The organism is Halobellus inordinatus (assembly GCF_024464655.1).
Lineage (GTDB): Archaea > Halobacteriota > Halobacteria > Halobacteriales > Haloferacaceae > Haloquadratum > Haloquadratum inordinatus.
In genome coordinates this window covers 1-56465 of record NZ_JANHAV010000007.1, presented here as the reverse complement: position 1 = coordinate 56465, position 56465 = coordinate 1, and the positions used below count along the sequence as shown (strand labels likewise).

The window sequence follows — 56465 nt, the reverse complement described above, 5'->3', positions numbered from 1 at the left end:
TCACGAGGTCGTCTTCGGCGATCAGGAACTCGATGTCCATCTCGTAGTCCGGGAACCCCTCGAAGACGTCGCTCATAAATGCCTTGAGGGATTCGCGGTCGCTATCCTCACCACCGGGGAGGTACCAGTGCCCGGTGTAGTCTTCGCTGTAGAGTTCGTCGATGACGTCGAGGTCCTGTTCGTTCCACGCTTCGTCGATGATCCGCCGGACGATCGCTTTGTTGTCTGTCGCTCCCATAGCGTTCGAACTGACACAACGGAGCTACATTGTTAGCAACGCTATAGTAGCATTTGCAAGTCTTCACGCATCCGATCACACCCTGTCGTGCGATCGAGTGCGCAATCAGTTGCAAATGCTCTATAGAGTCGCCCAGACCGGGTTGAAGGCAACTGTTACTCACGAGCCCTGTAGAGTAGGCGTTGCTGACGCACCGTAGCTGCCGTCGAAGGGAACAGTATATCCGACTTACACGGCAGCACAGGTGCTCTCGGTGGTCGCTACTGCGACACACGCGTATCGGCCACAACTGCGTATCGACCACAGATCACGGCGGCACGTCGCCGCCCATCTCGTGGTACTCCCAGACGTGATCTTTCAGTTCTTCACGGGTCGCGAAGCGTTCGTCGCACATATCGCACTCGAACGGGAGTTCCTCACCTTCGGCTTCGGAGTCGTGTTCACTCATAGCTGTCTGTTCGGCGACGTTCGTATTAATGCTGGCGCGGACCACGAGCGTCGGCCGATCGAACCCCTCCTCGCTATTCGGGCGGCGTCTGATCGCTGAACGTCTCCTCGCTCCAGTGGTCGATCGGCGACTCCTCGTCGCCCCAGTCGAGATACGCGTCCGCGAGGAGTTCGATCACGGTCTGCCCGAGATCGGTCAACTCCGTGGTGGCGTAGGTAGCGAGTTCCTCGTCGGCCAGCTCCGGCGGAAGGCTCGGGACCTCGAATCGGAACGTGGCGTCGATCGGGTCCCAGTAGAAGTCCAGTTGTTCGAAGACGCCAGCATCCTGGAGGGACCGAACTTCCGAGTCACTCAGGTCCGTGTACTCGTCCCACTCCTCGAACGCCTCGTTCCACGCCCCGTCGCGGAGCACTTCTTCGAGTTCCGCCCGCCGGAGTTCTTCGGCGTCTTCGAGTTCCTCCGAGTCAAACGTGCTCGGCAGGGGACGGTTCGTCAGATCTGGTGGGGTAGGAGTGTCGATATCGAGCGCCATAGTCTGACGTCCGGCGACCAGTACTATAGTGGTTATCGTACCCGTGCATCGATGCGTGCCATATCGTTCGGCGAGACGCTACGAGGAGGTCCGATACTCACTATCCGTCGTCGGGGGAGGCCTGCTCGCCAGCAACGACCCCCCGGATCAACGGTTCGACGCGCACCGTCGCCGCGTCGCTCGCGATCGTATTGGTGAGGTAGAGCGCGTCGTAGGTGTCGTCCACCCGTTGGATGCCCTCGGGCAGAACGCCGTGAACGGCGGCCGCCTGGACCGTCTCGGCGCCCTGCTCTTTCAGCCGGTGGAACGCCTCGACCATCGTCGTGCCAGTCGCGATGAGGTCGTCGAAGACGAGCACGTTCTGTCCCGCGACGGCGAGTTCGCCGGAGAGTTCCACCTCGACGGCGCTCGCGCGTTCTTTCTCGAAGCCGGCGACGCCGAACCGCTCGACAGCGCCGAGATCCGGCCCGACGATGACGTAGTCGTCCATCTCGACGTGCTGTTCGACGAGCGGGAACGCCCGCAACACCTCCATAGGGACCCCCTGAACCCACTCGCGGTGGCTGAAGTGCGGATCGACCGCGTAGATCCGCTCGACGCCGTAGTGCTCGGTCAACACCCGGAAGATCGACCGGACGTAGTTGACCGTCCCCTCGTAGAACGCCTTGTCCTGCCGACTGTACGGCACGTACGGGAACAGGACCGAGATAGAACACTCGCGTTCTGCGAGCGCCGCGAGCGCACCGTAGAGGAACGCGAGCCCGCGGTTGGGATGAGGCTGGCCGCTGTGAACGAGACGTACCTCCTCGACGTCGTCGAGATCCCCGAGTTGGACGTACACCTCCGAGTCGGGGAACTGTCGGATCCCGTTCTGAGGATGCGCCACGAGGTGATGGGCGTCCAAGTCGAGATGCTCCGCGCTCGGCGTGGCGACTAGTTGCACGGCGAGTTCCCCCCGGCACAGGCGACGCGAGCGCTGGATATCCGTGACATCGTCGGGGTCACGCGAGATGGCTCTCGAACCACTCGGCCGCCAGTTCGGCGACCTCGTCGAGTTCGCCCGACCCCTCGAAGAGATGGCCGGCGCCCTCGACGACCTCGAGTTCTTTCTCGCAGGTGAGTTCGGCCAGCGCGTCGCGGTTGAGTTCGAGCACCTGCGTGTCCGCGCCGCCGACGATGAAGAGCGTCGGCGCCGTGACTGCCGGCAACTGCTCGGACGCGAGGTCGACGCGACCGCCGCGTGAAACGACGGCGTCGACGTCGTCGCCGCGACGAGCCGCCGCACGGAGCGCCGCTGCCGCCCCGGTGCTGGACCCGAAGTAGCCGAGGTTCAAGTCTCGGGTCTCCTCGTGCTCCCGAATCCACTCCGTCGCGGCGATGAGGCGCGTCGTCAGGAGATCGATGTCGAATCGCGTCTCGTACTCGCGGTCCTCTTCTTCGGTGAGCAGGTCGAATAGCAACGTGCCCACGCCGTGGCGGCGCAACACCTCCGCGACGAACGTGTTGCGCGGGCTGTGTCTGCTACTGCCGCTCCCGTGCGCGAACGCGACGAGCCCGGCAGTGTCCTCGGGGACGATCAGTTCGCCGGGGAGTTCGACCCCGCCGGCCGGGATCGACACGACGTCCTCAGACTGGTCGGGCATACGCTGACCAACGACGGCATCGACTGTTAACGTTCCCCCAAAAAAAGTCAGTGTCAGAGTTTACGGTGGTCGGCCACTTACTGCTAGATGCGACCGAGGCCAGCAGCGCGAGCCGCAATCCGGAACCGGGGTCGAAATGGGTACCGACTGCGACGACGAACCAGATGCAGCGGGCGACACCGAACACCAACAGAAAGGAATGACAGAGCCAGAGCAAATCGAACTCGCGGAAGTTGCAACGAACATCTACGAGATACCACGAGACGGTGCGATGCGCGTGCCGGTGCGCGTGTACGGATCGGAGCAGCTCGTCGAAGAACTGCAGCGGGGCGACAATCAGACGCTCACGCAGGGGCGGAACGTCGCGACCTTGCCGGGCATTCGGAAGTTCGCGGTCGTCCTCCCGGACGGCCATCATGGGTACGGCTTCCCGATCGGTGGCGTCGCCGCCGTCGACACGGAAACGGGGGTGATCAGCCCCGGGGGCATCGGGTTTCGACATCAACTGCGGCGTCCGGCTCCTGCGGACCCCGCTGGAGTACGACGACGTCGAGGGACGTGAAGAAGAGCTCGTCGAACGACTCTACGAGACGATTCCGTGCGGGCTCGGGAAGGGCGGCTATCTCGACACGGATATGGACGACCTCCGCGGCATCCTCACTCACGGGATGCAGTGGATGCTCGAACACGGGCACGCGGTTCCGGCTGACCTCGAACACTGCGAGGAGAACGGTCGACTGCCGGGGAGCCCGCGGAAGGTCCCTGCAGAGGCGATGAACCGCGGTCACAACCAGGTCGGATCGCTCGGGTCGGGGAATCACTTCCTCGAAGTCCATCGCGTCGCCGAGATCTACGACGACGAGACCGCTGCAGCGTTCGGCCTGCGCCCCGACAACGTCGTCGTGATGATCCACTCGGGGTCGCGCGGCCTCGGCCATCAGGTCTGTAGCGAGTACATCCGCCGGTTCGAGCGGGCGTTCCCCGAGATTGCCGACGAGTTGCCGGACCGCCAGCTGATCTACGCACCGTTGGAGGAGCGGATCGCCGAAGACTACAAGGCCGCGATGTACGCGGCCGCGAACTTCGCGTGGGCGAACCGACAGGCGATGACGCAGGGTGTTCGCGAGGTGTTCGACGATCTGCTCGACGTTACCGACGTCGAGCTCGTCTACGACGTGTGTCACAACATCGCCAAGGAGGAGCGACACCACGTCAACGGGAGCGAAGAAACGGTTCTCGTCCATCGGAAAGGGGCGACGCGCGCGTTCCCGGCAGGCCGGCCCGAGGTCCCGGAGGCGTATCGAGCGGTCGGACAGCCGGTGTTCATCCCCGGGAGTATGGGATCCTCGTCGTACGTGCTGTGCGGGGGCGAGCAGTCACTCGACCGAACGTTCGGGTCGACGGCACACGGTGCCGGTCGGGTGATGTCGCGGACGCAAGCCAAAGCGGAGTACTCCGCGAACGAACTCCAGCGACAGCTCCGCGAGCAGGGCATCTACGTGCGAGCGCGGTCGGGCGGGACGCTTGTCGAGGAAGCACCGGGCGCGTACAAGGACGTCGACGAGGTCATCCGCGTCAGCGACGCTCTCGGGATCGGTACCAAGGTCGCCCGGACGTACCCCATCGCCAACATCAAGGGCTGATACGGCCGGACAGACGCCCGCCCGCGACGCCCTTCGGGACCGGGGACGCACCGACATCGATAATTCGCTTCGGTCATAAGTGTGGTACTGTCACGCACAGATACACAGACGTCCGCGAGGTATCGTCGTGCTGCACCGTCGCGGTTCGCGTGAGGACAGAAGAATGACAGACACGAACCGATGATAGACACGAGCGACTTCGTACTCCCCAAGAAGCGAGGCGGCGGCGAGACGCTCCGAGAGCGGCTCAGCGAGAACGTTTACGAACGGATTCTGCCGGCGCGGTACCTTCGGACGAACGCCGCCGGTGAGGTAATCGAGACGCCGGCGGAGATGTTCGAACGCGTCGCTGCGACCGTCGCGAGCGCCGAGCGCGAGTACGGGACGGACGCTGACGCGGCCACCTGGGAGCAGCGGTTCTACGAGGCGATGACTGGGCTCGCGTTTATGCCGAACTCGCCAACGCTGATGAACGCCGGAACCGAGATCCAACAGCTCGCGGCGTGTTTCGTGCTCTCGCCGGCGGACTCGCTGGATTCCATATTCGGCACGCTCGGCCGCGCGGCGAAAGTGATGCAGAGCGGCGGCGGCGTCGGGTACTCCTTCTCGAAGCTCAGACCGCGGGGAGACCACATCAGATCGACGGGTGGCGTCGCCAGCGGCCCGGTCTCGTTTATGAACGTCTACGACACGATGTGCGAGCAGATCCGGCAGGGAGGTCGGCGGCGGGGAGCCCAGATGGGGATCCTTCACGTCACTCACCCCGACGTCGGTCGCTTCTGCACGGTGAAGCGGCAACAGGATCTCTTGACGAACTTCAATCTCTCCGTGGCGATCACTGACTGCTTCTACGACGCCGTCCAGGAGGGTTCGCGGTACACGCTTCAGAATCCGAGCACTGGCGGCCCCCACGAAGTGACCGAAGCCACTGCCCAGTTCTACAGCACGGCCTACGAGTCGGGCCCGCGGACCGAAGTCGAACGGAATCTCTGGCGGGACTACGCCGAAGAAATCCCGCGGATCGACGAGTATCGTGGGGAAACCGACCTGGAGGTCGGGGCCGAGATGACGCTACCGGCGCGGTTCGTCTGGGAACTCGTCGTCGACGGGACGTGGCAGAACGGCGAGCCGGGGTTGTTCATGATCGACGAGACGAACCGCCAGCACTCCTTCGACGTCGAACGATATCCGTCCCATCGGATCGACGCGACCAATCCCTGTGCCGAGCAGGGACTAGAAGAGTACGAGGCGTGTACGCTCGGGCACGTGAACCTCTCGCTGCTGGTCGACGACGACGCCGCCACGTGGTCCGAGTTCCACAACGAGGAGATTCGAGACCTTCCGGCCGCCGTCGAGACGTTTCTGGAGCAGGCGATCGATTGGAGGCGGTTGAACGACCTCGTGCACCTGGGAACACGCTTCCTGGACGACGTACTGACAGTGTCGGAATTTCCGATCGACGAAATCGACGAGACGGTCGGCCGGATGCGAAAGATCGGTCTCGGGATAATGGGCCTCGCCGAGTTGCTAATCCAACTGGGCGTCAGGTACGACGCGCCACCCGCACGCGAGATCGCCCGGCAACTGATGGCCGCGATCAATCGCGAATCGACGCAGGCGAGCCACGAACTGGCGATCGATCGGGGCTCGTTCCCCGACTGGGGCCACTCGAAGTACGCCGCGCCGACCGACTACCCGGAGTGGTTCGAGCGACACACCGGCGGCGACCCGGAGGAGTGGGACGACGGGTTCCCGGTCCGCAATCACAACACCACGACCATTGCACCCACCGGGACCACGGGAATGATCGCGAACACCTCGGGTGGCTGTGAGCCACTGTTCAACGTGCTCTATTTCAAGAACGTGAGCGAGGACGTGCAGGGCGACGCGATGCTCGTCGAGTTCGACGAGTACTTCCTCAGAACGCTGGAAGCGAACGGTATCGATCCGGAGAAGATTCGAGGACGTGCGCTGTCGCTCCTCGAAGACGGCACGTTCGAGCGCCCAGCAGATCTGCCGATCCCGACGGGACTCGCGGAGTTGTTCGTGACCGCAGGAGAGATCTCCGCCACGGACCACGTCCGGATGCAGGCCGCACTCCAAGCGCACGTCGACAGTGCGATCTCGAAGACGATCAACCTCGCACACGACGCAACCCGCGAGGACATCGCAGACGCGTACGCCCTGGCGATCGAACTCGGGTGCAAGGGCATCACCGCCTACCGCGACCGGTCGCGCCACGAGCAGGTGCTCACAACGCGGCCGTTCGAATCCGAGAACGCCAGCGGCCGACCGTCGGAAGCGAGGTGTTGTCCCAGTTGGCTGCCGTAGGTCGTGCCCGGTCGGAGCAGACGTCGAGCGACCAGCGGACACTCCAGTCAGCCGCGCCGAAAAACCGATGATGGGTCGTGCGGAAGTAGCGATATGGTCGAAGAAAACTGGGTCGATCTCGAAGCCACGGAGCTACGGTACCGCGACCGGACGTGGGAACTCACCGGCGACGTCGACGTCCGGGAGAACGGCGACCTCCTGGTGGTCGAGGCACGAGAGGCCGACGACGTGCGCCACAGGACTGCGCTGCTGCACTTCGGACGCGGAGCATTGGAGTCGACGCGATCACTAAATCCCGGAGAACTCGGAGAGCACTTCCACGCCCTCGAACGGGACGGCGAGGATCACTTCGTCGTCGTGAAAAAGGCCGGGCGGCGGTACCGATACGAACTCCACCGCCTCGAATACGAGTGAGTGCCAGCCCTCCCGACGGCAGAAAAGAGTCCCTACCGGTGTGTGAGCGGATAATCACTTCCTACCGCCGTAACAAAAGTACGGCTGTTAGGGTGGTAGCAATTGCATACCACCCGTTTTCGTGTCCTCTCATCGAGCCACCGGGCTGCTAACGCGGCCTGGGGATCGGGGATTCCTCGAAAGGGTGGGTCGGCTATGGTAGCATTTGCAACTGAGTGCGCACCCGATCACACGCTGTCGGGCGCTCGGGTGCACGAAGGCGTGCACACGCTACCGTAGCGACGCGGTCAGGTCGAGCGTAGTGATGATCCCGACGACCTCATCGCCGTCGACGACTGGGACGTGGTGAATCAGATGCTCGATCATCGTGTCGGCAACGTCGCTGATGGGGGTCTGTCGCGTCGTCGTGATCACGTCGGTCCGCATCCACTCCGCGACGGTCGCCTCAGCCGCGGGCGCTTCCTCCCTGGCGAGCGCGACGAAGTCAGTCGCCGTGAGGAGGCCCACGAACTGGCCCATATCGTTCACCACGACGACCGCGCCGATGTCGTGTTCGATCAACGTCGCTGCGGCTTCGGCGAGTGGCGTGTCCGGAGTGACAGTCTCGACTGGTCGTGACAGAAACTGATCGACGTAGCGCTCCTCCATACATCACCATTCCGCCGCGGTACCAAAGAAGTTCGCTCCGTCCCGCCTACGCTTCGAGCTTTTCGATGATCTTCTGCGCGTCGGAGCGGGCGGTCGTTTTTCCTGTGGCTTCGGGGATCAACACCGACTGGACGACCCACTCGTCGCTGCCTTTTCTGTGGCCCGTTCGGACTTTACTGCCCGTCGAGACCTCCGCAGCCGCCTCCTGTGCCCACTCGGGCGTCCGGATCTCGCTGAATTCATCTGGGTCACGGAACCGGACGTGGTAGTACTCGCCCTCGAGTTCGACCAGCTTCGGCTTGGGTATTCGTGGCATAGAAACGAGTGCACCGCGAGTCGTATTATGCGTTACCCGGGTCGCCAGATTCGGAACGTTTCCAAGCCTGTCACACCTCCAAAACCGCCTCGATGGTCCAGCCGTCGTCGTCCTGTTCGATCCGCATCTGGCTATACGTCGGGGCTTTGACGTCGAGCAGCGGCCGGTCCGGTTCGATGGGGGTCGCATAAATCGTCGCCGACAGGTGATAGCCCATCTCGGTCTCGCGGATTTCGACGTCGCCAGCGTTAGAGACCACTGCGTTTTCGATATCCTGACACAGAACCAGCTTGTTCAGGAAGTCGAAGAGCAAGGCTTCGAGGTCGCGCGCCGTGAGGTCGACCTTCTCGATCATCGGATCTGCCTGCGGCTGCGTCGGACCCCCGACGAGTTCCGAGAGCGCGTCGACCATCTCGGCGAACGCCAGTTCGAGCGAACCGGCCTTCGCCCGGAGTTTGACGTCGACGGCGTGCTCTGAGAGTTCGTAGGTCATTGCTGTCGTGGGGGGCCGGCGAGCCACCAGCCGTAGAGTCTGGACCGTTCCTCGTCGCTCGGGTGTTTCTTCGTCTGCCCGTACTCTTTCCCTTCGAGGATCTGCCGCTCGACCACGTTCCGCGCCAGGTGGAGCGCGTGTCGCGCGCCGTAGCCCTCGCCGGTCCCGACGAAGTGTCCCCGGTCGGTGAAGAGTCGAATCCGAGCCATAATCAGCGGCGTGCCGCGGAGCGTCTCGTCGTGTTCTTGGAGGAAGACCTTCGCTTCGAGCACGGTCAGGTCGCCGTATTTGCGCGTGGCGTCCTCGATCAGATCGGCGACGTCCGGGCGCGAGATGTCGTCTAAGAGGTCGACGTTCGTGATCTGGACGGGGAGATGCGTCTCGGCGCCCCAGGTGAGCGACCGCAGGACGTCGGTGTCGGTAACGATGCCGACCGGTCGGCCCTCGCTGGTCACGACGAGCGAGGAGACCCCGGCCTCCAGCATCTGGTCGACGGCATCGTCGAGTGACTGGTCAGACGTCGTGGTCTCGACCGGTTCGCTCATCACGTTCCCCGCCGGCAGGTCGAGCATCCGTTCGAGGCCGCCCGCGCGTTCACCGAAGCCCCCGCGGGAACTCCCGCCACCGGGTTGCGTTCCCGCGCCGGGCGAACCACCCTGTCGACGGTCCATCTCACGAGCGGTGAAGTCCAGGACGTCGTGGATACTGATGACGCCGACGGCGTCGTCGTCTTCGACCACCGGCAGGTGTGTGATGCGCTGGTCCCGAAGCGTGTGGAGTACCTCTCCGAGCGTCGCACCGCGCGAGACAGTGACGAGGTCTTCGGTGTACACGTCCTCGACGGTGAGCACGCCGAGGAACTCCTGGACGGCCGCGAGCAGGTCGCCGGCGGTGACGACGCCGTAGAGTTCCTCTCCCTCGAACACCGGGAGGGTCTTCGCGCTGCTGCCGATCATCAACCGGGCGACGGTCCGCACGTCCGCGTCGACGCCGACTCGGCCGACGTTCCAGATCAGGCTCCGCGCTTTGGCGTCGGGGTTCTGGTGGGTGGAGTTGAGTTGCCGGCGCGTGACGAGCCCCTCGTAGTCGCCGTCAGAGGTGACGACCACCGCGTCGACGCCACGCTCTTGAAACGTTCCCACGAGCTTTGAGACGCGGGCGTCTTCGTCGAACGATTCGTACTCGGTCGTAGCAATCTCTCTGATGTTCATAGGCTTCTCCCGACGGCACGCTACGCGCGGGGGGACATTCAATGTTCGTCTGGGAGGCGTAACGTCCGTCGGGAAGGCGTAACGTCCGGGAGACGCCGCCTGCGACTGGGCAGGGCCACATCGGTCCAAGCAACCATTACTGAGGACGTCGTATCCACACGTATGCCGTCGAAGCGTCATCACCGATGCAACCTCTGTGGCAAAGATTTCGAGACGGGCGAAGCGCTGGAAGATCACATCGAGCGGCGACATCCGAAAGAAGACCTCCACTGGTGGGTCGTCGCCGAAGAACCCGATCGAACGCTCAAGTTCGAACGGTAACTCCGGTTTTACTCGATACTCCGTTGGAAGAAACGCAGTTGTAACGGTGGTTCCGTTTATGTTGAGGTGCCGATTTTGAGAAATCTGTGTGGTTATTTCGAGTAGGGGCGAGAAAAACCTGTGGCTATTCGCGAGATTACAGTCGTCTTTCTGGTTTCTCCCTCACTACGGGTCGGGTAAAACGGGAGTACGTTGTCAGTCCGACGTCTCGGCCCGCGAGATGACGGCAGTGCATAGAACGGCGGGGAGCCGATTCGCGGAACGATACCATCATTAAACGACAGTGAGTCGTAGCCACATAGCAATGACGTCGCAGACACTGACGGAGAAAGTACTGTCCGACCACCTCGTCGGCGGCGAACTCACCCCCGGCGAATCGATGGATCTCGACATCGACCAGGTGTTGCTGCAGGACATTCTGGGTCCACTCGTTTGGATGGAGTTCGAGGCGCTGGAGTTCGAGACGGTCGAGACCGACGTGGCTGTCACCTACTGCGACCACCAGGTGTATCAGTTCGACAGCGCAGATACGGACACCCACCGATACCTTCGGACGGCCTCGCAGGCGTACGGCGGACACTTCTCGAAACCCGGAAACGGGATCTGTCACCAGGTACACCGCGAGCGGTTCATCGAACCGGGCGCGACGCTTCTGGGCAGTGACTCGCACTCGACCACGATGGGCGGGTTCGGCGCGATCGGTATCGGCGCGGGCGGCCTCGACGTGGCGACGGCGATGGGCGGCGGCGCCTACACCGTCGAGATGCCCGAGATCGTCGAAGTCCACCTGACTGGGGAACTCGGCGAGTGGACCTCCGCGAAGGACGTCATCTTAGAGATGCTCCGTCGCCACTCCGTCAAGGGCGGCGTGGGCAAACTGTTCGAGTTCACCGGACCGGGCGTGGAGACGCTGAGCGTCCCCGAGCGGTGTACGATCACCAATATGACGACCGAGCTGGGCGCGACGACAGCGATCTTCCCGAGCGACGAGCGAACGCGCCGGCATCTGACGCGGCTCGGCCGCGAGGACGCCTACCGGGAACTGAGCGCCGACGCCGACGCGACGTACGACGACCGTCTCGAGGTCGACCTCTCAGAGATCGAGCCGCTGATCGCGATGCCGTCGATGCCGGACAACGTCGTCCCCGTCTCGGAGGCAGCCGGCACGCCCGTCGATCAGTGTCTGGTCGGCACCTGCACGAACGGCTCGTACTTCGACATCGCGACCGCGGCCGCAGTCGTGAAGGGCGAGACCGTCGCACCGGAGACGGAGTTCGTCATCGCGCCTGCATCGAAACGGTCCGCCGAGGTGCTCGCCCGCGAAGGTCGCACCGAGGACCTGTACGCCGCCGGCGTGAACCTCTCGGAATCGACGTGTGGGGCCTGCATCGGCCAGGGGCACGTGCCCGCACCGGACTCGGTCAGCCTTCGCGCGTTCAACCGGAACTTCAAGGGCCGTTCGGGCCTTCCCGACGACAGCGTCTACCTCGCCTCGCCGGAGGTCGTCGCGGCCAGCGCGATCGCGGGCGAGGTCACGGATCCGCGCGATATGGACCGCGACGCACCGCCGATCGCACTGCCCGACGATATGACCCGAACGGACGCCGAAATCCTCGGCCCCGAGCCGACGACCGAGGTGCGGAAGGGCGACACGATCGGGTCGGTGCCGCTGAAGGACCCGCTGGCCGAGCAGATCGCCGGGACGGTCATCACGAAAGCCGGCGACAACATCACGACGGACCACATCGTCCCCGCGAACGCCGAAGTGATGACGCTGTGGTCCGACCCACAGGCGTGCGCGGACTACACGCTCGTCCGCGTCGACGAGGACTTCCCCGAAAAGGCCCGCGCGGCCGACGGCGGCTGGGTCGTCGCCGGCGAGAACTACGGGCAAGGTTCCTCGCGGGAGAACGCCGCGCTCGAACTCGCGGTGCTCGGCGTCGACGGCGTGATCGCCCAGAGCTTCGCGCGGATCCACTTCGCGAACCTCGTCAACTTCGGCGTGGTGCCACTGACGTTCGCTGACGACGACGCGTACGACGACGTCGACGAAGGCGACACCCTCGAAGTCGTCGGCGACCTCGCCTCGCAGATCCGTGCGGGCGACGAGCAGGTGACGGTGGACGTCAACGGCGAGTGGACCTTCGAGGCCGACGTGACACTCACGCCCAAAGAGCGCGAGACGCTGCTGGCGGGTGGAAAGCTCTCGCTGCTCAAGAACGAGGCCTGAGCGGTTCCACTCGAGAGCGACCATACGCTCGTCCGCGACGGGGCGGCCCGTCGGGCCGGTCGAGTTGACGACGCACTCGGCAGTCGGACCGACCCACAGCCATATATGCTAATGTAAGGTATCTAACGGTATGCAGGAGCGGACAGCGTCGACGCTCCGAAACGGGGTGCTCGGCGGCGTCGTCGGCAGCGCACTCGGATTCGTCCCGTTGGTACTGTTGGTCGCGCCGCTGCTCGGTGGCGGCGTCGCCGGCTACCTCGAACGCAAGGGGCCGAAGCGCGGCGCGCTCGCCGGTGCGGTCGCCGGCATCGTGATTGCAGCGGTGAGCACACTGATCACGGGCGTCGTCCTGGCCCTTCGCTTTGGAGAGTTCCCGGTTGGCGGCGGCCCACTGCGATCGTTGGGCATCGCCGCGCTCCTCTCGCTCGCAGCGACCATCGGACAGATACTCGTCGCCGGCGTCGGTGGCGCACTCGGAGCGCTCCTCGCCGACGGCCGCGCGTCGGCCCCCAGTGGCAGTCACACAGTAGCCGGAGCAGACGCCGGGCAATCTCCCTCGTGGAGGGCGATCGCCGGCGGTCTGACCGCGGGAGTCGCCGCCTTCCTCGCGGTCACGATCTCGCTCACGGTCGTTTTGGATCCGCTCGTCTGGCCTTCGCTGCTCGTCGCGCTCCCGATCGGGGCGGTCGCCGGCGCCTCGGCCGCCGTACTCGGCTACCGGTATCTGGTTCGCGGCCCCGAGGAGACGATCAACTGGCGCGCGGTCGGAATCGGGGTTCTCGTGGTCGTACTCGTCTTCGGACTCTTGCTCTTCGGCCTCTCGGTCCTCGGCCAGCAGCGCGTCGAGCAGTCCTCCGAAAGCACCTACGAGTACCGTGTCACGCTCTCGACGGATCGATCTCTCGAAAACGCGACGGTGTACGTCCCGATGCCGACAGACGACGGCGACACAGAGCTCACAGCACAGTTCCTCCAGAACGCACGCTACGAGCGGGACGTTCCGGCGCTCCGGGGCTACGACCCCGACCCGACGCCGGTGAACTTCACCTACGAGCGCGTCGAGACCGAGCACGGGCCGATGATCGCGATTTCGGCCGACCGGATCGACGTCTCTCGCGTCTACTACCGAGTCGTCGAAAACGAGACGATGGGTTGGCGCGAGCGGATCAGCCCCGACGAATACGACCCCACGGACCCGGCGATGGGCGTCCGCGACGACGGGTCGTTCACGTTCACGGTGACGCTCAGAAGCGAGGAGCGGATCGAGACGGCCGACCCGCTGGGAACGGCTCCGATCATCACGCCGCAGTACGACCGGACCGCCGTCGAGTGCCGCTTTGGAACGGACGCAGAGCGGCACCGATGCTACGAGTACGACAGTCGCGTGTACGCCACATACGACACCACGCCGAACGCGACAGTCTACGTCTCGACGGAGCTTTCCGGGCGGAACGAGTGGTTCTCCGGCGGCTGGACGGGCAACGAGTACCGCGACCGGACGAGCGTCGAACTGCTCGGTCCGGGCCGGGGCTGGTACGTGACGTCGGGCGAACTCGAAGTCGGGCGCGGGAACTACAGAGACAGATAGAGATTATCGTACGTCCGCATAGATGTCTCGCCGGACGGTACAGCGAGACTCTCCGAACAGTGACGATAATCTATGAGACGGCGGCCGAACGCGGCTGCTGGTCGAGGTCAGTCCAGCACCTCCACACCACCGAACAACACGAGTCCTGTAACGACGAGGTCCGGTTCGGCAGTTTCGTCGGCTTCGTCCGCGGACTTCGCCCGACGGGGGCGGCTATCGGACGCGTCTCCGAACAGCGCCAACACGTCGAGGCGGACCTCCCAGTCCTCGGGAACGCGGATTTCGGAGCCGCCAAAGAGGCAGACAGTCTCGACGACGGCGGGCGGGATCGGAATCGAGACGTCGCGGAGGTCGAGGTCGACGCCGCCGAAGACGGCGACGATCTCGGCGCCGGTGAACGCGTCCGTCGAGAGCCGTCGGTCGCCGCCGCCGAACACGCCGACGGCGGTGAGTTCGCCGTCCGCGTCGACACTAGCGTGTTGAAGCCGGCGTTGACGGCGGGAACGGTTCACGACGATGAGAACACCGAAGAGGACGAGAAACAGCGGCCACCACGTTCCGATAGCCGCGTCGGAGACGAGTCCGAGATTCCGCAGGAGGAAGGTACCCGCGATGGCGACGACCATCACGGGACCTGTGAGATTACGGAAGTCGCTTCTAATGATCGCCCAGACGCCGAGCAGGACGAACAGAGCCGGAACCCAGTCCCAGAGCGTGTCCGTCTCGGCGATTCCCGTCGTGCGCAAGAGAAGTAACACACCGATCAGTATGACGAGGCCACCAGTGAGCAGTCGGCCGGAGAGGGTGCGCGCCATACCGACAGATATGTTGAGAGAACAGAAAATACTACCTCGAATCTGCGTGAGCTGAAAAGTGGTATCGAAAATCGAATTAAACGAATTGTGATTTGTTCTACGAGTATTTATTCTGTGAAGTCCTGTGCGGATGACTCGATGAGGTTCTTCACGCCGCGCCGGACGCGGCCGCTCGCAGCAGTTGTCGAAATTCCGAACGAATCGGCGATTTCTTCGAGCGTCGTCTCTCGTGGTTCTTCGAAATAACCGTTCTCGTAGGCGTAAATAAGCGCGGTTCGCTGCTTGTCGGTTAGCCCGCTCGTGTCGGTCTGGTTGCTCTCCGAAATCTGATGGATTTCTCGAATGTCGAACTCGAACGACTGATCGTTCGCGTACTCCCAGACCGATTGGAGTGACTCTCTGTTTGGAAGCTGCCAGCGTTCAATCCATCCGCTGTTGTATCGGTAGGCGTTGAGCGCGAATCCGTCCTGTTCGGTGACGACCGAACCGAGGAGCAGCGTATCGGGCGCGAACTCGATACTGTAGACGGGGCGGTCCTCGTAGCTCGACACCCGATGCGCGTGTTCGACGGTGTGGTCGGCGTCCAGTTCGCGTTCGAGTTTCTCGGTCTCGTCGGTCTCGACGACGAAGAACGACTGGTCGCTAACGGGGTCTGTGCTCACTTCCTGCAGCACGCGAATGTCAGTGTCTGGAAGTGACGAAATGACATTTGCTAAGGCCATATTCGGATGCGAAAAGTAGACTTTTGCGATGATGGTCATAGGTGTGGTGTTGCTTGTAACTAGGACATCAACAAATGTAGCGTCTCGGGTCGATCCGCAGGACATACTGATGCAACGTCAACCTCAGATCGGTGTTAGAGAAACAGGACAGCGAGCCCGACTCCGAGAGCGAGTACCCCGATCGAAACGCCAGCAACGGCTGTTTTCGCCATCCGGAAGATCGTTGCGGTGGGAGTCGTATCCGAGACGACCAACGGGTCGATACCGTCATCGTCGTCAGTGACGCGGCCGACAACCGTAAGAGTCGCCTCGGGAACGGCTCGCTGCTCAGTGTAGCGGCGCGTCCCCAGCGAGAGAGTGGCTACGAGCGGACGCAGGAGCGACGGCGGATCGCGCCAGAAAGTCGCCTCGGGAAGCGCGGCGGTCGTTTCCTCGAAGCGCGCGATACGGTCGGGGAGATCGCCGTCTATCGGAACCGTCGCGACGACGTCCCGATCGAGGACGACCGTGTGAGCAGGTGCGACGACGTCGACGACCGTCTCCGGCGTTCGAACCCGAAACGCATCCGAGCCGGCCGCTTCGTGAAGCGTGACGAACCAGGGGAGCAACCCCAGGCTGAGGCGACGTTCTTCGACAGCGTAGCGGAGGGCAAGACAGTCGCGCCCGCTGAATGGGGCCGTCAGTAGGTCACTGGCCTGTTTCGCCGTCCCCGACACGCGGACGAGTGTGCCGGGTGGCGTATCGGCCAGCGACGACACGTCGCGCGCTCTACGAATCGCCGTGGCACGCCAGACGTATCTGGCGCTGAACGCGAACACGAGACCGCCAAGCAAAGCGAGGACGCTACCGAACAGGACGCTGCCGGAGGGCGCAGAGACCATACGTACAGTCATCGAGACCGGCACAAGATTCTGTCGACGGGTCGTTCCGTATCGCGGTTAATGGTTTACTACCATTCAGTAAGGTCCTCTTAATGAGAAAAAGACGCTAGCGAGCGACGGTCGGCACGGGAGTACGAACTACCGATCGAGGTCGAGAAGACCGCCGTCGTCGGCCGCGTCGGCGTCCGCGTCCGATCCGGCGTCGGACCCCGAGGCAGGGTCGATCTCGGATTCTGCCGTGTCGCCGTTCTCGTCGTCCGGATCCGACGGCGTTTCCACGTGACACGTGATCGTGACGTCCTCACCCCGGTGTGACGTCTGTACTGCCCACATCTGCCCGCACCCGAGAAGGGTTCGCCAGTCGTCACCGACCTGCTGGTCGACCGAGACGAGTATCTCGTCCGTTTCGGCGTCGCGACCGGCGTATTCGATCCGTAGCAACTCGCCGAAAACGTTCACTCCCGACGGGGTGTCGAGTCGGACCGGCGTGGTCCCAGTGCGTCCGTTCGGCCCTTCGACGACGACGTCCGCGACCGGAACGTCTTCGTCTGGCGTCTGAAACGTCACTTCGAGGGCGTTACCGTCCACTTCGACGCCCGTGACGTCGATGAACGACGCCGAGCGGCCGGTGGCGTCTGCCACCTGTCGACGAAGCGGTTCGAGCGGAAGCCGGGCGGTGTCGGAGCCTCGTGCCATCTCTTCGAGGGCCTACATCGGGGAGACGTATGACTTCTCCGGCGTCTGGACGTCGGCTAGGCGGTCGTCTCGATGGGACAGAGACGACACAGAAGGACGTATCAGCCTCCGTTGGATCGTCGAATTGGGAGACCGTCGACTCGTGGCCGTGTGTGCCACCGGAGAAAGCCGCGAGCTCCGTGCGCAGGTGGTTCGAAGCACGTCGATTTCGGCTGATAGAGCAAATTTGTAATATATCTGTTTAATCTTGTTGTGTAGATGTCCCGGGCAGACAACTATACAACACAGTATTCGAGGCGTGGCCGCCCACGAACTGATAAATTATATATCGCTATATTAAATTGTTGAACTGCAGTTGGGAATCCCGGTAATTTGCTGAACGGGATTTCCGTTTCGGCTGCGAACCAACAGTGTCACGCTACGACCCGGAAGGCGAGGAGAACAGCACCGAGAACGCCGGTCAGCAGACCGAACACCAACCCCCCGCCACCAGTTGACACCCCATCGAATGGTAGTTCCGAGAGATACAGGGTAGACTCGTTCGTGCGCGTCAGCACGAGATCTTCAGGGTGAGTCGTTGACTCCACCCCATCACGCCGGGGTTGAGCGTAGCCGAGGATACTGATTGTGTCTCCCGGTGCGAGTGTCTGTTCTGCGTACTTCCGTTTGCTTGCATCAACGACGTACTCTCCAGCGGGGGTCGTCATCGGGTCTACTGACAACCCGTCAGTGTCATCTAAGAACTCCGTCACCCGGCTTGGCGGGGATTCATCGTAATCAGTTTCCAAATGGATATCGAATGCTTCGAACTCGCACTGAAGTCCTTCGACAGAAACGCCGTCTGCCGAAAGCAGGGTTTCCGGTGTGAACACGTCATCTGTGTTGTTCCCAACGACTACGTCGTCAATGTCGACGAGTATCTCCCCACCGTCGTCCGAGAGAAAGAACGGAACTGTTTTGATGCCCCACGCGGCTCTCTCCCACGACTTCGTCTTCGGAGTATCGTATTGTTCGTTGATCTCCCACGCCGATAGAACACAGCTCTCGTCTCCTTTAATCGGAGATGTGAACGTATCTTGGCCGACTTGTGGAATGATTTCGCCCCGGATCCGAATCACTCCAGGTGATCGTACTTCAGCGATCGGTTTCCGGGGGGTTTCAGCGATAACTTCGGCTCGTTTTCGTTCGTTCCATCCCACATAGAACGAGAGGCCGCTGGCAAGCAGTAGGAGTACACCAGCCCATAGGGCGATCTCCCGTGCAATCGAATCGACGAACGAGACACTAGATGCCAGCATACGTAGAATAAAGATGGGTTAGTAGTAAATGATTAATCTCACCGCGAAACCCGTACAGCAATCTTGGCGTTCGCAACTACAGGTTGGAGGATCGAGATCAGATCGAAAGACGGTGATCCGGCACAAACGAGCGGGAGATGGGACGTGCCCGGTTCGAGTCCGCTTTTCTCACCGGGACAGATCGAGCACTAACTCGTCACCGCCCAATTCGAAGGTGGTTCCGAACGGGGACGAGAGGTCACGCATCCGTCGGCGACTCCACTCGGCCGCCTCCTGGCTGGCTTCGTGTACCGAGCAGTCGGATATCTCGGTCGGACGCAACCGCAGTTCCGAAAGTTCGCCCGTCTGCGACACCAAAAGTTCGAACAGGAAGCCCCGATCGTTCCGGAGGCGGGAGTCGACGGCGTAATCGTCGACGAAATCACCGGTGTCGTATAGAATCGGTCGTCCCTGATACACCTCGGTTCCTTGGAAGGCGTGCGCGCTGTGGCCGTGGACGACGTCGACGCCCTCGTCGACGAGCCAGTGAGCGAACTCCCGGAAGGACTCGGGTGGCCGTTCGACCATATTCGGCCCCCAGTGGAGAGAGACGATCAACAGGTCCGGTGAGTGAACCCGAGCACGCTCTAACGTCTCCTGAACGGTCGCCCGGCTCTTCTCGTCGTCAGCATCGATCACGACGTAAGCCGTTCCCGGCGACGATTCGGTCGCGGCGTACTCGGGCGTGTTGTCGGTGAGCGAAATGAACGCGACTTCGAGGTCGTGTATCGACACTAGTGCTGGCTCGAAGGCTTCCTCACGCGTCCGCCCAGCGCCGGCGTGGGCAATATGTTGGTCGTTGAGGCGATCGAGCGGAGAGCGCACACTCGAGGTTGATGAAGAGCCCATCGAGGTCGCAGAGCGTATCCAGTAGATCGCCCCAGACGACAGCCACCGGGCGTTTCCACTGTCGCTCGTCGACGAGTCGGCCGAGCATTACGTCTCCCGTCAGCCCGATCCGGAGGGACATCACACAGACTAGTCGGAGCGAAGGTGTGAAACTGCTGACGACCGCGAAACGAGGAAGCGACGCTACTCAGGGCGGTCGAGTGGTCGGAACTGGTAGCGCGTTCCGCGTGGAGAGACGGCAGACGGAGGGGGGAAACAGTATGCGGGACGCGACCGAAGCAGTGGGTGAGGGAGTGACTCGAATGGAGATCACCGTTCTGTACGACAACGAACGAGCACGGACGGGCGTGCATACCGGCTGGGGGTTCTCGGCACTCGTCAGTGACGACGTCCTGTTCGATACCGGCGACGACGCGGCCGCGTTGGGCGAGAATATGGCTGCGCTCGACGTGACACCGACCGACATCGACACGGTAGTTCTCTCGCACGGCCACGACGATCACGTCGGCGGACTCCCGGCAGTCGTCGAGCAGAATCCGGAAGTCGACGTGGTCGTCCCCACGGAATCGCTCGCAACGACGGTTTCGCAGTCCGTTCCGAAAACCGTCGACGTGATCGCTGCCGGAGAGTCGACGCAGGTACGAGAGGGCGTGGTCACGACGGGCGCCGTCGGCGAGGAGATCTGCGAGCAGGGACTGGTCTGTCGGTTCCAACGCGGGGCGGTACTCCTGACCGGGTGCGCACATCCTGGGCTGGGATCCCTACTCGACGCCGCTCTCGACACTGCAGCGGTCGTGGGCGTGATGGGCGGCTTTCACGATTTCGCAAGACTGGAAGCCCTTCGCGGGCTCGGCTTCGTCTCGCCCTGCCACTGCACACAGAAGAAACAAGAGATCACGGAGCGGTTTCCCGACACGACCGTCAGATGCGGCACGGGACTCGTCGTCGGCGAAGGCGATGTGGGAGCAGGGGCTGAGAATTGATTTGAGAGTTTACTCAATCTGTTTCAATCCAAAAAATGGCCCGATTACCCCCACTCTATGTAGATCAAATAGATCTATTGACCGCATTGGGCCTTCGAAGGGGAAGAACTAATTGAGTGATCTCTCAATTGGAGTGCAATGGCACAAGCAACAGAACGGCTTCGGCGATACCTCGACGACGAGCTCGGGGAGTGTCGGAGCGAAGACGTCGACGCACGACTCGACGAACTGGGAACCCTCGAGGCGGCGCTGGGCGAGGCGCGCGTCGATGCTGAGCTCAGTATCGTCTCCGCGCTCGCGAACGAGACGCGGTTCACGCTCGTCCGGACGCTCGTCGCCGCAGAGGAGGAACTCTGTGTCTGTGAGTTGAACGCCGTCACAGACGTCACCGAGAGCGGTCTGAGTCACGCGCTCTCGAAACTCGTCGACGCCGGGCTCGTCTCTGATCGGCAGGACGGCCGCTGGAAGAAGTATCGCGCGACGAACCGCGCGATCACACTCGTGACAGTCCTCGAAGGGTGCGTGAACGATGAGTAACGCCCACGAGCACGGCCCCAACTGCGACTGTGAGAGCTGTGGCGATCCGCGGTCAATGGACTTTCTCGACAAGTATCTCACCGTCTGGATCTTCGGCGCGATGGCGATCGGTGTCGGTCTCGGATACGTCGCACCGGGCGTCACGCAGCCGATCCAGGACTTCCACCTCGTCGAGATCGGCCTGATTCTGATGATGTACCCGCCGCTGGCGAAAGCGGACTACTCGCGGCTACCTACCGTGTTCAGCAACTGGCGGGTGCTGGGGCTGAGCCTCGTTCAGAACTGGCTCATCGGCCCGACGCTGATGTTCGGACTCGCGGTCGTCTTCTTCAGCGGCCTCGTGCCCGGACTGCCGGCGCGGCCGGAGTACTTCCTCGGACTCGTGTTCATCGGGATGGCGCGCTGCATCGCGATGGTGCTCGTCTGGAACGAGTTGGCCGAGGGGTCGACCGAGTACGTGACTGGGCTCGTCGCGTTCAACAGCCTCTTTCAGATCGTGACCTACGGCGTCTACGTCTGGTTCTTCGCGCTGTTTCTGCCGCCGCTGCTCGGAATGGAGTCGCTCGTCGCCGGCATCACGACGTTCGACGTCACGCCGATGCAGGTGGTCGAAGCCATCGTCGTCTTCCTCGGGATCCCGTTCGTCGGCGGGTTCCTCACGCGCTACGTCGGAACGCGGACGAAGGGTCGCGAGTGGTACGAAGAGTCGTTCGTACCGTTGATCGATCCGCTGACGCTCGTCGCGCTGCTGTTTACCGTGATCGTGATGTTCGCCACGCAGGGCGGGAACATCGTCGCCGCGCCCGGCGACGTCCTGCTGATCGCCGTGCCGCTGACGATCTACTTCGTCGTGATGTTCCTCGTGAGTTTCGGGATGGGCCGCGGGATCGGCGCGGACTACTCGACGACGACGGCGATCGGCTTCACGGCCGCCTCGAACAACTTCGAACTCGCCATCGCCGTCGCCGTCGCGGTGTTCGGCGTCGGCTCCGGCGTCGCGTTCGCGACGGTCGTCGGGCCGCTCATCGAGGTCCCGGTTCTGCTCGCGCTGGTCAACGTCGCGCTGTACTTCCAGCGTCGGTTCGACTGGGATGGATTCGAGACCGGAAGCCTGAGCGCTCCGAGCACCGGGCCGGCCTCCGAAGACGACTGACAGTGAACAAAGAGACGACACACAGCCAATGACCCAGCAATCCAACTCCGAGACACCTGCGGCACCGAAGGACAGAACAGAAACGACACAGATCGCGTTCGTCTGCGTGCAGAACGCGGGGCGCTCTCAGATGGCCTACGCGTTCGGCCAGCGCGAGATCGAAAACAGAGGGCTCGATGGAGAAGTCGAAGTCATAACCGGCGGGACGCGACCCGCCGAGCACGTCCACGACGAGGTCGTTCGGGCGATGGACGCAATCGACGTCGATGTCGACGGGCGGACGCCTCGGGAGATCACGTTCGAGGAGACCCAGGGGAGCGACTACGTGATCACGATGGGTTGTTCCGCAGACGACGTCTGCCCGGCCGGCTGGGCGGGCGAGAACAGGGACTGGGACCTCGACGACCCGGACGGAAAGCCAGCCGAGGAGGTCGCGGCGATCCGCGACGAGATCGAGGCGCGGGTGTCCGAGCTGTTCGACGAGATCCAGAAACGGGTCTGAGCGCGGCGGTGCGGCGGTTTTACCAGCCAGTCGCTTCGAGTCCGCGCAACAGTCGATCGACGTCCGCAGTCGTGTTGTAGACGTGGAGCGACGCCCGAACCGCGCCGTCGGGGTCGGGCAGCGATCGGATCACGACGTCGTACTCCTCGCGGAGGCGCTCGACCGTCGATTCCGGGTCGTCGACGCGCACCGTCACCAGCCCGGATTCGGGGTCGCGGGGGCTGATGAGTCGGTCTTCGGGAACGCCCTCGACGAAGCGCGTCGCGAGATCCCCGATGTGCGATTCGATCGTGTCGAGACCGACGTCAGTCAGCAGATCGATCGAGGCCGAGAGTGCTGCGTACGGCGCGGGGCTGGTGGTTCCGATTTCGAACCGCGGCGCGCCGCGTTTCAGTTCGTACGCGGGCGCGCTGGCGTCCTCGACGCTCCGATACCCGATCTGTCCCGGGTGGAGATCCTCGGCGACGTCCCCGTCGACGTAGAGGAAGCCGGCGCCCCAGAGGCCGAGCATCCACTTGTGGCTCGCCATCGCGACGGCGTCGGCACCCCACTCGGTCACGTCGAGTTGGCACTGGCCGGGTACCTGCACGGCGTCGACGAGGACGCGCGCGCCGGCGTCGTGGGCTTCCTCGACCAACTCCGAGACGGGGAGATGCGTCCCGTAGTTCCACGTCAGCGCGCTCAGACAGACGAGTTTCGCGTCCGAAACGGCGTCGCGGTAGGCGTCGCGGTCGATGCGGCCCGCAGTGGTCGGCACGACGCGGACCTCACAGCCGCGGCGTTCGAGACGCTGCCAGGGGAGAATCCCCGCAGGGTGTTCGAGGTCGGTCCGAACGACGACATCGCCAGGTTCCCACTCGATCGCCGACGCGATGCGGGTGATGCCGTCAGTGGTGCTCTGGGTCAGCGCGATTTCGTGGTCTTCGGCACCGAGAAAGTCCGCGACGTCGGCGCGGGTGTCTTCGTACAGGCCGAAGGCGTGGGGGTAGGGACCCGGATCGTCCGCAGCGTCCCACTCGTGGGTCTCGATCGCCCGCTGTGCAGCCTCGACGATCGGACGCGGACTGGGACCGCTCGCGCCGGTATTGAGATATCGAACGTCGTCGAAGACCGGAACGGACGCGCGAACGTCGGCAGGCGTAGTCATCGCCGCGACATTCACACCCGCCGCACTTAGAGGATTGGTCGTCACTCGCCGCCGAGAGTGCAGCGGCCGCCCCTTCGGCGGCGTTGGTAGTGTATCGTTACCAGTCGACGAGACCAGCGAGACGCTTATGCTTCGCGGCCCCCGAGGTTCGAACGTGTTTGTCGGCCACGCGCTGCTCGCGTTCGCCCTCGCGGTACTGTTCGCCGAGTGGCGAGGCTGGTCGACACGGCAGGCACTGCTGTTGGGCGCGGCGACGGGCGCGTTCGCGGCGCTCCCGGACGTCGACGTCGTGTACGCGGTCGTCGCTCTCGACGGAGGGCAACTGTTCGGCAGCGGCGTGAATCCGACAGCCTTCTGGGACGCCGCGAACAGCGTGCACCGGTCGATGACGCACTCCGTGCTCGTCGCGCTCGTCGCAGGGCCGGCGTTCGGTCTCTGGGCCGTGCGGGCGCGGACGGCGGACGGCGCCACGAGTCGACGGCGAGCGTGGGGTGCGCGGGTCGCGAGCGCCGTGTTGCTCGTCGCGCTCGTCGCCGTCTCGATCGTCGCAAGCGGCGCACTCGGCGCCGTCATAATGGGCGCCTTCGTCGTCGCCGGCGGCGCGATCACGGCGCTGAGTCGCCGGAAGACGGACCTCTCACCGCAGGTGCTCGGGCTCGCGGCGACCGCCGGACTCCTCACGCATCCGTGGGGAGATCTCGTGACCGGCCAGCCACCGCAGTTCCTGTACCCGTTCGGGGTTGGCGTCATCGAGAGCCGCGTCGTCTTACATCCCGATCCGACGATGCACTTGCTGGGGGCGTTCGCGATCGAACTCGCGGCCGTGTGGCTGGCCGCGCTCGCGATCGTGCGGGTGACCGACCGATCACTCGGGACGTTCTACGACCGGAGTGCAGTGCTCGGAGCGGGCTACGGCGCGCTCGCGCTGGTCTTGGCCCCGCCGACACTTGCGGTGTCGTATCACTTCGTGTTCTCGATTCTGGCAGTCGGAGTCGTCTGTAGCGGACTCTCGTGGTACCGATCGACGCCGGTCGCACCGCTGCGTCGGCGGCCGACCGCAGGCGACGTCCGTGCCGGGTTCGCGTTCGGGGCGACCGGGCTCTCGGGGACGACGATGGCGCTGATCGGATACGTCGTCGTCTACGTGTCGCTCTGGCTGTGAGACGCGCCGCTGTTCGAGTTAGGTCCGAAAAATGTCCATCGGGATGACGGTCGACGTTCGCCCAAGTACCCCTACCCGCGCGCCCGTCGAGGCGTCGTCCCGTGACCGTATTTTGGAATTTAGCGAAACGAGTAAAAGTCTTGTGTATACTGTCGCCCTCAGTACCCCAGAATTTGGGATGAGAAGTATTCGCACATAGAGGCCACGGCGCGGCGATTCGAGGCCGGTCGAACGCGAATCCGACCCGATCCGATTCTATAGTAGCGTTTACAACTGAGTAAGCAGCCAATCGCACGACTGCGTGCGGTTAGGTGCGTGAAGACGTGCAAACGCTACTATAGCCAGCCTCGATACGATCCGAGTTAAAGAGTCTACTGCGTGCGAGCAGCCTCGCTACCGCCCACAAGCAGCGTATGGATCTCTCAGACCATCGTGTCCTGTGCGACGAGGAGGTCGAACGGAGTGTCTGCGTGTTCGTCGTCCGGGGAGAGATACCCCGCCGCGAACGCGGTGTACACCTGGCCGCCGGCGAGGTCGACATCGAAGCTCGCGACCACGTCGCCGTCGTTACCGCCGGTGTCGCCGCGGATCTGGTGGGTATATTCGCCAGCAGAGACCTCGACGTAGCCGGACTGCCCGTAGGCGACGCCGTCGTAGAGCGCGTCGCCGCTCGATGCCACGGTGACGTCGACAGCGGGGGACAAGGCGGCCAAAGACTGCCGGATCACTTACGTCGGTTCCGACCGTTCACCCGTCGTGACACTTCGCAACGCGAGCGGCACGTTCGACATCGGTGGCGAGCTGACTGTGCACCGGCTAGGATTCGGTGCGATGCGAATCACCGGCGACGACGTGCTCGGTGACCCTGAGGACGTCCAGAACGCGAAACGAGTGCTCCAGACGGCCGTCAACCTCGGCGTCGACTTCATCGACACCGCAGACTCCTACGGACCGGGGACCAGCGAGCGACTGATCGCCGAGGCGCTCGCGCCGTATCCCGAAGACCTCGTCGTCGCCACCAAAGGTGGGCTGCTCCGAAATCGCGACGGTGACTGGCTCACTCACGGCGATCCGGACTACCTCCGAAACGCGCACCTCTGTAGCCTCGACCGACTTCGAACGGACTGCATCGACCTGTATCAGTACCATCGCCCGGATCCCGACGTCGACTTCGAGGGGTCGGTCACGGCGCTCGCAGAACTGAAAGACGAGGGCGTGATCGGACACGTCGGCCTCAGCAACGTGAGCGTCGATCAGTTGGAGACGGCACGCGACATCGTCGAGATCGCGACCGTGCAGAATCGATACAACCTCGGGAACCGCGAGAACGAGGCCGTACTCGACGTCTGTGAGTCGAACGAGATCGGCTTCATCCCGTGGTTCCCGCTCGGAGCGGGCGATCTCGGCGACGAGAAGGCAGCGGTCCTGACGGACGTCGCCGACGCCAACGACGCCTCGGAGTACCAGGTCGCGCTAGCGTGGCTACTACAACGTTCACCTGTCGTCCTCCCCATCCCGGGGACGTCGTCGATTCCGCATCTTCGAGAGAACGTCGCCGCCTCGCACCTCGAACTGACCGACAAGGAGATGCGACGCCTGGGTGCGTGAGGACGAAGGGTATCCCGAGACGACAGACTCGCTCAACGGCAGCGAGCGTGCGCTCGCGTGGCTACAAACGAATCCTCGGCGGTCTTACCAGACGGGGCCGGGTCGTCAGCTATCAGTGTCCGTGCAGCTACGAGCAGCGCCACGGGGTGCGGCCGTCCCGGAAGGACGCTCCGGCCGTCAGTTGATCGACCGATCCCGGCCCTCCCAGTAGGGATCTCGGAGCGCGGCTTTGTCCACTTTCCCGTGTGACGTCGTTGGGAGTGAGTCCACGAAGCTGAGTGATTTCGGCTGTTCGTAATCCGCGAGATGCTCACTGACGTGGCGTTGCAGTTCCCGTTCGGTGACGGAGGCAGACGCCGGGACGACGACGGCGTGAACCGCTTCGCCCCACGTCTCGTCTGGAATGCCGAACACGACCGCTTGACCGACGTCAGGGTGGGACGTCAACGCATTCTCGACGGTGTAGCTGTAGACGTTGAGCCCGCCCGAGACGATCACGTCGTGTTTTCGGTCGAGGAGGTAGAGATATCCGTCGTCGTCGAGGCGGCCGATATCCCCCGTCGATACCCAGCCGTCTTCGAGCGTGTCTTCGGTTGCCTCCGGTCGGTTGTGGTAATGCTCGAACGCATACGGAGCGGTCGCCAGAACCTCACCGACCTCTCCAGCGTCCAGCTCTGCGCCGGTGTCCGGGTCGACGATGCGGACCTCGGCCATCAGACAGGGGTGGCCAGCGGACTCCAGTCGCTCGGGCGCGCGACCGTCAGCGGCCATCGCGTGTTCTTTTCGGCCGAGCACGCTGATCAGGTTCGGAACTTCCGTCTGTCCGTAGAACTGACAGAATATCGGGCCAAAGGCGTCGATTCCTTCTTCGAGTTTGTCGGAACGGATGGGTGCAGCGCCGTAGAGCATCCGTTCGAGAGAGGTGCAATCGTACGAATCGTAGGGCGCTTCCAGAAGCCGGTAGATCATCGTCGGGACGACGAACGTCCACGTGACGCCGTAGCGCTCGACAGCATCAAGGAGACTCTCCGGAGTGAAGTCCTGCTGGACGACCGTTCGTCCGCCACCGAGGAGGTTCGCCCACAGAAACGTCCCGGCGGAGTGCGACAGGGGGGTGACGACGAGACCCGTATCGCGTCCGTCGAATCCGAACTCGGCGAGGTGCGCGTAGAGACTCGCGACGAGACTGTGCTGTGAGTACACGACGCCTTTCGGCTTCCCTGTCGTCCCGCCGGTGTAGAAGAGGCCGGCCGGATCGTCGGGGGCGACTTCGAGGTCCCGGTAGGACGGGTCAACAGACGTGTCGCCGGCGACCATCTCGTGGTAGTCTCGAACGGTCGTCTCGGGGATGTCGTCCGGCGGGTCGTCCGAGACGACGACGACGGTTTCCGGCGCACCCGTCGCAGTAGCCTGTTCGGCGACGGGAGCGGAGTACTCCGGTTCGCAGACGACCGCCCGGGCCCCGGAGTCCGAGAGGATATATTGGATCTCCTCCGACGAGAGCATCGGATTGAGGGGCACGCGAACGGCACCCATCTTGATGATCGCGAGATCGACCAGAACAGATTCGGGGCGGTTCGACAGCAACACCGCGACTTTATCGCCCGGTTCGAGGCCCGAGTCGATGAACGCCGCCGCCAACGCCGACGAACGAGAATCGAGCGTCTCGTAGCTGAGGGTGCGGTCCGCCGTAACGAGGGCAGTCCGGTCCCGGTATCGTTGAAGAGCGTTCTCGAAGAGCGTCCGCAACGTCTGGTTGGCCGGTGCGTTCATACGTGTGTCTCAGGTGATGCGCGGAGGGCGACCGTGTTATTTGCTTCGCTGTGCGCTGACGGGTGACGGAGGCGCGACGGCGAGTGTCGCCTACGAACCGGTCACGCCGTCACGCAGTGTGTTCGACGATGGCGTCTTCGATGGCGTCGACCGTCCGCACCAGTTGGTCACGGGAGATCGTCAGCGGCGGCTGGAACCGCAGGACGTTCTTGTAGAAGCCGCCGGTGCCGATGATGATCCCGTTGTCTCGGAGGTGGGTGCCGATCTGGCCCGTCAGCTTCGGATCGGGTGCGGGCGCGACGTCCATCGGCCCGAGTTCGTCGGGGGTGACGATCTCGATGCCCTGCATCAGTCCGAGTCCGCGCGTGTCGCCGACGACGTCGTACTCGGCTTCGAGTTCTGCGAGCCTGTCTCCGAGCCACTGACCCTGCTCTCGCGTGTTCTCTATGATGCCGTCCTGAAGTTGGTTGATCGTCTCCAGCGCGGCCGCACACGTCACCGGATTCCCGCCGAACGTCGACAGGTGATCGCCCGACTCGAAGGCGTCGGCAATTTCGGGCTTGGCGGTGAATGCACCCAGCGGAAGCCCGTTGGCGATCCCCTTCGCCTGTGGCATAATATCCGGGACGACGTCGAAATGGTCGGACGCCCACATCTCGCCGGTGCGTCCGTAGCCGGACTGGACTTCGTCGACGATCAACAGTGCGCCGTGCTCGTGTGCGATCTCTTGGACTTCCTGTAACCATCCGGATGGAGGGACGATAATTCCACCCTCTCCCATCACTGGCTCGACGACAACCGCAGCGAGATCACCGGTCGTGTGCGAGTCGATGACGCGTTCGACGTCGGTCGCGCAGCCACCCGAACAGGGGCCGCCGTCGCACATCTGACAGCGGTAGGCGTACGGCGGGGCGACGTGCGAGACGTCGTTGAGGGTCGGGCCCATCTCGGATTTGTAGCCCTTGTTCCCCGTCAGCGCGAGCGACCCCATCGTGCGGCCGTGAAAGGACATCTCGAGGGCCAGCACTTCCTTCGACCCGGTGTACTTCCGCGCGAGTTTGATCGCGCCTTCGACGGCTTCCGTTCCGGAGTTACAGAAGAACGATTTCTGGAGGTCCCCCGGGGTGATCTCTGCGAGCTTCTCGCCCAGTTCCGCCGCAGGCTCGTGCGGATGGACGTAGGTGCAACCGTGGACGAACTCGTCCAGTTGCTCTTTCGCCGCAGAAACGACCGCATCGTTCGTGTGACCGACGTTCGTGACCGAGATACCCGAGAAGACGTCGAGATACTCGTTCTCCTCGAAGTCTTCGACGGTGCACCCGGACGCACGCTTGATCGGTGTGTTCAGCTCTTTCCAGATCGGCATCAGGTACCGATCGTAACGCTCCTCGACGGCAGCGTTAGAACGGTCTGTGGTGTGTTCCTGCGACATTGGCTCTGAGCTATGTGTATGAACACAGTACCATTAATCTGGTGATTGTTGGAATTTATCCGGGTAAATATCGTGTACACAGATGGAGTGCGACAAAACAGATATATAATCGGATAAAGTGTTTCAGTCTCTCGTCCGCGAAATTGAGGACGTTTCGATCGGTCGGATAGGTAGGGCCGGCAGAAATCGTAGCTTCCCGAGAAAACGCCAAGTACGAACGAGGCAGTCGTGACGGCGAGGCGTTGCCGTCTCCGGTCCTCATACTGTCGGCAAGCAGTGTATCAGAGGTTTTCGATCGCTTCTAAGAGCGTCTCGCGCTCCAGATCGTTGATCGGACGTGGTTCGTTCTTGACCGTAGTGATGACGAACTTCGAGCTCGTCCGCTGGATCTCGTCGATCGATTCGTAGCTCGCGATCAGCGATTCGACTTTCTCCCGCTTGGTCACGTGCGCGATAACGATGAAGTCGGTGTCACCCATCGTGAAGTACACTTGTGAAACCGACTCCAGGTCGGCCAGTTTCTCGCCGACGACCTCGTGATAGCCCTCGTCGAACTTCGCGTTCACCTCGCTGATGACGGTCAGCGTCACCCCCATCTTGGAGAGGTCCATATCGTAGAGGTCGTTCTCGATGATGCCGTCCTCTCGGAGCTGTTTCAGCCGGTAGTGTACTGTCGACTTCGGGATTCCCGTTTCGGCTTCGATCTGTTCTGGACCGCTCGTCTTTTCGCGAGCGAGCGTCTTCAGAATCCGAATGTCTTTCTCGTCCATAGTGTGCTGTGTCTTGCTCGCCGTCGACCCGATCGCGGCAGGGTCGGCGGCCGTTCTACGGTATGTTGTTTTAAAATGCGCCGTAATATTAAATCTGGTTCAATCGGTAGGGGGTGCCGACGAAGCGTGGCCGCCCGAGTTACAGTCCGAGTTCGTCAGCGACGTCCGCCAGTGTCGCGTCCATCCGATCGACGATCTCGTCGGCGTCCGCCTCGTCGATCGTCAGCGGCGGCGTGAGTAACGTGAGGTCGCCTTTCGAGGCGTCCACGTGGCCGCCGGTCGGGTACGTGATGATGCTGTTGTCGAGTCCGCTCTCGAACAGTTCGTTCTGGAAGCGCTCGCCGGTATCTTCGAGCGGCGCTTTCGTTTCGCGGTCGCCGACGAATTCGATCCCGAGCATCAGCCCCTTGCCGCGGATGTCGCCGACGAAGTCGTACTTATAGAGCCGCTGTAACTCCTCGTGGAGATACGCGCCGACCTGCCGTGAATTGGCCACGAGATCGCGGGCCTGCATATATTCGAGTACGGCCTTGCCGATGGCTGCCGAAGCGGGGTTGAAGCAGTAGGTGTGGCCGTGCTGGAAGCCGTTTTCGAGGTCTTCGAACACCTCTACGACGCGTCGGTGCGGCATCGTCCCGCCGACGGGCGTGTAGCCGCCGGTCATCCCCTTCGCGCTCGTGATGATGTCCGGCGTGACGTCCCAGTGGTCGATCCCGAAGTTCTCCCCCGTTCGACCGAACCCGGCCATCACTTCATCGACGATCATCAGGACGTTGTACTCGTCGCAGATCTCGCGGACGCGCTCGAAGTAGCCGTCGTGCGGATACGCCCCCGCGTTGGCTGCCCCGGTCACCGGTTCGGTGATGAACGCCGCGACCGATTCTGCGCCCTCGTCCTGGATGATCCGCTCCAGTTCGTTCGCACGCTCGATCCCGCACTCGCGGCCGCCGTCTCCGTCGCAGTACGGACAGCGGTACGGGGTCGCGCTCGGCGCTTTCGGGAAGTTCTGGAACAGCGGCTCCATCTTGTCCTTCCGGGCCGGGAATCCCGACACGGCCATCGCACCCGCGGTGTTCCCGTGGTAGCTTCGCCGGCGGCCGATGACCTTGTACTTTCGCTCGTCACCGCGCTCGAAGTGGTACTGTCGAGCCATCTTGATCGCGCTCTCGTTGGCTTCCGAGCCGCTCCCAACGAGCCACGTGTGCTCGAAGCCGTCCGGCGTGAACTCCGCGATCTTCGAGGTGTACTCCATCGCCGGTTCGTTCGCGAACAGCATACTCGAGGTGTACTCGAGCGTCTCGATCTGTTCTTTGGCGGCCGCGGCAATCTCCTCTCGTCCGTGTCCGATATTGACGTTCTGATTGCCGGAGATCGCGTCGAGATATCGATTGTCGTCGGCGTCCCACACGTAGTGGCCCTGCCCGCGCGTGATCGTCACGTACTCCGTGTCGAACACGCGGGGGAACATCCCGCCGAGTTCCGTTCCTGGCGTCGTCGGTCGCTGTTGGTGACTCATTTGTCCTCTTCGATCTGCATCAGTCGCTTCCAGTTCCGTTCCATCGTATCGGCCCACTCGTCGAATCCGATCTCGTAGATGCGGTCGGTGTCGCGTAAGACGGTGTCCGTGGGATCGATCGTCCGGAGCATCGCCACCTCCCGTCGGGTCGGAACGGGCGTCGTTTCGACGTCGTCGTCGACGTTCAGGTCCCACTGCACCATCTCGCGGACCTCCTCGACGTCGATCCCGGGATGCGTCGAACGCAGGTACATCTCTTTGGTCTCCTCGTCGAAGCCGAACACCGCCATATCAGTGATTACGGTCTCGGGGCCGCCGCCGGGGAAGCCGAACTCCTCGCGTGCGCCCGGCCCGTCGAGATACCCCGGGGCCGTGACGTAATCCAGTTCGGACGTGAACGCCCGGGCCCGTTGTCGCATCATCACGATCGTCCGGCCGCAGGAGGTCATAATGTCGTTGCTCCCTCCCGAACCAGGGAGCCGTACCTTGGGGTTCTCGTAGGATCCCTCGGCCCCCGTGACGACGGTCGAGTTCGTGTTCCCGTACTTGTCGATCTGTCCGGCGCCGATGATGCCCACGTCGAACAGGCCGCGCTGATTGTCGACGAAGATCTGCATTTGGTCCGTCGCGACGAGCGAGTCCACGCCGAGCACGCTGTCGGAGATGGACTGCACGACTCCCGGCGGCCGCGACCCGACGTATCCGGACTCCGTGACCAGTTGGCAGCGAGGTGCGTGCGTGTACTTCGCCAGCACGCCCGAGATCAGCGACATTCCGACGCCGATGAACGCCATTTCGCCGTCGTCGATCTCGCGGGCCGCAGTGACGGCCAGCAGTTCAGTCAGCGAGTAATCGTCGGCCGGTTCGTCTGGATTCGCTACGTCGAGCGGCGACCCATTCGTCGCGCCGCTGTCTCCCTCGGGATCTGTCTCACCAGTCATATTTTGCCACCGTTGATCGTCTGTTCGAGTTCTTCGAGACGAGCGAGTCGGTCGGCGCCGACCTTTTCGAGATACTCCTCGTGCGGTACGATCCACTCGTCGAGCCAGTCTTGGAACTCGTCGTAGTCCTGAGACCGCAGACCGTATTCCCGGTAGAACGGGAGATCCGCGTAATAGTGTCCGTAGCAGTGCCACGGGTGACTCCCGAAGGGCACCTCGACGACTGAATCGACCGTGTAGAAGGGGATCTTCGTGAGTTCGGGCGACTCCGCGATCGTCTCACTCGGGACGATCTCCTCGCAGGTGATGATCGTCGTGTCGGCCGCTCTGACTTTGAGGTGGTCGTTGACCGTGTTCCCGTAGATGTGGGCGTTGCCGTGGCGGTCTGCCTGCTGGACGTGAATGATCGCGACGTCCGGCGTCGCGGCCGGCACGGCAGCGAGCGGCTCGCCCGAGCCGAACGGGTCGTCGATGACCTCGATATCGTCGTTGTGTTCGGCGATGTCCGTCCCGAGCATCGACCGCGTCGGGACGAACGGGACGTTCATCGCGCCCGCGAAGAACATCAGCGAGGAACCGAAGTTCGAGACGTCCTGCATCGTCAGGTCCTTCGGGACGCCCTCTTCGACCGCTCGGCGGACGTTGTGTCCCTGTGAGATGAGGCTGGTCCCGACCCACGAGCCGACGTACTCGTCGACGCAGCCGGCACCGACCATCGCGTCGAACAGCGTCGTTCGGGCGTCGTCGACGACGCGCAGGCCGGTCTTTTCCTGTCGGATGATTTCCCGGGCCGCCGCTTCCGGGTCGCGGCCACCCATCCCACCGAACGCGATGCTTGCGCCGTCCGGGACGTGATCAGAAATCGCTGTCTGCAGCGTCTGTGTCTTGTCGTGTGTGTCGCTCATTATTTCGGTCTAAACGGATCGTACTCGTGATCTTCGACGGTTCGAGCGTGGTGGTCGTCGATTTCGCGGATCGGGTGATCGCGGTACTCATCGAGGACCGAGTGCAGTCCCTCGACCGCAGCGTCGAGGAACGCCTCACCCTTTTCGGCACTTGCCTCGGTCGCATCGCCCATCGTTCCGGTCTCGGAGACAGTCGACCACCACTCCATCATCGCGACCGGCGTCGACTCCTCCTCGCGCGTTTCGCCGGCCAGGTCCAGGTTGTTGAAGTGCTTCGATTCGGGGTAGGAGACGTCGTCGGCCAGTTCGTCAGTGCGAACGTCGTCTGGGTGCAGCGCGAGATACATCGACGTCTCCATTTCACCGGCGTGCGCGGAGCCCTGCGGACCCGCGTCGCGGTGGGTGCGTGCCGCCTCCCGCACCTCCTCGAGTTGCCACCACGACAGGTTCCCGCAGTGGACGTCGGGATACTGGAGGATCACCTGCCGGGCGACCTGTTGGAGCAGGTGGTCGTTCGAGCCGTGGCCGTTGATGAGGAGAATCTTCTCGAATCCGTGGTGCGCGAGCGAGACGCAGATGTCGATGGTGTGCTTTACGAACGTCTCCCAGTCGATCGTGATCCCGCCGGGATAGTCCATATGATGCGGGAGGTAACCGTGATCGACGGTCGGAAACAGGAGGGTGTCGTCTCGGTCGCGGGCCGTTCGCTCGCAGATGGCCGAAACGAGTTCGCGGTCGACGTCGAGCGGGAGGTGATGGCCGTGGTCCTCGGTGGCGCCGACCGGGACCAGTACCATCTTCTCGTCTTCGACGGCCTCGTTTACCTCCGGCCAGGTGAGCTTGTCGTACCGATACTCGTCGCTCATTCGTCCTCCTCGTACCCGCACCACTCCATCGCCAGCAGTGCGTACGCCTTCGTGATCCGTTCGAGTTCGTCGACCGGGAGGAACTCGTCGGTGCCGTGGATGTTGTGCGCGCCCGGGCCGAAACAGATCGCCGGGGTGTCCGCGTAGTTCACGAAGAAGCGCGAATCGATCCCGCCGGGGAACCCTTTGGGCTGGCTCTCGCCGTTCATTGTCCCCATCACGTCCTGCACGGCGTGGATGATGGGTTCGTCAGTGCCGATCTTCGCGGAACTCCCGCGCCAGCCGAACCACTCGACCGTCGGGGGATGCTCGTCGAACCACGGATCGTCGGCGGCCTCGCGGACGGTTTCTTCGACGACCGTGTGGATATGCTCGCGCGTCTCCGCGGGGGCGTGCGAGATGCGCGCCTCCAGCGTGGCTTCGTCGGGGACGCTCGACGGCCACTCGCCGGCGTGAATCGACCCGAGGTTGAGGGAGACAGTCTGATCGTACCACTGCTCGAAGAGCGGGTCGTGAACGCTCGTCTTCCGCTCGTCGTGCAGTTCGGAGAGCGCCTGGAAGATCGGATAGAGCTTCGCGGCGGCGTTCACGCCGTCGTCCGTCCGTGCGGCGTGAGCGCTTTTTCCCTCGACGGTGACTCTGAAGTACGAGACCCCGTCGTTGGCGATCCACATATCGAAATCCGTGGGTTCGGGAATGACGACCGCGTCGTACGCGCCGCCGGCCGCGGGCCCAGCGAGTGCGGTCGCGAGTGAGCCGCCGAATCCGCCGGCTTCCTCTTCGATCACGGTTTCGATCGCGAGGTCACCCTGTAGCGTGACGCCCGCGCGATCGAGCGCGGCGAGCGCGAAGATCATCGCGCCAACGCCGCCTTTCATATCCGACGCGCCGCGTCCGAGGATCCGGCCGTCTTCGACCGCGCCGGAGAAGGGGTCGAAGGACCACTTTTCGCGGTCGTTCTCGGGGACCACGTCCACGTGACCGTTGAACACGAGCGACCGTCCCTCGCCGGTGCCCGAGCGTTCGGCCACGAGATTCGAGCGCGATTCGTAGGAGTGGCCGGCGTCGGAGAACTCCGGATGATCGCGGATCCCGTCGACGTCGTCGGCGTTGAGCTCGCGAACCGACAGGTCGAGCGCTTCGAGCCGGTCGCGGACGACGGCCTGTGCGCCTGCTTCGTCCCCCAAAACGCTCCGCTCTGCGACGAGGTCGCCGACGAACTCCTGCAGTTCCGGAAGGAGTTCTTCGACAGCTGTCAGTACGTTTTCACGGTCCGTATCGTCGATGCTAGTCATCGGTAACCTCGAAGTAGTAACGCGTTCCGGGCGCTATGCACCACTCTCTCATACACGTTCGAATTCCATCCTATATGTTTTAATAGTTTCGTGTATATTCGTACGATGTTCCGTTATTATCTTTAGAATAGAACGTCAGTCAACGACACCACCAACCTTTAAATATTTGGAGGCGCGTGTCAACCTTGTACACGATGAACAAGGAGTCTCCGGTCGAACGTTCAGGGGCAAAGACGGGTACGCAAAAGCGGCGGACGATACTCAAAACGCTCGGTAGCGGTGCTGCAGTCGGTCTCACTGGCCTCGCCGGCTGTACTGGCAGCGGTGGCGGTGACGGCGGGAGCGAGAGCACCGGTACGACCACGGGTTCGGCGTCGTCAACGGCGGCTTCGGACGAGATGGCGGACTCGCTCGTCATACAGGTTCCCGGTGGGAGCTACATCGACGCCTACCAGTCACAGGTGTTCGATAAATTCGAATCCGAGTACGGGGTCACGATCGAATCGAGCCTCGTCAGCAATCAGTTCGACGCCTACTCGAAGATCAAGGCCGGTCAGTCGGACACCGACCTCACGATCACGTCTGCCTCGACGCTCTACAACGGGGCGAGCGAAGACGTCTGGGCGGAGATCGAATCGGACAGCATCTCGAACTACGGCAACTTGTTGAACACGTTCCAGAATCCGATCTACGACCCCGGAGAGATGCTGCACGCCGTCCCCGCGACGTACGGCACGGTCGGGATGGCGTACAACAAAGACGAACTCGGTGAACTCGATTCGTGGGCCGCCGCTTGGGAGACCGCGAACAAAGGCCGCGTGACGATGGAAGGCTTCGGGTTCGTTCGGGTCTTCACGACCGCCCTGTATCTCGGGATGGACCCGAACAACATCCAGGTGGACGGCTCCTACGAGGACGGCATCCAGAAGATCTGGGACTCGGTTCGAGAACAGAAAGACCTCGTCGTCAAGTACTGGACGAGCGGCGACGAACTCGTTCGACTCTTCAGTCAGAACACGGCGTCTGTCGGAGAGGCGTGGGGCGGACGTATCTACAGCGCGGTCAACGACGGGTACGACCATCTCGACTACGTCGTGCCGAAAGAGGGCGCCTACGGGTGGTCGGACAACTGGGTGATGGTCCAAGGCCTCAGCGAGGAGAAACGAAACGCCGCGCTCGCATTCCTCGACTTCGTGCTCGAAGACGACGTCATCACGGGCCTCGCAGAGAACATCGGATACCCGCCGGCGACCGGAGCCACCTCGGACAAGATCGAAGGACTCTACGACTACGATCCCTCGGGTGGTGAACGCCTGACGTTCCTGAATCCGAGCTACAAAAACGAACACAACGACCAGTGGTCTAAGACCTGGGAAGAGATCCAGAAGAGCTAGCGCTAGCAAGTGTCTTACGCCAGTACGTCACGTACACAACACCCAGAATTACCATCCATATGTCATTCTTAGAGATAGATAATTTACGAAAAGAGTTTGGTGGCTTGACCGCCGTCGACGGGATTTCGCTCACTGTCGAGGAGGGCGAGTTCATCACTGTTGTCGGCCCGTCCGGGTGCGGAAAGTCGACGACGCTTCTCAACGTCGCCGGGCTCCAGACGCCCACTGCAGGCACGGTCCGTCTGCGTGGGCAAGACCTGACGGATCTTCCTGCCTACGAGCGCGACATCGGCGTCGTGTTTCAGGACTATGCACTGTTCCCACACAAGACGGTCGGGGAGAACATCGGCTTCGGATTGAAGATGCGGGGCGTCGACTCGGAACAGCGGGAACGCCGGGTCGAGGAGATGCTCGAGATCATCTCGCTTGAGGGGTACGCCGAGATGTATCCCCACGAGTGTTCGGGCGGCGAGCAACAGCGGGTGGCAGTCGCCCGGGCACTCGCGTTCGATCCCGACCTCGTGTTGATGGACGAACCGCTCTCGAATCTGGACAAAGAGCTGCGGCACTCGATGCGGAACGAACTGAAGCGCATCCAGCGCGAGACGGGCGTCACGACGATTTACGTGACGCACAACCAGACCGAGGCGCTCTCGATGGGCGACCGGCTGGCGGTTCTAAATGATGGCCAAGTCGAGCAGTTCGGCGATCCGAAGAACGCGTATCAGAACCCCGAAACGCCCTTCGTAGCCGGGTTCCTCGGTCAGTCCTCACGGCTCGATGGTGTCTACAGCGACAGTCCGACACCACAGATCGAAACCGACAGCGGGGTGACGTTCGACGTGACGCCACAAGAACAGGTCGGCGACGGCGACGACGTCGCGCTGTTCCTCCGGAACGAACTCGTCGGATTCGCCACGGGCGACGCCGACCCGACGAACACCTTCGAGGGAGTCGTCGACGAAGTCGATTACCAGGGTCGCGACGTCGTATACCTCGTCGACGTGCCGGAACTCGACTCGGTCGTCGAGGTCAGTGGCAAGCGCAAGCACGGCGGCACCGACGTACTCGAAAAAGGGGCGTCGGTGTCCATTTCGATCGCGCCGGAGGACGTCATCTACACGCCACTGGAAGGGCAGGTACGTACCGCGGAGGCCGCCCCCGTATGAGCGCGGAACCGCCGGTCGGGCATCGGGAGACGCGCCAGTACGAACGCGACGAGTACTTCCGGATCCTGGAGTCTGTCGCGCGTGAAAACATCGAGAAGGTACAGGGGATGATGGCCGACGAGGGAGTGGACGCGCTCGTCCTCAACCGCACGGACAACACGCGGTACCTCGTCGGCATCGGCCCGTACGACAGCTTCTCGTTGTCGGCCGAACACGGTGCCGTCATTCCCCGCGACGGCGAGCCGACGTTCCTCGCTGCCCCACGACTCGCCGAAGACCTGGCCGACCGCCACTGGCTGGAGGACGTCCGTTCGTTCTCGACCGGGAAAGAGGATGCTGTAGACGCGTTCGCCTCGGTGCTCGCCGACCACGGTGCCGCCGATGGGACCGTCGGGCTGGACCCGCATATGGAGTTCCAGTTCGCACGACAGTTCGGCGACGCACTCCCGCGGGCCGACGTCGTCGACGCCGGCGATCTGCTCTATCGCGCGCGGGCGGTAAAGAGCCCGAAAGAGATCGCGCTCATCGACGAAGGGCTCGAGATCGCCGAGATCGGGATCGAAGCCGGGATCGAGGCCGTCGACGTCGGTGTGCGGGAATGTGACGTGTCGGGGACGATTATGAAGGCGATGCTCGACGCCGGTGCGGCGGGTGCGTACGCGCTGCCGGCCATCGTTTCCTCGGGCGTGCGCTGGTCGCGCTGTCAGGAGTTCCCGTCGCAGAAACGCATCCGGCGGAACGAGTTCGTCCAACTCGACGAGGGGCCGATGTACAAGGGATACTACAGCGAACTCGCGCGGATGCTGTTCCTCGGCACACCCTCGGACGCACAGCGCGATATGTACCAGGCGACGTTCCAGGCCCATCAAGCGGCGATCGACGCCATCGAGCCCGGCGTCTCCGGACAGGAGGTCTACGAGGCCTCTCGGGAGATCTTCGCAGAGTACGGCTACGAGGACTCGTTCACGATGGGGTACATCGGACACGGCATCGGGACCGTCGCCCACGAACCGCCCTACATTGGCCCGACAGCGAATCCGACGCTCGAAGAGAATATGATCGTGATGATCGAACCGGGGCTGTTCAACAGGGGAGTCGCGGGAGTCCGCTTCGAGGATATGGTGTTAGTCACCGATTCCGGTTCGAAGGTCCTGTCACGGACGGCCCACCCGCACCACGACAAGTTCGTCTGATATGATGGAGAGACAATCTACGAAGGAGGCCGAAGATGGCCAGTGAGTCGGTTCCCGAATCGGCGTCGAAGAGTTACACCGCTGGACTCAAAGAACAGTTGATGGAGAACCGGCGCGTCCGGTTCCTCGTCTCTCCGGGTTCCGGGCTCTTCTGGATCCTGCTGTTCCTGATCGCGCCGCTGACGATTATCGTCGCGTTCAGTTTCTTCAAACCCGGTGAGGCCGGCAGCATCGTCTACGAACTCACGCTTGCGAACTACCGTGAGTTCGTGAGTTCGTCGGTGTACCACACCGTCATTTGGGACTCGATCAAGATCGGTATCATCACGACCCTGATCGTGCTCCCACTGGGGTACACGCTCGGCTACTTCCTCGGTCGGACCGAGAGCAGGTGGACACCGGTACTGCTCGGCCTCGTCGTCGTGCAGTTCTGGGTCCCGCTCATCATCCGTACGTACGCCTGGATTACGGTACTCGGTCGCAACGGCGTGATCAACAAGTTCCTGACGGCGATCGGTGTCATTGGCGAACCGGTACAGCTACTCTACACGACGAACGGGATGATCCTCGGATTAGTCGTGAGTATTCTGCCATTTATGGTGCTTCCCGTATACTCGGCTGTCTCGACGATCGAAGAAGACGTGATTCAAGCGGCCAAAACGCTCGGAGCGAGCGACGCCAGAGCGTTCTTCGAGGTGACGCTCCCGCTGTCGTGGCCGGGCGTCGTCTCGGGAATCTTGTTCACGTTCATCCTCTCTGCGGGATCGTTCGTCGCGCCCGCGTTGCTCGGTGGCCCTGAAGACCGCCTCATCGCACCCGTGATCGCGACCATCTTCACGAACGACTTCAACTGGCCGTTCGCGGCCGCGCTCTCGTTAGTCTACATCCTCTTTCTCGCCGTCCTGCTGTATCTCTTCACGCGGAAAGCGGACCTCGAAGAAGCACTGGAGGGGACCCAGATATGAGTGGCTCAAGTCGCTGGAACTGGCCGGCAGTGAAGGGCGCGTCGTTACTCATCTATCTGAGTATGCTCCTGCCGCTCGCGGTCGTCGTCATCAACTCGTTCAACGCCGCACGCATCCCGAGTTTCCCACCCTCGGAGTATAGCTTGCGATGGTACGGGGCGTTCCTGCAGGACGACACCTTCATGGCGGCGATCTGGAACAGTCTCAAGGTCGGGGTCGCCGCCGCAGTGCTCTCAGGAGCGATCGGCACCGCGACTGCGATGGGGTTCGTTCGGAAGCAGTTCCCGTTCAAGAAGTCGCTCGCGATCGCGATGCTCACGCCGATGCTCGTACCTCCGGTCATCATCGGCGTCTCGTCGACGATCCTCTTCGTGCAGATCGGCTGGGACCGCTCGATCCTTTGGCTCGTCGTGATGCACACGCTCGTCGCGCTCCCGTATGCGTTCCTCGTCATCCGGAGCCGGCTCTACCTGTTCGACGAGTCGCTGGAGGACGCGGCGATGACGCTTGGCGCGGATCGGCTCACGACGTTCCGGGAGGTCACCTTCCCGATCGTCGCCCCCTCGATCCTGACCGCGATGGTCCTCTCGTTCGTCATCTCGTTCGGAGAGTTCACCGCCTCCCAGTTCTGGGTCGATCGGACCACGACGACGGTACCCGTCGTGATTTACTCGATGGTTCGGACGCTCATCACGCCGAAGGTCAACGTCCTGGCGACGCTCGTGCTCGTGGTGACGACAGCGATTCCCATCCTGGGAATCGTCGTCCAGCGGTTCGTGCTCTCGAACGCGCAGTCACAGTAGCGGCCGCTATTCGAACAAATTTTTTCGTGTCAGACCCGCTCTGAGAGAGGTACCTCGATCAGAACCCGGGTGGGGCCTGTGTACTTATCATCGAGCAGCGTGTCGTAACGAATATGCTCCGCAGTCTCTGGGACGTGTTCCTCGCACTCGTTGGGAACACGGACGAGGAGCGCGAAACCGACAGCGACAGTCGGTTCGTCCCGTCGCCACTGGATCTGTCCGTTCGCGTCGGACACGGAGGACGAGACGACGAAGTGGTGCGCGAACTCTCGAAGGTTAGCGAGCGCGCACGCGAGTTGGAAGAGCGTCGACGTGATCAGTGAGAACGGAGCGTCGACGTGGTGAAACGGCCTCCAGTACCCGCTAGTCGACGGTGAACTCGATAGCCATCCCCTGACCGTGGCCGACACATTCGGTCGCGAGGCCACGAGATGCACCCCGGCGACGCATTTCGTGAATGAGCGTCACCGGAAGGCGCGCTCCGGTAGCCCCGAGCGGATGTCCGAGGGCGATCGCGCCGCCGTTGACGTTGAATATCTCCTCGTCGATCCCGAGTTCGCGCCGACAGTGGATCGTCTGGGAGGCGAACGCCTCGTTGAGTTCGACGAGATCGTACGCCGAGACGGAGCGTCCGGTCCGTTCGGTGAGTTTTCGGACCGCGTAGATCGGACCGACGCCCATAATCGTCGGATCGACGCCGGCGACCGAGTGATCGCCCACTTCGGCCAGCACGTCGAGGCCGTGTTCCGCAGCGAAGCCACGGCTCGTTAGCAACATCGCGGCCGCGCCGTCGCTGATCTGAGAGGCGTTCCCCGGCGTAACGGTTCCGTCGTCTTTGAACACAGTTGGGAGTTCGGAGAGCGCGTCCAGAGACGTGTCCGGCCGGATACAGTCGTCGGTCGTAACGACGCCGTCGTCGGTCTCGACGGGAACGATCTCGTCCTCGAAGCGCCCGGTTTCGGTGGCTTCGGCGGCCCGCTCGTGGCTGCGGAGAGCGTACCTGTCCTGGGCGTCACGAGACACGTCGAACCGCTCGGCGACTTTTTCCGCGGTCGTCCCCATCGTGAGCGCATCGAGGTCGTACCGGTCGGCTAACCCTGGATGGACGTTGTCGACGTTGCCCTCGATGCCGACCTGGCTCATATTCTCGACGCCGCCGACGAGGAGACAGCGGCGCTGCCCGTTCGCGATGGCGTCGGCCGCTCTGGCGACAGCGGCCGCGGAGGACGCACACCAGCGGTTGATCGTCGCTCCGGGGACGGATTCCAACCCGGCGAGCAACGTGATAACGCGTGCCAAGTTGTTCCCCTGTACGTCGCGCTGCTGAGCGACGCCCCACAGGAGGTCGTCGACGTGGGCTTCTCCGAGCCCCGTCCGTTGGAGAATCGTCTCGACGAGGGGAAGCGAGAGGTCCTCACTACGCGTCTCCGCGAATGCCCCGTCTCGGCGGCCTTGCGGCGTCCGAACGGCTTCGACGACGACGGGTGTCGTGTCTTTCATAACGGATTGGCTGTTGTTCGATCAGAGTATTATGTTTTGGATTCTGTTTTATTTTAGATCCGATCCGAAGGATCTATTCGAGAGAACCGGATGGACGCACACGGCAGCGACACTGAAGTTCGTATTGACCGCAGTTTTGTCCTCCACGTGTTTTCTGAACATAGTTTGGTTATTCTAATATTAGTCAGATTTATATTAATAGAATGAGTCAGAGTGAACTAGAATCCAATTATATATGGGAAGGTTGGAGTCAGTTAATCCCGCGACGGGCGAACAGGTGAATTCGTACGAATATGCGGACGAAGACGAAGTCGAAGCGGTCTTAGACCGCGCCTCCGACGCGTTCGATTCGTGGTCGAACGAACCGCTGCGGAAGCGCGAGCGATTGCTCGCGGACGTCGCTGACGTGCTGCGAGAGCGAAAGCGAACGTACGCCGAGCAGATGACCGTCGAAATGGGAAAGCCCATCTCGCAGGCCATCGCGGAGGTCGAAAAGTGCGTCTGGGTCTGCGACCACTACGCTGAACACGCGGGGACGTATCTGGCGGACGAGCACTTCCCGAGTCCCCCCGGAACGACGGCGAAGACGTCGTACGAACCCATCGGGGCGATCCTCGCGGTTATGCCCTGGAACTACCCGTTTTGGCAGGTGTTCCGCTACGCGGCACCGTACATCACGGCCGGAAACGTCGGCGTGCTCAAGCACGCGTCGTCGGTCCCGGGATGTGCCCTCGCGATCCAGGACGTCTTCGAGCGAGCGGGGTATCCGGAAGGCGTCTTCCAGTCCGTGTTGGCACCCAGCGACCTGGTCGACGAGATGATCAGCGACGACAGAGTGAAGGCGGCGACGCTGACGGGCAGTGGGCCCGCAGGCCGCGCGGTCGCGTCGACTGCGGGTGAACACCTCAAGAAGACCGTACTCGAACTCGGCGGCAGCGACCCGTTTATCGTCCTCGACGACGCCGACATCGAGCGGGCGGCGGAGCGCGGCGCGTGGGCGCGAAATCAAAACGGCGGGCAATCGTGCATCGCAGCCAAGCGGTTCGTCGTCCACGAAGCCGTGTACGACGAGTTCACGGACGAACTCGTAGACGCGATAGACGAGCTAACGGTCGGTGACCCGATGGACGAACAGACGGACATCGGCCCGCAATCGGCACCGCACTTCCTCAAGGAACTGCACGAGCAAGTCACCGCGAGCGTCGAGGCCGGTGCGGAAGTTCTTGTCGGGGGAGAACCGCTCGATCGCGACGGTGCATACTATCCACCGACCGTCCTCACCGACGTGCCTCGCGGCTGTCCCGCCAGCACCGAGGAGCTGTTCGGTCCGGTCGCCACGGTAGAGCGCGTCCAGAGCGAGGACGAAGCCGTCGCGGTCGCCAACCGGACGCGATTCGGACTCGGTGCCAGCGTGTGGACGGCCGACCGCGACCGGGGTACGGCGCTTGCCAGCGAGATCGAGGCCGGTTGCGTCTACATCAATCAACTCGTCAAATCCGATCCGCGGGTACCGTTCGGCGGCATCGAAGACTCGGGGTACGGTCGCGAGCTATCGGAGATCGGAATGCAGGAGTTCGTCAACCGAAAGACGGTCTGGGTCGAATGAAGCGTCCCGAGAGATAGTAGCGTTTGCAACCGATCGCACGACTGTACCGGACGGGTGCGTGAAGACGGACAAACGCTGCTAGACTTCCCTTCGTAGAGTTCACGAGCCCGATGTTTTTACCCGATACGAGACGTATCGTAAGTGGGGTGAAACGATGCCCCTGGTACCGCACTACCCGTCCGACGAGCCACGACGTGAGCGCCGCGCCCCAGACATCGACGACATCGTCGAAGACATCCTCGGGAGCGGCGACGACCCACGTCCGGTCGTCGGGTGATCCCGAGGATCTGGTGTGCGGCGATCTCATTTTTTGTCCCACGGTCAGTGACAGAAGCGGGACGGGACGTCGATTCGGCCGCTACTCGGATCCGAGAAGATGCGACGAAGAACAATTCACTCATATCTGACGTATTCTCCAGTCGTATAACAGCGGACACAGTGGTGTCGGGACAATCAGCGTCGCTCTTTTATATACTAAAGCGGCATTTTCAGGGTTCTTTTACCGTTGCCGGGATATCGACCTGGAGATACGACCGGCCAATTTGTGTAACGGATCTGGTGCGAGACAGCCATATCGAGTCTGAAACCATTAGACGAAGCGGTCAGATGGGGGTAAATTGGGTATGTTTCACTTTTCGATGTGAAATGATTAGAGATATAAACCATAGAGTGCTATTGTGAGACGGTATGTCATCCAAAGAGACTCGACGGAGATTCCTCGAAGCGGCCGGTATCGCAGGCGTCGCAGCCCTCGCTGGTTGCAGCGGTAACGGTGGCGGCGACGGCGGCGACACCGAGACCGAGACCGAGACCGAGGGCGACGGCGGCACCGCAACCGAAGATGGCGGAGACAGCGGCGGCGACGCAGGCACGCGTCTGAGCTGGCACGCGGGCGGGACCGGCGGCACGTACTACCCGCTCTCGAACGAGTTCAAGACGATCGTCGAAGCGAACACGGACTACACGCTGAACGTCCAGTCGACGGGTGCAAGCGTCGAGAACGTCGGCAGCCTCGCAGACGGGTCCGCCGACTTCGCGCTGATCCAGAACGACATCGCGTACTTCGCGAAGAACGGGACGGGCATCGAGACGTTCCAGGGCAACGCGATCGAGAACCTCCAGGGCGTCGCGACGCTGTACCCCGAGACGATCACCGTCGTCACGCTGGAGTCGACCGGCATCGAGACGCTCAGCGACCTCAGCGGCGCGACGATCAACACCGGTGACCTCGGCTCCGGCACGCAGGTCAACGCGAACCAGATCCTCGAAGCGGTCGGCATCACCGACTACAACGAGCAGAACGCCGGCTTCTCGCAGGCGTCCGAACAGCTCGCGAACGGCGACATCGACGCCGCCTTCGTCGTCGGCGGCTGGCCGGTCGGCGCCATCGAGGACCTCGCGACGACCAACGACGTCAACATCGTCCCGATCGAGGGCGACAACCGTGCAGCCGTCAAGGACGCTGCCTCGTGGTTCGCCGACGACACGATCCCGGGCGGAACCTACAGCGGCGTCTCCGACCCCGTCGAGACCGTCGCCGTGCAGGCGATGATCGCGACGAACTCCGGCGTCTCCGCCGAGGCCGTCGAGAACGTCACGGCGGCCATCTTCGACAACCTCGACGAGCTGACTATCAAGACGGACTTCATCACCGCCGACAGCGCTCAGGACGGAATGTCGATCGAACTCCACGAAGGCGCAGCGGCGTACTTCGGCGAGTAACCGACGACTGACCGTCGGGTCTGTATCAGTCTCGCGCCGCCGACTTTCGGGGCGTCGAAACGTCTTTCGTAGCCGTAAAGGCGTCTAGCACATTCGTTTCCAGCGGTGAACGTACGCACACTCGCAAGCGAACGGACCGTCCCGGCACTGATAGCCGTCGCGATCGCGCTTGGGGTGATCCTCGCGGGCGTCGCTGCGGCCGTGCCGACCGGGACAGTACTTGTCGTCGAGGACCTCGACACGGGCGAGCACTATATCGAACAGCCCGTCGAGAACGGGAGCACGGTCGGTCTCGAATATATGCACAGCGTCGAGAAGTCACGCGTGTACGACGAGTACCGCGTGGAGGGACAGACGCTCGTGAACACGCGGATGGAGTTCGAGTCATACGGGTGGGGGCTTCCGGCACGGGTCAACGTCACGAACGTGAACGGAACGCTCGTGTACGACCCACCAGAGCCGATCACCGAACTCGAAACCCTCTCGGTGTCGCCCGGACGGATCGCAAACCATACACTGATCGTCGAGGACCAACAGTATGACTTGGTTGCGGAAACGAACGCAAACGACGTTCGGATCCACATCGAGCGACGAACAATGACCGACATATTGCTATGAGTACGAATAACGTCGACGGTGGCGAAGAGGGGGAGATTTCCAGAGAAGAAGCCGAGGAGCTCATCGAGGAGATTGAGCGCCGACGGTCCTTGAAAGGACTTGCCGCCCTCGCCGTCGCCGCCATCGGGATCCTCTTTTCGCTGTTCCAGCTCATCTTGGCGGCCAAGAGCTTCACCTTCGAGATCCCGATCCTGGCACTGGAAAACGGGATGCCGGCCATCACCAGCTATCAGGTGTCACTCCAGCTCCTGCAGGCGAACGCGATCCACGTCGCGTTCGCGCTCGTCCTGACGTTCCTGATGTTCCCGGCGAGTATGGGCGATGGGTTCGTCTCTCGGAACCTCGGGCGCGTCGTCGACGGCGTCACCGAGTCATTCGGTGAGGAGAACCCAGTCTCACGCGCTTTCGAGGGCGTACGGGGCGTCTTCCGCTGGGCGTTCCTCGATCCGAACCGGAGCCGCGTGACGCCGTTCGACGTCGTCAGTATGATCGCGGCGTTCCTCTCGGCGTTCTACTTCCTGACGGAGTTCTCCGAGATTCAGGATATGCGCGTCTTCGGCCTCGAATCGGGCCGCCCCGTCACTGAGATTTACACGTTCCTCGACCCGATTCTCGGTGCCGTCCCCTTCGTCAGCGAGTACTCCTATGCGATGATCCTGGGCGTCGTCGGCGTCCTGTTGGTGCTCGAAGCCACCCGCCGAACGCTCGGACTCCCGCTGATGCTCATCGTCGCCTCGTTCATCGTCTACGCGCGGTGGGGCTATCTGATCAGCAGCGGCACGCCGTTCATCGGACTGCTCGCGATCCCGGAGCTCACGTGGCCGGACATCGTCCAGAACCTCTGGTACAACACCGAAAACGGTGTCTTCGGGATACCGGTCACCGTCTCGGTGAGCTTCATCTACATCTTCATCCTGTTCGGATCGTTCCTCGAAATGAGCGGCGCGGGCCAGTGGTTCATCGACCTCGCGTACGCCGCCACGGGCAAGCGGAAAGGCGGCCCGGCGAAGGCGAGCATCCTCGCGAGCGGATTTATGGGGACGATTTCGGGCTCCTCGATCGCGAACACGGTCACGACCGGCGCGTTCACGATCCCGCTGATGAAGCGCTCGGGGTACTCACCGGAGTTCTCCGGGGCGGTCGAGTCCTCGGCGTCGTCCGGCGGACAGATCCTCCCGCCCGTGATGGGGGCCGCCGCGTTCCTGATGGTCCAGTACACCGCGACGCCGTTCGCGGAGATCATCATCCTCGCGACGATCCCGGCGATCGTCTTCTTCTTCGGCGTCTGGGTGATGGTGCATCTGAAAGCCGTCCAGGAGGGGATCGGTGGCCTCGAAGAAACCGCGTCGCTGGTCTCGCACCTGAAGTTCGGGTGGTTCTACCTCGTTCCGATCTTCCTCCTCCTGTATTACCTCATCGTCGAACGCCTCTCGGTGTCGCGGTCGGCGTGGTTCACCCTCGTCGCGCTCGTCGCGCTCATAACGTTCATTGCGGCCTACAGTGAGAAGACGCGGATCTCGCTGTTCGGGTCGCTCGCGGCGATCTTCGGCATCGAACTCGTGAGCCACATCATAACCGGCGTCGCCGTCACCGGACTCCTGACCGGAGCGAGCGGAACGCCCCTCTCACCGGGTGCGGCGTTCGCCATCGTCGGCCCCCGAGTCGGCTGGTACGCGATGCTCGCGGGCGTGCTGACGATGCTGTATCACACCGACGTCGAGTCGAAGTTCCTCGATCTCAATCCCACGATCCAAGAGAGTGCGGAGGTAGCCGGCGAGAAGACCGGCCGCGACCTCGGAGAGAATCAACTGTTCCGCGTCGGGACGTTCGTCGTGAAATCGATGGACGAGGGTGCACGGACGGCCGTGCCGGTGGTCATCGCAGTCGCCGCGGCCGGTATCATCCCCGGCGTCATCAGCGTCTCGGGGCTGGGTCCGAACCTCACCTCGCTGCTCCTCGCGCTGTCCGGCGGGTCGATCGTGATCATGCTGCTCGTGACCGCCGTCGCGAGCATCATCCTCGGGATGGGGATGCCGACGACCGTCACGTACATCATCCTGATCTCGATGCTCGCGACGCCGCTGGTCGAGTTCGGTATCCCGCTGCTCGCCGCACACCTGTTCATCCTCTACTTCGGCGTCATCGCGGACATTACGCCGCCCGTCGCCGTTGCGGCCTACGCCGCAAGCGGGGTCGCAAAGTCCGATCCCTTCGAGACCGGCGTGAAGGCGTTCTCGCTGTCGCTGAACAAGGCGATCGTTCCCTTCGCGTTCGTGCTCGCACCCGGGGTCGTGCTGCTCCGAGAGAAGGCGAACGCCGCGGAGTTGCCGATCCGTGAACAGTACCGCGTCGTCGGCTTCAGCGACCTCGCACAACTGTCGTACTCCGTTCCGGAGATTCTGATCCCCGTGGTCGGCGTCTTCCTCGGCGTCATCGCCCTCGGTGCGACCGTCATCGGGACGCTCTACGGTGACGTCAACCGCGGCGAACGGACTGGCTTTGCGGTCAGTGCACTCCTGCTAATGGCACCGCGACTGCTGTCGGCGGCGGTATTCGACCTGCTCGGGTTCGCCGGCGTGACGGTGTCGGTCGACGCGCTCGTGCTCGACCTGTCGATGCGGGCCGTCGGCTTCGTCATCTTCGTCGTCCTCGCGGCGAAGAACCGGCGCGAGTCGACGTCGACCCGGGAGCCGAAAGAAGCGATGTCGGCGTAACTGTCGGCGGGGCGATATTGTCGCTTGCACACGACCGACAATATAAGATACACTCGGTTCGGAGTGAACCGATAGACACTATTGGGAGGCTGGAAACCACGGTGTAGCGGTCGGCGCGACCGGGAAGCGACACCGACGAAACCGGGGGACGGCTGCGAACGGAGAACTCACCAACAATGTCGATAACAGCAAAGGTACACATCGAACACGAACACCTCGCGCTCGTTCCGACGCTGGAGCGACTCGACGGCGTCAAGATCCGTGTGATCACGCAGGGGACGACCGATCCAGGGTCGACGTACTTTCCGTTTCTCATCGAATACGACGACTCCGAAGAACTCGAAGCGGCACTCGAATCCGACGTCACGGTCGAAGAATTCGAGCTGATCGATCGGACCAACGACACGGCGATCTACTACATCAAACACACGCCACAGACGCGCCTCATCAGCAGCATCGTGACCGAGGAGAACGGCTTTCTAGTGCACACGGAGACGAAAGACGGCGGATGGTTGGTCCACCTGCTCTTGCCCGACCGCGCCGCGCTCAACACGATTTGGGAGTACGCGATCGCGAACGACATCGCGCTCGACATCATCGAGATCTACAGCAACGAGGACGCCGGCGGCGAGTCCTCGTACGGTCTCACCGACGAGCAGCGCGCGGCGCTCCAACTCGCGTTCGCGAAGGGCTACTTCAACGAACCGCGGGACATCTCGCTCAGCGAAGTCGCCGAGGAGATGGACCTCTCCTCGACGGCGATGAGCGGGCGACTCCGCCGCGGGATGCGAAACCTCATCGCTGCGACGATCGCCGAGCGGGATCGCGACTGACCGAGCGGAGCGACACTGACGGCGGCGAGAACCGCGGCGGATCAGTCCTCGAGAACGGATACCGGATCACCGACGTTGAGTCGGCGCCCCCGGTGGGAGTCGGGGACGCGGGCGATGAGCATCGACGTGAAGAAGTGTTCGAACGCGTCCGGATCGGCCCACTCGGGGAACGTCTCGCGCCGCTTCTCGATGAATTGCTCGCGGAAGTTCGGCGTCGACGCGCCGGTGTCGGGGTCGCGACCGGGAACCACACACCGCCCGCAGGGTTTGACGCCCTCGAACCTGACGTCGCCGACCTCGAAGGCAGGCGCGTCGTCACCGACGAATCGATCCTCCCAGAACGCCGGAACGCCCGAGACTTCGACGTTCGCCCGGAGACGGCGACGCGCGCTCTCGACGGTGATGTCGTCGAACCACGACGCGAACTCCCGCAGCGTCGCGGTGCTGACGACTGACGGCCCCATCTCGCGGCGGTCGACGAAACCGAGAGAGACGTCTCGCCGGAGCGAGACATCGAGATCTAGGAACTCCCCGAACCACGCCGCGGCGCGCCCGCGTTCCTGCGCGAGAACGAAGCGTTCCGTCTCACCCTCGGGCGTCTCGACGACGAGCGCCCCCGACTCCGGGTCGAAGTCCGTCGCGAGCGCGTGCACTTGGTCAGTGCGTTTCGCGTTGATGACGTCGCCCTCCGAATCGAAGAGCGCGAACTCGCGGTCGTGTTCGAGCGTGCCCCCATCGAGAATCGTCGCGGCGTCGACGTCGATCCCGTCGAGGCTTTTCACCGGATACACCCGGAGCCGTTCGAGTTGTGCCATTGCAGAAGCGTGCGTCGGCAGCGCCATTACCGTATTCGGTTCGGCGCAGTTGTGTGTGCGGTCCTAGGCCGCCGATTGCGAGTCAGATCGCTAGGAGGACTACCGCTCAGTCCGGTAGACCGGGCGCAGTGCGGTCGCGTCCTTGTCGTATCCCAGCCACACGCTGAGGGCGATCGCGACCAGAACGAGGTACACCGGAAAGAGCAACGCGAAGACGTACCCGAACGCGAATATGTTCACCGAACCGGTCCAGTAGACCAACCCCGCAAACGCGAGGCCGACGAGTGCGCCAGCCGCGATCCCGAGCCGAAACGCGCGAGCGGCGTCCGGCCCGGGCGCGGGACGAGACGGAGTCATTGGGCTAGTTTCGAGACCGAGGGAAATAAGCAATGCGAGATGGACTGAGATACCGGCGGCTATTGGTAACTCCCGACAGCTTCGGTCGGGGCGAGGAGTACAGGAGCGTGTTCCCGTCTTCGTTCTCCCTGATCGCACTGCGGCGTGCGGTCGGTGAGACGCTTAGTTGCGACGCCTACGGAGGGTATACGAAATAACCCATTATAAATATTGTTCAGAGAGGACTCGGTGGCAGCACCTCGGACAGCGGAATCAGCGGACTATGACGGGATGAATCCGGATTAAACGAGTGAAAATCGGGGCCGGTATCATTCGTTTATATACTCCCGTGAACGGGTAGGATCGGACGCGATGTTCACAGATCGAGTTACCGCATCGGTGATAGCCGTGCTGCTCGTGGCGTCCGCGCTCGGATCCGCCGCGGCAGTCGGGACTGTCGGTGCAGCCACGTCGAGCCAGAAGGCGTACGCTGAGACCAACGTCTCTTTCGACACGACGAGCAACGCGGTCGTCGACTACGCCGTCGACGGCGAAACCGTGATGCAGTCAGTGAAAGTACAGTCGCAGAGTGAGACAGAAAGTAGTGGCAGCCTCTCGGCCGATGTCGAGTTAAGTGCCTCCTCCGACATCGCCGGCGCTGCCGTCGCTTTCGATGCGAAGAGCGAGACGAGCGCTTCGATGAGTACCGACAGCGGGGCGACGCTCCGCGCACACGACAACGAGCGTGGGGTGTTGACGGTGCGTGCCGGCGACGACAGCCAGTACGTAGCGGTCAATCTGTCCAGTTCCGCCGAGGCCGCGAGTCAGAGCAGTGAGAAAGTCGTCGTGACGACCGACGACGGCACGGAAGGCGTCTTCCTCGTCGTCGGTGACGGCGAACTCACGGTGAACGACCAGGGGAACGTCTCCGCGAGCCTCGAAGGAGACAGCAAACTCGCGTTCCGCTCGTATCCGGAGGGCCGCACCGAGGACGACGAACAGCAGGAACAACTGATCACCAGCGGCCAGGCGGCCGCCGAGGTGTACGTGATGCAGCAGAGCGAGTCGGGAAGTGAAGCCGTCGCCGACGTCGTGCAGTACGGCGACAACACGACCGTCGAAGTGACCCAGCAAAGTGAGGGAACGGTGCGAATGACCGCCGAGCGCTCCGAGCACCAGGGGAAGGTTGTCATCACGTCCGTCTCCGAGAAGGTCGTCGACGCGACGAACGACGTGCAGGTGACTGTCGACGGCGAGGCCGCCGCACAGGCGTCCTCTTACAGTGCGCTCCAGAGCGCGATCGACGGCGGCGACACCTCAAAGTTCCTCGTTCGCCAGCAGGCGAGTGCCGACGCCAGCGCGAGCGTCCTGGTCGCCGTGAATCACTTCTCCGAGCGAGAGATCACGATGACGGAGAGCGAGACCACGACGAGCAGCGGAACGACCGCGACGGCGACCGAGACGGACAGCACGACCACAGCGAGCGAAACCACCGACGAGCAAACGGCAGCGCAGACTGACGAATCGACGTCCAGTACGAGCAGCCCCGGGTTCGGTGTGACCGTCGCACTCGCCGCGCTCGTCGGGGCAGCACTCTACGCCGCGCGCCAATCCTGAGACTGTCGGATAGAAGTCCGAACGAGTGAGCGCGCGCGAGCAGTGATCGAATACCTCGAACGAGCGATCGAGGGCAACACGGTCCTTCTTCTGCCGCCGATATTCGAGTTACATCGGCCATCTACCGGTCGAAATATGGTATGTTCTGGGGCGTGCAAGCGCGCCCGGAACGAGCCGATCACAGCGCCCGATATGTCCCGTGCTAAGCAGTGGCAAATAAAAGCACGGTACTATCAGGGTGATCTTTTATTGGGGTTTGATAACATCGTTTATTGGATGTCAGGGGACTACGAACACCCAAATCATCCGAGTATCGATCAATCCGACAGAACGCTCCCGCGGAACCTCCGACAGACCGGAGATCCGGGGATCCAGATGCTGGTCTCGACCCGCGTTCGAAAGTCCCCCTTCTTCGATAAGTCGTTCAACGAGGAAGGAGCCTGGCGGTGTACGGTGTACAACCGTATCTATCACCCGCGCGGCCTCGTCGAGCCAGAAGACGGCGGTGCGATGGCCGAGTACGAAGCGCTTACCGAGAAGGTAACGCTGTGGGACGTCGCCGTCGAACGGCAGATCCGCGTGAAAGGCCCGGACGCCGAGGAACTCACGAACTACCTCATCACGCGTGATGCCACCGAAATCGAGCCGATGAACGGCAAGTACGTCATCCTCTGCAACGAGGACGGCGGCATCCTCAACGACCCGATTCTGCTCCGCGTCGAAGAAGACGAGTTCTGGTTCTCTATCTCGGACTCGACGCTGATGCAGTGGATCCAGGGCGTCAACGTCGGGAAGAACTTCGACGTCGAAGTCGACGAAATCGACGTCGCCCCGATGCAGATCCAGGGACCGCTCTCCGAGGACGTGATGGTCGAAGTCGTCGGCGAGGAAGTCTCCGAGATTCCGTACTACGGCCTGATGGAGGCCGAGATCAACGGTGCCTCGGTGCTCGTCAGCCAGACCGGCTTCTCCGGCGAGAAGGGCTTCGAGATCTACGTGCGCGATGCGATGGAGAACGCAGAGCGCGTGTGGGATCCGGTCCTCGAATCGGTCAAAGACCACGGCGGGATGCAGATCGCGCCCGGTCACCACCGCCGCATCGCGGCGGGGATCCTCTCGTGGGGTCAGGACATGGACCACGAGACCTCGCCGTTCCAGGTCAACCTGGGCTATCAGGTGCCGGACGACAAGGAAGCCGACTACGTCGGCAAGGAAGAACTCGAACGCCAGAAGGAGCTCATCGAGGGCGGCGAGTACCCGTTCAACCTCAAGCTGGTCGGCCTGAAGATGGCCGGCGAGCCGATCCGCGATTACGCGCCGGACTTCTGGATCATCTCCGATCCGGAGACGGACGAGGAATGCGGCTACATGACCTCGCCGTGGTGGAACCCGGACCTCGAGACGAACATCGGTCTCGGATTCGTGCCCGCCGACAAGCTCGAAGACGCCGCGCAGGCGACGCTCGACGACGAGATCTACGAGAACGATCTCGACCTCGAGTTCCAGGTGCACCTGCCCGACGAGTACGCCGAAGAGGACGGCGAGCCGGTGTACGCGACGGTCGCAGAAGTGCCGTTCAAGGAATCGGTCAACCCGAGCGCCCGCGAACAGGCGAAGCTGGGTGCAAAGCAGGAAGCCGAAGCGCAGGACAACTGAAGCAGTCAGCCCTCACTGTCTGAGCGTCTCCCACCGGCGGCACTCGCGCGCCGGTCACAGCGAACGAAGCAGTTTTTTTGCGGTCGATGAACCTGAAGCCGGAGCGGCAGAAACTGGATCGATTACCCAGTGAGCGTGACCGGACGGTCCGCAGAGAGCATCACGTCCTGTGCGATGCTGCCCAAGAGCGTCTTCTGGACGCCCGAGCGCTTCCGTCCGCCCATCACGATGCTGTCGACCTCGCGTTCCTCGGCCGTTTCGAGGACTTTTCGTGCCACTTCGCCACCGATAGAGACTCGCTCGACGGACAGACCCTCCGCTTCGAGCGAATCGGCTGTTTCGACCGCCGCCTCGACGTCTTCGAACTCGTGCGGCGGCGCGCCCCGGTAGTCCTGGTGGGGGAAGACGTACAGCACCGTCGCCGTGACGTTCTCCGCGGCGTTCGGCAGCGCAGTGGCGTACTCGACCTGTCGGCGCGCCCGTTCCAGGTTCCGATCGACAGGGAGCAGCACCTCGCGTGACCCGCCCTCGAATACCATTCCAGAGCCGGTGATCGTGACAGGTCGCTCCGTGGAGACGAAGACGTCGCGGACGGTACTCCCGAGGAGGACCTGTGCGACGCCGGAGCGCTTCCGCCCGCCCATCACGAGTTCGTCGCAGTCCAGTTCGTCTGCCATCCGGATGACCTCCTCGGAGACGCCGCCGTCACCGACGCGACCGTCGACCGAGACACCACTGTCTTCGAGGTACTCGACGGCTGCGACCGCCGAGTCGATCTCTTCAAAGTCTACCTCCTCAGCCGTATCGAGACGGCGTGGCGGGACCACGTACAGGACTGTCGCTTCGACGTCCGATCCGGAACCAGGGAGATTCGCGGCGTATTCCGCCTGATTGAGCGCCCGACTCTCGTCGTCGTCGACGGGGATGAGAACCCGATACATACTGCATTATAATTAATTTATTTTCCCGTATAAGTTGGTCGTTGTTCTCAGTTGATAAGAACGATGGTGTCCGCGAAGACGGATGGTATTGACCAGAGCGGGCGATTTAGTCGTACAATGGATACTCGTCGGTCAGTTCGTCGACGCGCGCAGCGACCTCGGCGACCGTCTGCTCGTCGTTCGGGTCGTCGATGACGCGCGTGATGAGGTCTGCGACCTCCCGGCACGTCGATTCGGTGAAGCCACGCGTCGTGACGCCCGGCGTCCCGATACGGATGCCGCTCGGGTTGAACGCCGAGCGCGTCTCGCCGGGGACCGTATTCGCGTTCATCACGATCCCGGCCTCTTCGAGCGCCGATTCGACGTCCTTCCCGGACGTGTCGGGATGGGACGGCCGGAGGTCGACCAACACGAGGTGGTTGTCAGTGCCGCCAGAGACGAGGCTGAGTCCGTTCGCTTGCAACTGGTCGGCGAGCGCTTTGGCGTTTGCGACCGTCTGTTCGGCGTAGGCGTCGAACTCCTCGGAGAGCGCTTCTTTGAACCCGACGGCCTTGCCCGCGATGTTGTGCATCAGGGGGCCGCCCTGGGCGCCGGGGAAGACCGCGTTGTCGATCGCGTCGGCGTGTTCCTCGTCGCA

54 protein-coding genes and 2 pseudogenes (1 of these 56 running past the window's edge) are annotated in these 56465 nt (G+C 62.8%); 26 read left to right on the top strand and 30 right to left on the bottom strand.

What is annotated here, in order from left to right; translation table 11 throughout:
* The 5 genes from NO347_RS13030 to NO347_RS13010 all read right to left on the bottom strand — a co-directional run.
* Positions 1–238: the 5' portion of an ester cyclase gene (locus NO347_RS13030; protein ID WP_256290014.1), read on the bottom strand. Its footprint begins 224 nt before the window's first position; 238 of the gene's 462 nt are visible here — the first part of the coding sequence; its start codon is at positions 236–238; its stop codon lies beyond the left edge, outside the window.
* A 307-nt stretch (positions 239–545) separates the two neighbouring features.
* Positions 546–686, bottom strand: a complete 141-nt coding sequence (locus NO347_RS13025) for a C2H2-type zinc finger protein (protein ID WP_121569724.1) — start codon at positions 684–686, stop codon at positions 546–548.
* A gap of 73 nt (positions 687–759) precedes the next feature.
* The gene (locus NO347_RS13020; RefSeq protein ID WP_256290013.1) at positions 760–1218 is read right to left on the bottom strand and encodes a DUF7992 family protein; all 459 of its coding nucleotides are present in this window, start codon (positions 1216–1218) and stop codon (positions 760–762) included.
* 100 nt (positions 1219–1318) lie between these two features.
* Positions 1319–2161, bottom strand: a complete 843-nt coding sequence (gene prs / locus NO347_RS13015) for a ribose-phosphate diphosphokinase (protein ID WP_256290012.1) — start codon at positions 2159–2161, stop codon at positions 1319–1321.
* Between the two features lie 58 nt (positions 2162–2219).
* Complete coding sequence (locus NO347_RS13010; RefSeq protein ID WP_256290011.1) at positions 2220–2861, bottom strand: dienelactone hydrolase family protein; 642 nt, start codon at positions 2859–2861, stop codon at positions 2220–2222.
* A 199-nt stretch (positions 2862–3060) separates the two neighbouring features.
* Here NO347_RS13010 and NO347_RS13005 point away from each other — a divergent pair.
* The 3 genes and pseudogenes from NO347_RS13005 (at position 3061) to NO347_RS12995 (ending at position 7249) form a co-directional block, all read left to right on the top strand.
* A pseudogene (locus NO347_RS13005) lies at positions 3061–4504 on the top strand (RtcB family protein).
* A 180-nt stretch (positions 4505–4684) separates the two neighbouring features.
* On the top strand, positions 4685–6835 hold the full coding sequence (locus NO347_RS13000) for an adenosylcobalamin-dependent ribonucleoside-diphosphate reductase (RefSeq protein WP_256290010.1): 2151 nt from the start codon (positions 4685–4687) through the stop codon (positions 6833–6835).
* A gap of 93 nt (positions 6836–6928) precedes the next feature.
* Positions 6929–7249 carry a hypothetical protein gene (locus NO347_RS12995; protein WP_256290009.1) on the top strand — a complete coding sequence of 107 codons (321 nt, stop codon included), beginning with the start codon at positions 6929–6931 and terminating at the stop codon, positions 7247–7249.
* A 270-nt stretch (positions 7250–7519) separates the two neighbouring features.
* On the opposite strand, the gene NO347_RS12990 is transcribed toward NO347_RS12995, so the two are convergent.
* The 4 genes from NO347_RS12990 to NO347_RS12975 form a co-directional block, all read right to left on the bottom strand.
* The gene (locus tag NO347_RS12990) at positions 7520–7897 is read right to left on the bottom strand and encodes a CBS domain-containing protein (RefSeq protein ID WP_256290008.1); all 378 of its coding nucleotides are present in this window, start codon (positions 7895–7897) and stop codon (positions 7520–7522) included.
* A gap of 46 nt (positions 7898–7943) precedes the next feature.
* On the bottom strand, positions 7944–8213 hold the full coding sequence (locus NO347_RS12985) for a hypothetical protein (RefSeq protein WP_256290007.1): 270 nt from the start codon (positions 8211–8213) through the stop codon (positions 7944–7946).
* A 70-nt stretch (positions 8214–8283) separates the two neighbouring features.
* The gene (locus NO347_RS12980) at positions 8284–8706 is read right to left on the bottom strand and encodes an archease (RefSeq protein WP_256290006.1); all 423 of its coding nucleotides are present in this window, start codon (positions 8704–8706) and stop codon (positions 8284–8286) included.
* Positions 8703–9917, bottom strand: coding sequence for a CBS domain-containing protein (locus tag NO347_RS12975; protein WP_256290005.1), 1215 nt, complete (start codon positions 9915–9917; stop codon positions 8703–8705). Before NO347_RS12975 ends, NO347_RS12980 begins: the two co-directional genes overlap by 4 nt.
* Positions 9918–10079: 162 nt before the next feature.
* Here NO347_RS12975 and NO347_RS12970 point away from each other — a divergent pair, with 162 nt between their 5' ends.
* The 3 genes from NO347_RS12970 to NO347_RS12960 all read left to right on the top strand — a co-directional run bounded on the left by NO347_RS12970 (position 10080) and on the right by NO347_RS12960 (position 14056).
* Entirely contained in the window at positions 10080–10238 is a 159-nt protein-coding gene (locus NO347_RS12970; RefSeq protein WP_256290004.1) for a C2H2-type zinc finger protein, read from the top strand.
* 304 nt (positions 10239–10542) lie between these two features.
* Complete coding sequence (locus tag NO347_RS12965; protein ID WP_256290003.1) at positions 10543–12468, top strand: aconitate hydratase; 1926 nt, start codon at positions 10543–10545, stop codon at positions 12466–12468.
* Positions 12469–12598: 130 nt separating this feature from the next.
* Complete coding sequence (locus tag NO347_RS12960; RefSeq protein ID WP_256290002.1) at positions 12599–14056, top strand: DUF8147 domain-containing protein; 1458 nt, start codon at positions 12599–12601, stop codon at positions 14054–14056.
* Between the two features lie 107 nt (positions 14057–14163).
* Here the strand turns inward: NO347_RS12960 and NO347_RS12955 are convergent, their stop codons facing one another.
* The 6 genes and pseudogenes from NO347_RS12955 to NO347_RS12930 all read right to left on the bottom strand — a co-directional run bounded on the left by NO347_RS12955 (position 14164) and on the right by NO347_RS12930 (position 19477).
* Complete coding sequence (locus tag NO347_RS12955) at positions 14164–14871, bottom strand: LiaF transmembrane domain-containing protein (RefSeq protein WP_256290001.1); 708 nt, start codon at positions 14869–14871, stop codon at positions 14164–14166.
* A gap of 107 nt (positions 14872–14978) precedes the next feature.
* Positions 14979–15593 carry a helix-turn-helix domain-containing protein gene (locus NO347_RS12950; protein WP_256290000.1) on the bottom strand — a complete coding sequence of 205 codons (615 nt, stop codon included), beginning with the start codon at positions 15591–15593 and terminating at the stop codon, positions 14979–14981.
* A 134-nt stretch (positions 15594–15727) separates the two neighbouring features.
* Complete coding sequence (locus NO347_RS12945; RefSeq protein ID WP_256289999.1) at positions 15728–16474, bottom strand: hypothetical protein; 747 nt, start codon at positions 16472–16474, stop codon at positions 15728–15730.
* Positions 16475–16612: 138 nt separating this feature from the next.
* Positions 16613–17170, bottom strand: a complete 558-nt coding sequence (locus NO347_RS12940; protein ID WP_256289998.1) for a hypothetical protein — start codon at positions 17168–17170, stop codon at positions 16613–16615.
* Positions 17171–17583: 413 nt separating this feature from the next.
* A complete protein-coding gene (locus tag NO347_RS12935) occupies positions 17584–18468 on the bottom strand; it encodes a hypothetical protein (protein ID WP_256289997.1) in 885 nt (294 codons plus the stop codon).
* Positions 18469–18636: 168 nt separating this feature from the next.
* Positions 18637–19477: pseudogene (locus NO347_RS12930) on the bottom strand (CapA family protein).
* Positions 19478–19616: 139 nt separating this feature from the next.
* On the opposite strand from NO347_RS12930, the gene NO347_RS12920 reads away from it, so the two are divergent.
* The 4 genes from NO347_RS12920 to NO347_RS12905 all read left to right on the top strand — a co-directional run bounded on the left by NO347_RS12920 (position 19617) and on the right by NO347_RS12905 (position 22531).
* Positions 19617–20339 (top strand): MBL fold metallo-hydrolase, encoded by a 723-nt coding sequence (locus NO347_RS12920; RefSeq protein ID WP_256289994.1) that lies wholly within the window; start codon positions 19617–19619, stop codon positions 20337–20339.
* A gap of 138 nt (positions 20340–20477) precedes the next feature.
* On the top strand, positions 20478–20876 hold the full coding sequence (locus tag NO347_RS12915; RefSeq protein WP_256289992.1) for an ArsR/SmtB family transcription factor: 399 nt from the start codon (positions 20478–20480) through the stop codon (positions 20874–20876).
* Entirely contained in the window at positions 20869–22029 is a 1161-nt protein-coding gene (gene arsB, locus NO347_RS12910; RefSeq protein WP_305148884.1) for an ACR3 family arsenite efflux transporter, read from the top strand. The genes NO347_RS12915 and arsB overlap by 8 nt, the downstream gene beginning before the upstream one ends.
* A gap of 28 nt (positions 22030–22057) precedes the next feature.
* Complete coding sequence (locus tag NO347_RS12905) at positions 22058–22531, top strand: arsenate-mycothiol transferase ArsC (protein WP_256289990.1); 474 nt, start codon at positions 22058–22060, stop codon at positions 22529–22531.
* 19 nt (positions 22532–22550) lie between these two features.
* Here NO347_RS12905 and NO347_RS12900 read toward each other — a convergent pair whose 3' ends face one another.
* Positions 22551–23678 (bottom strand): aminotransferase class V-fold PLP-dependent enzyme, encoded by a 1128-nt coding sequence (locus tag NO347_RS12900; protein ID WP_256289989.1) that lies wholly within the window; start codon positions 23676–23678, stop codon positions 22551–22553.
* A gap of 154 nt (positions 23679–23832) precedes the next feature.
* Between NO347_RS12900 and NO347_RS12895 the strand changes: the two genes are divergently transcribed.
* Entirely contained in the window at positions 23833–24840 is a 1008-nt protein-coding gene (locus NO347_RS12895; protein WP_256289988.1) for a metal-dependent hydrolase, read from the top strand.
* A 422-nt stretch (positions 24841–25262) separates the two neighbouring features.
* Here the strand turns inward: NO347_RS12895 and NO347_RS12890 are convergent, their stop codons facing one another.
* Positions 25263–25553: a DUF4397 domain-containing protein gene (locus NO347_RS12890; RefSeq protein WP_256289987.1), complete on the bottom strand. Its 291-nt coding sequence runs from the start codon at positions 25551–25553 to the stop codon at positions 25263–25265.
* A gap of 43 nt (positions 25554–25596) precedes the next feature.
* Between NO347_RS12890 and NO347_RS12885 the strand changes: the two genes are divergently transcribed.
* A complete protein-coding gene (locus NO347_RS12885) occupies positions 25597–26448 on the top strand; it encodes an aldo/keto reductase (protein WP_256289986.1) in 852 nt (283 codons plus the stop codon).
* A gap of 177 nt (positions 26449–26625) precedes the next feature.
* Here NO347_RS12885 and NO347_RS12880 read toward each other — a convergent pair whose 3' ends face one another.
* The 8 genes from NO347_RS12880 to NO347_RS12845 all read right to left on the bottom strand — a co-directional run bounded on the left by NO347_RS12880 (position 26626) and on the right by NO347_RS12845 (position 35946).
* Positions 26626–28221: an AMP-binding protein gene (locus NO347_RS12880; protein WP_256289984.1), complete on the bottom strand. Its 1596-nt coding sequence runs from the start codon at positions 28219–28221 to the stop codon at positions 26626–26628.
* A gap of 109 nt (positions 28222–28330) precedes the next feature.
* The gene (locus tag NO347_RS12875; RefSeq protein ID WP_256289983.1) at positions 28331–29653 is read right to left on the bottom strand and encodes an aspartate aminotransferase family protein; all 1323 of its coding nucleotides are present in this window, start codon (positions 29651–29653) and stop codon (positions 28331–28333) included.
* A gap of 281 nt (positions 29654–29934) precedes the next feature.
* Positions 29935–30423, bottom strand: a complete 489-nt coding sequence (locus NO347_RS12870; RefSeq protein ID WP_256289982.1) for an Lrp/AsnC family transcriptional regulator — start codon at positions 30421–30423, stop codon at positions 29935–29937.
* Positions 30424–30562: 139 nt separating this feature from the next.
* Positions 30563–31939 carry an aminotransferase family protein gene (locus NO347_RS12865; RefSeq protein ID WP_256289981.1) on the bottom strand — a complete coding sequence of 459 codons (1377 nt, stop codon included), beginning with the start codon at positions 31937–31939 and terminating at the stop codon, positions 30563–30565.
* Positions 31936–32880, bottom strand: coding sequence for a CoA-transferase subunit beta (locus NO347_RS12860; RefSeq protein ID WP_256289980.1), 945 nt, complete (start codon positions 32878–32880; stop codon positions 31936–31938). Before NO347_RS12860 ends, NO347_RS12865 begins: the two co-directional genes overlap by 4 nt.
* Positions 32877–33785, bottom strand: a complete 909-nt coding sequence (locus tag NO347_RS12855) for a CoA transferase subunit A (protein WP_256289979.1) — start codon at positions 33783–33785, stop codon at positions 32877–32879. The genes NO347_RS12860 and NO347_RS12855 overlap by 4 nt, the downstream gene beginning before the upstream one ends.
* The gene (locus NO347_RS12850) at positions 33785–34651 is read right to left on the bottom strand and encodes a creatininase family protein (RefSeq protein WP_256289978.1); all 867 of its coding nucleotides are present in this window, start codon (positions 34649–34651) and stop codon (positions 33785–33787) included. Before NO347_RS12850 ends, NO347_RS12855 begins: the two co-directional genes overlap by 1 nt.
* The gene (locus tag NO347_RS12845) at positions 34648–35946 is read right to left on the bottom strand and encodes an ArgE/DapE family deacylase (RefSeq protein WP_256289977.1); all 1299 of its coding nucleotides are present in this window, start codon (positions 35944–35946) and stop codon (positions 34648–34650) included. Before NO347_RS12845 ends, NO347_RS12850 begins: the two co-directional genes overlap by 4 nt.
* 194 nt (positions 35947–36140) lie before the next feature.
* Between NO347_RS12845 and NO347_RS12840 the strand changes: the two genes are divergently transcribed.
* The 6 genes from NO347_RS12840 to NO347_RS12815 all read left to right on the top strand — a co-directional run bounded on the left by NO347_RS12840 (position 36141) and on the right by NO347_RS12815 (position 41793).
* Positions 36141–37340 carry an ABC transporter substrate-binding protein gene (locus NO347_RS12840; protein WP_256289976.1) on the top strand — a complete coding sequence of 400 codons (1200 nt, stop codon included), beginning with the start codon at positions 36141–36143 and terminating at the stop codon, positions 37338–37340.
* Positions 37341–37444: 104 nt separating this feature from the next.
* Entirely contained in the window at positions 37445–38509 is a 1065-nt protein-coding gene (locus tag NO347_RS12835) for an ABC transporter ATP-binding protein (RefSeq protein ID WP_256289975.1), read from the top strand.
* On the top strand, positions 38506–39702 hold the full coding sequence (locus NO347_RS12830; RefSeq protein WP_256289974.1) for a M24 family metallopeptidase: 1197 nt from the start codon (positions 38506–38508) through the stop codon (positions 39700–39702). The genes NO347_RS12835 and NO347_RS12830 overlap by 4 nt, the downstream gene beginning before the upstream one ends.
* A 35-nt stretch (positions 39703–39737) precedes the next feature.
* Entirely contained in the window at positions 39738–40667 is a 930-nt protein-coding gene (locus NO347_RS12825) for an ABC transporter permease (protein WP_256289973.1), read from the top strand.
* The gene (locus tag NO347_RS12820; protein ID WP_256289972.1) at positions 40664–41470 is read left to right on the top strand and encodes an ABC transporter permease; all 807 of its coding nucleotides are present in this window, start codon (positions 40664–40666) and stop codon (positions 41468–41470) included. Before NO347_RS12825 ends, NO347_RS12820 begins: the two co-directional genes overlap by 4 nt.
* 113 nt (positions 41471–41583) lie before the next feature.
* Complete coding sequence (locus NO347_RS12815) at positions 41584–41793, top strand: hypothetical protein (RefSeq protein ID WP_256289971.1); 210 nt, start codon at positions 41584–41586, stop codon at positions 41791–41793.
* Positions 41794–41833: 40 nt separating this feature from the next.
* Here NO347_RS12815 and NO347_RS12810 read toward each other — a convergent pair whose 3' ends face one another.
* Positions 41834–42970: a thiolase family protein gene (locus tag NO347_RS12810; protein ID WP_256289970.1), complete on the bottom strand. Its 1137-nt coding sequence runs from the start codon at positions 42968–42970 to the stop codon at positions 41834–41836.
* Between the two features lie 244 nt (positions 42971–43214).
* Here NO347_RS12810 and NO347_RS12805 point away from each other — a divergent pair, with 244 nt between their 5' ends.
* The 6 genes from NO347_RS12805 (at position 43215) to NO347_RS12780 (ending at position 50463) form a co-directional block, all read left to right on the top strand.
* Positions 43215–44576 carry an NAD-dependent succinate-semialdehyde dehydrogenase gene (locus NO347_RS12805; RefSeq protein WP_256290163.1) on the top strand — a complete coding sequence of 454 codons (1362 nt, stop codon included), beginning with the start codon at positions 43215–43217 and terminating at the stop codon, positions 44574–44576.
* A 154-nt stretch (positions 44577–44730) separates the two neighbouring features.
* Positions 44731–44853: a hypothetical protein gene (locus tag NO347_RS12800; protein ID WP_255410174.1), complete on the top strand. Its 123-nt coding sequence runs from the start codon at positions 44731–44733 to the stop codon at positions 44851–44853.
* A 410-nt stretch (positions 44854–45263) separates the two neighbouring features.
* Positions 45264–46298 (top strand): TAXI family TRAP transporter solute-binding subunit, encoded by a 1035-nt coding sequence (locus NO347_RS12795; RefSeq protein WP_256289969.1) that lies wholly within the window; start codon positions 45264–45266, stop codon positions 46296–46298.
* Positions 46299–46472: 174 nt separating this feature from the next.
* The gene (locus NO347_RS12790) at positions 46473–46916 is read left to right on the top strand and encodes a DUF1850 domain-containing protein (protein WP_121571110.1); all 444 of its coding nucleotides are present in this window, start codon (positions 46473–46475) and stop codon (positions 46914–46916) included.
* Positions 46913–49630 (top strand): TRAP transporter permease, encoded by a 2718-nt coding sequence (locus NO347_RS12785; RefSeq protein ID WP_256289967.1) that lies wholly within the window; start codon positions 46913–46915, stop codon positions 49628–49630. The genes NO347_RS12790 and NO347_RS12785 overlap by 4 nt, the downstream gene beginning before the upstream one ends.
* Before the next feature lie 176 nt (positions 49631–49806).
* Positions 49807–50463 (top strand): helix-turn-helix domain-containing protein, encoded by a 657-nt coding sequence (locus tag NO347_RS12780; protein ID WP_256289966.1) that lies wholly within the window; start codon positions 49807–49809, stop codon positions 50461–50463.
* Between the two features lie 41 nt (positions 50464–50504).
* Here NO347_RS12780 and NO347_RS12775 read toward each other — a convergent pair whose 3' ends face one another.
* Together NO347_RS12775 and NO347_RS12770 are read right to left on the bottom strand one after the other, a co-directional pair.
* On the bottom strand, positions 50505–51278 hold the full coding sequence (locus NO347_RS12775; protein ID WP_256289964.1) for an MOSC domain-containing protein: 774 nt from the start codon (positions 51276–51278) through the stop codon (positions 50505–50507).
* Between the two features lie 99 nt (positions 51279–51377).
* On the bottom strand, positions 51378–51635 hold the full coding sequence (locus NO347_RS12770) for a hypothetical protein (RefSeq protein WP_256289963.1): 258 nt from the start codon (positions 51633–51635) through the stop codon (positions 51378–51380).
* A gap of 351 nt (positions 51636–51986) precedes the next feature.
* On the opposite strand from NO347_RS12770, the gene NO347_RS12765 reads away from it, so the two are divergent.
* Together NO347_RS12765 and NO347_RS12760 are read left to right on the top strand one after the other, a co-directional pair.
* The gene (locus NO347_RS12765) at positions 51987–53231 is read left to right on the top strand and encodes a PGF-CTERM sorting domain-containing protein (protein WP_256289962.1); all 1245 of its coding nucleotides are present in this window, start codon (positions 51987–51989) and stop codon (positions 53229–53231) included.
* A gap of 276 nt (positions 53232–53507) precedes the next feature.
* On the top strand, positions 53508–54887 hold the full coding sequence (locus NO347_RS12760; RefSeq protein ID WP_256289961.1) for an aminomethyltransferase family protein: 1380 nt from the start codon (positions 53508–53510) through the stop codon (positions 54885–54887).
* 122 nt (positions 54888–55009) lie between these two features.
* On the opposite strand, the gene NO347_RS12755 is transcribed toward NO347_RS12760, so the two are convergent.
* Complete coding sequence (locus NO347_RS12755; RefSeq protein ID WP_256289960.1) at positions 55010–55828, bottom strand: universal stress protein; 819 nt, start codon at positions 55826–55828, stop codon at positions 55010–55012.
* Between the two features lie 106 nt (positions 55829–55934).
* Positions 55935–56465: PLP-dependent aminotransferase family protein (locus NO347_RS12750; RefSeq protein WP_484494532.1), on the bottom strand; the 531-nt coding region annotated here is incomplete at its 5' end.

Excerpts from the sequence above, each read along its gene's own strand:
- NO347_RS12900 (WP_256289989.1), bottom strand. The coding sequence starts at position 23,678 with ATGACTACGCCTGCCGACGTTCGCGCGTCCGTTCCGGTCTTCGACGAC.
- NO347_RS12815 (WP_256289971.1), top strand. The coding sequence starts at position 41,584 with ATGCTCCGCAGTCTCTGGGACGTGTTCCTCGCACTCGTTGGGAACACG.
- NO347_RS12780 (WP_256289966.1), top strand. The coding sequence starts at position 49,807 with ATGTCGATAACAGCAAAGGTACACATCGAACACGAACACCTCGCGCTC.
- NO347_RS12870 (WP_256289982.1), bottom strand. The coding sequence starts at position 30,423 with ATGGACGAGAAAGACATTCGGATTCTGAAGACGCTCGCTCGCGAAAAG.
- NO347_RS12905 (WP_256289990.1), top strand. The coding sequence starts at position 22,058 with ATGACCCAGCAATCCAACTCCGAGACACCTGCGGCACCGAAGGACAGA.
- NO347_RS12820 (WP_256289972.1), top strand. The coding sequence starts at position 40,664 with ATGAGTGGCTCAAGTCGCTGGAACTGGCCGGCAGTGAAGGGCGCGTCG.
- NO347_RS12920 (WP_256289994.1), top strand. The coding sequence starts at position 19,617 with ATGCGGGACGCGACCGAAGCAGTGGGTGAGGGAGTGACTCGAATGGAG.
- NO347_RS12830 (WP_256289974.1), top strand. The coding sequence starts at position 38,506 with ATGAGCGCGGAACCGCCGGTCGGGCATCGGGAGACGCGCCAGTACGAA.
- NO347_RS12875 (WP_256289983.1), bottom strand. The coding sequence starts at position 29,653 with ATGTCGCAGGAACACACCACAGACCGTTCTAACGCTGCCGTCGAGGAG.
- NO347_RS12760 (WP_256289961.1), top strand. The coding sequence starts at position 53,508 with ATGTCAGGGGACTACGAACACCCAAATCATCCGAGTATCGATCAATCC.
- NO347_RS12845 (WP_256289977.1), bottom strand. The coding sequence starts at position 35,946 with ATGACTAGCATCGACGATACGGACCGTGAAAACGTACTGACAGCTGTC.
- NO347_RS12810 (WP_256289970.1), bottom strand. The coding sequence starts at position 42,970 with ATGAAAGACACGACACCCGTCGTCGTCGAAGCCGTTCGGACGCCGCAA.
- NO347_RS12765 (WP_256289962.1), top strand. The coding sequence starts at position 51,987 with ATGTTCACAGATCGAGTTACCGCATCGGTGATAGCCGTGCTGCTCGTG.
- NO347_RS13025 (WP_121569724.1), bottom strand. The coding sequence starts at position 686 with ATGAGTGAACACGACTCCGAAGCCGAAGGTGAGGAACTCCCGTTCGAG.
- NO347_RS12960 (WP_256290002.1), top strand. The coding sequence starts at position 12,599 with ATGCAGGAGCGGACAGCGTCGACGCTCCGAAACGGGGTGCTCGGCGGC.
- NO347_RS12995 (WP_256290009.1), top strand. The coding sequence starts at position 6,929 with ATGGTCGAAGAAAACTGGGTCGATCTCGAAGCCACGGAGCTACGGTAC.
- NO347_RS13010 (WP_256290011.1), bottom strand. The coding sequence starts at position 2,861 with ATGCCCGACCAGTCTGAGGACGTCGTGTCGATCCCGGCCGGCGGGGTC.
- NO347_RS12965 (WP_256290003.1), top strand. The coding sequence starts at position 10,543 with ATGACGTCGCAGACACTGACGGAGAAAGTACTGTCCGACCACCTCGTC.
- NO347_RS12795 (WP_256289969.1), top strand. The coding sequence starts at position 45,264 with ATGTCATCCAAAGAGACTCGACGGAGATTCCTCGAAGCGGCCGGTATC.
- NO347_RS12855 (WP_256289979.1), bottom strand. The coding sequence starts at position 33,785 with ATGAGCGACACACACGACAAGACACAGACGCTGCAGACAGCGATTTCT.
- NO347_RS12840 (WP_256289976.1), top strand. The coding sequence starts at position 36,141 with ATGAACAAGGAGTCTCCGGTCGAACGTTCAGGGGCAAAGACGGGTACG.
- NO347_RS12850 (WP_256289978.1), bottom strand. The coding sequence starts at position 34,651 with ATGAGCGACGAGTATCGGTACGACAAGCTCACCTGGCCGGAGGTAAAC.
- NO347_RS13000 (WP_256290010.1), top strand. The coding sequence starts at position 4,685 with ATGATAGACACGAGCGACTTCGTACTCCCCAAGAAGCGAGGCGGCGGC.
- NO347_RS12755 (WP_256289960.1), bottom strand. The coding sequence starts at position 55,828 with ATGTATCGGGTTCTCATCCCCGTCGACGACGACGAGAGTCGGGCGCTC.
- NO347_RS12975 (WP_256290005.1), bottom strand. The coding sequence starts at position 9,917 with ATGAACATCAGAGAGATTGCTACGACCGAGTACGAATCGTTCGACGAA.
- NO347_RS12985 (WP_256290007.1), bottom strand. The coding sequence starts at position 8,213 with ATGCCACGAATACCCAAGCCGAAGCTGGTCGAACTCGAGGGCGAGTAC.
- NO347_RS12865 (WP_256289981.1), bottom strand. The coding sequence starts at position 31,939 with ATGAGTCACCAACAGCGACCGACGACGCCAGGAACGGAACTCGGCGGG.
- NO347_RS13020 (WP_256290013.1), bottom strand. The coding sequence starts at position 1,218 with ATGGCGCTCGATATCGACACTCCTACCCCACCAGATCTGACGAACCGT.
- NO347_RS12785 (WP_256289967.1), top strand. The coding sequence starts at position 46,913 with ATGAGTACGAATAACGTCGACGGTGGCGAAGAGGGGGAGATTTCCAGA.
- NO347_RS12770 (WP_256289963.1), bottom strand. The coding sequence starts at position 51,635 with ATGACTCCGTCTCGTCCCGCGCCCGGGCCGGACGCCGCTCGCGCGTTT.
- NO347_RS12970 (WP_256290004.1), top strand. The coding sequence starts at position 10,080 with ATGCCGTCGAAGCGTCATCACCGATGCAACCTCTGTGGCAAAGATTTC.
- NO347_RS12880 (WP_256289984.1), bottom strand. The coding sequence starts at position 28,221 with ATGAACGCACCGGCCAACCAGACGTTGCGGACGCTCTTCGAGAACGCT.
- arsB (WP_305148884.1), top strand. The coding sequence starts at position 20,869 with ATGAGTAACGCCCACGAGCACGGCCCCAACTGCGACTGTGAGAGCTGT.
- NO347_RS12980 (WP_256290006.1), bottom strand. The coding sequence starts at position 8,706 with ATGACCTACGAACTCTCAGAGCACGCCGTCGACGTCAAACTCCGGGCG.
- NO347_RS12990 (WP_256290008.1), bottom strand. The coding sequence starts at position 7,897 with ATGGAGGAGCGCTACGTCGATCAGTTTCTGTCACGACCAGTCGAGACT.
- NO347_RS12860 (WP_256289980.1), bottom strand. The coding sequence starts at position 32,880 with ATGACTGGTGAGACAGATCCCGAGGGAGACAGCGGCGCGACGAATGGG.
- NO347_RS12800 (WP_255410174.1), top strand. The coding sequence starts at position 44,731 with ATGCCCCTGGTACCGCACTACCCGTCCGACGAGCCACGACGTGAGCGC.
- NO347_RS12950 (WP_256290000.1), bottom strand. The coding sequence starts at position 15,593 with ATGGCCTTAGCAAATGTCATTTCGTCACTTCCAGACACTGACATTCGC.
- NO347_RS12915 (WP_256289992.1), top strand. The coding sequence starts at position 20,478 with ATGGCACAAGCAACAGAACGGCTTCGGCGATACCTCGACGACGAGCTC.
- NO347_RS12945 (WP_256289999.1), bottom strand. The coding sequence starts at position 16,474 with ATGGTCTCTGCGCCCTCCGGCAGCGTCCTGTTCGGTAGCGTCCTCGCT.
- NO347_RS12775 (WP_256289964.1), bottom strand. The coding sequence starts at position 51,278 with ATGGCACAACTCGAACGGCTCCGGGTGTATCCGGTGAAAAGCCTCGAC.
- NO347_RS12940 (WP_256289998.1), bottom strand. The coding sequence starts at position 17,170 with ATGGCACGAGGCTCCGACACCGCCCGGCTTCCGCTCGAACCGCTTCGT.
- NO347_RS12935 (WP_256289997.1), bottom strand. The coding sequence starts at position 18,468 with ATGCTGGCATCTAGTGTCTCGTTCGTCGATTCGATTGCACGGGAGATC.
- NO347_RS12955 (WP_256290001.1), bottom strand. The coding sequence starts at position 14,871 with ATGGCGCGCACCCTCTCCGGCCGACTGCTCACTGGTGGCCTCGTCATA.
- NO347_RS12825 (WP_256289973.1), top strand. The coding sequence starts at position 39,738 with ATGGCCAGTGAGTCGGTTCCCGAATCGGCGTCGAAGAGTTACACCGCT.